The following is a 57,671-nucleotide window of genomic DNA, read 5'->3' as shown; positions in this document are numbered from 1 at the left end:
CACCCGCTCGATGCCCCCGGAATCCGCCACATGGCCGGCGCGGATCACAAAACGGCAACCCCGCCGAAAGGCCGGCGAGAAAAACGGAAAGCCATTGATATGGTCCCAATGGGTATGAGACAGCAGCAGTTCGGCCGATGTTTCGCCCCGCTTGAGCAGCCAATGCCCAAGATTGCGTATGCCGGTGCCGGCATCCAGTATCAAGGTGCGGCCGCCCAGCTTCACCTCCACGCAGGATGTGTTGCCGCCAAATGCAATATGGCGTGGCGAAGGCGTGGCGATACTGCCACGCACACCCCAGAATTTCACCTTGAAACTCATGCGCCCTCCCCCTGAGCGTAATATCTGAGTTTTCTACTTCGGCAATCCGGCCTCAACCACGCGGCAAGGCCAGTTCGGCAAGGCGCGCCCAGTAGCTGGCGCCTACCGCAATGGCCTGATCGTTGAAATCGTAACGTGGATTATGAACCATGCAGCTGCCTTCGCCTGCGCCGTTGCCAAGCCAGACATAAGAACCCGGACGCGCCTGCAGCATCCAGGCGAAATCCTCCGCTCCCATGGAAGGGGCAACATTGTTCAGCACATTCTGGCGCCCCACCACGGCGGCGGCGGCGCGGGCGGCCAGTTCGGTTTCGTCGGCCGTGTTGATGGTGGGCGGGTAGCGGCGCTGGTAATCCAGGGTGGCGGTGGCGCCATGGGCCGCTGCTATGCCGGTAACGATCTGCTGCATGCGCGCCTCGATCATATCCTGCACTTCAGGCAGGAAGGCGCGGGTAGTGCCGGTCAGAATCGCCTCTTCCGGAATCACATTGGTGGTATGGCCGGAATTGAACTGGCAGACGCTGACCACGGCGGATTCCAGCGGATCGACATTGCGGCTCACGATCTGCTGCAGCGCCATCACGATCTCAGACCCGATCACGATAGGATCGACGCCGCGATGCGGATAAGCGCCATGGGCGCCGGTGCCGCGTATCTTGATGAAGAACATGTCGGCCGAAGCCATCATCGGCCCGGTGCGCACCACGATCTTGCCCACATCGATGCCAGGCATGTTGTGCATGCCATACACCGCCTCGCAGGGAAACTTCTCGAACAGCCCCTCATCCACCATTACCTTGCCGCCAGCCACATTCTCCTCGGCCGGCTGGAAGATGAAATGCACAATGCCATCGAACGGCTTGGCCTTAGCCAGATACTGGGCCGCACCGAGCAGCATCGCGGTATGGCCATCATGGCCACAGCCATGCATCTTGCCCTGGTGACGCGACTTATGCGCGAAATCATTCAACTCATGCAAATCCAACGCATCCATATCGGCACGCAGACCGATGGCGCGGTTGCCGGTGCCGGCCCGCAAGGTGCCCACTACACCGGTGCGAGCCAGCCCGCGATTCACTTCCAAGCCGAAGGATTCCAGCTTATCCGCCACGAATTGCGCGGTGCGATGCTCCTCGAAGGCGGTTTCAGGATGCATATGCAAATCACGGCGCCACGCCGTGATTTCCGCCGCATTGGCCACGATCTCGTCAATCAATTCCATTTCAATCTGCTCCGCGACTTCCTGAAGGCCTGTGGACAGCCACACTAAACGATTGATTTTCCTGTTTCCAGCGACTTATACGGGGATTGACTCCCGAGGCCCTGTATGGTCTTTTCCGGGCCGCGAGCGGCGTTTCCGCCAGACTCGCTTTATCAACGCTGGATTTCCATGGATTTCGCAAGTCTTGGCTTAAGCGAGCCGGTGCTGAAGGCGGTCGCGGATGCCGGTTATGTGCAGCCAACGCCAATTCAGGCCCAGGCCATTCCCATCGTGCTCACCGGGCGCGACGTGTTGGGTACGGCCCAAACCGGCACGGGTAAAACCGCCGGCTTCACGCTCCCACTGATCGACATACTGGCCGGCGGCCGGGTGCGCGCCCGCATGCCGCGCGCGCTCATCCTGGAGCCCACCCGCGAGTTGGCCGATCAGGTCGCGCACAGTTTCGTCACCTACGGCAAATACGCCAACCTCTCGATGGCCCTGCTGATCGGTGGCGTAAACTACACGGAGCAGGAAAAGCTGCTGGATCGTGGCGTGGACGTATTGATCGCCACGCCGGGCCGACTGCTCGACCATTTCGAGCGCGGCAAGGTGATGCTCACCGGCGTGCAGGTGTTCGTGATCGACGAAGCCGACCGCATGCTGGATATGGGTTTCATGCCCGATGTGGAGCGTATCGGCAAATTGCTGACGCCGCTGCGACAGACCCTGTTCTTCTCGGCCACCATGCCGCCGGAAATGCGCAAGCTGGCTGACAAATTCCTGCAGAATCCGAAAGAGATCGCGGTTGCCCGGCAATCCACCACCGCCGAAACGGTGACCCAGCATCTGGTGCCGGTGACCCAGCGCCAGAAACGCGAAGCCCTGCGCAGCCTGCTGCGCAGCGAGGAAGTGAAGAACGCCATTATCTTCTGCAATCGCAAGCGCGATGTGGACATCCTGGCGAAATCGCTGATCCGCCACGGTTTCGACGCTCAACCGCTGCATGGCGACATGGACCAATCGGCGCGCACCGCCACGCTGGAGAAGTTCAAGCGCAACGAGATTTCTCTGTTGGTTGCTTCCGACGTGGCTGCGCGCGGGCTCGATGTGCAGGGCCTCACCCATGTGTTCAATTTCGATGTGCCCACACATCCGGAAGATTATGTGCACCGTATCGGCCGCACCGGTCGCGCCGGCATGGAAGGCCGCGCCTTCACGCTGACCACCGACGACGATGCCAAGCTGGTGCGTGCCATCAGCAGCCTGATCAACCGGGAAATCCCGGTCATGGAATTGCAGGGCTTCGAGCCCGGCGAAGGCGGCGAAGCCGCAGGCAGCGGCGATCGCCCTGAACGTGAAGGCCGTGATGGCCGGCGTGGCGGCCGGGATCGTGGCGGCCGCAGCGGCGGCCGTGGCCGTCGCAACGAGCGCAGCGGCCCGCGCGGTGCCGATCTGCGGCCCGGTGGCCCGGGCGAAGCCTCCACCACGCCGATCGCCCAGGATTTCAGCCAGGTCGACGCGCCCGCCGAACCGGCCGATGGCCTGGATATTCCGGCCCCTGAGCAGACGATTTCAGAGCAGACCGCTCAGGAAACCAGCCAGGAACCCAGGCGCGAAGGCAGGAAGGAACGCGGCAATCGCCGCGATCAGCGCAAGCCTCGTTCCGAAAGCAAGGCCCGTGGCGACGACAAATCGCGCTCGGAAGATCGGCCTCGCCAAGAAGACCGGCCTCGCCAGGAAGATCGGCCTCGTCAGGAAGATCGGCCCCGCTCAGAAGAGCGCCCACGCAATCGTTCGGGCGAACGCCCGCGTGATCGCGACGATCTCGGCCCGCCGGTGGTGGGCATGGGCGACCATATGCCGGAATTCCTGAAACGTCCGGTCCGCAAGGCACGGTTCTGAAAATCGGGTATCTAGCACGCCTGTAATCTCTACCGGCTTTCGGCTAAACTTGCCCAACGAGCAGGCCCCGATAAGAAAATTGGCGGAGCGGATTATGCAGACGATCTTCGTGATGGTGAAATGCGAGCTCGGACGCGCCTACGATGTGGCGGCCGACGCAGTGGAGCGCATCGAGCAGGTCTCGGAAGTGCATTCCGTATCAGGCCAGTACGACCTGATGATGAAATGCTACCTCGCCGAAGGTGAAGATATCGGCCATTTCGTGGTCAACAAACTGCAGACCATCCCCGGCGTGAAGGACACCTTCACCATCATCACCTTTAAAGCTTTCAGCTAAAGCCGTTCAAGCCGCCTCGGCGTTAGCCAATGCGGCAAAGCGGCGCTGGTGGTAATCGGCATGCCCAAAGGCCGTGTCGATCATCATCAGCCGCTTCATGTAATGGCCGACATTCAATTCGTCGGTCATGCCCATGCCGCCATGCAGTTGAACCGCCTGCTGGCCCACCCAACGCCCGGACTTGCCGATTTGCACTTTCGCCGCTGCCGCCGCCTTGGCCCGCTCCGGTGCCGGTGCATCCGCCTTCAGCGTGGCCAGCAAGGCCAATGAACGCGCGCTTTCCAAATGAATCATCATATCCACCATGCGGTGCTGAATGACCTGGAAGTCGCCGATGGCGCGGCCGAATTGCTTGCGTGTCTTCACATAGGCCAGCGTGGTTTCGTGCAGCACCTGCATGGCGCCCACCGCCTCGGCAGCCAGATAGGCAATCGCCTTGTCCACCACCGCCATCACATGCGGGAAAGCAGCCTCGGCATCGCCTAGCGCAATCGCCGAAGCATTCTCGAAGCTGATATCGGCGGCGCGACGGGCATCCACAGTGCGATAATCACGGCGCGTCACCCCGGCCGCCTTGTTATCCACCAGGAAAAGACCAAGACCATTTTCATCGCCGCTGCCGCCAGCGGTGCGCGCCAGCACGATCAGCAGATCGGCGCCGGGCGCATCCCAAACCACGATCTTTTTGCCCGAGATGGCATAGCCCGCACCGGTTTTGGTCGCTTTCGTTGCCACCTCATTGAGTGCGAAACGGCTGCCATGCTCGGCAAACGCAAAAGCCAGCTTGATCCGCCCCTCGGCCAGCTTGGGCAGGATTTCAGCCTGCTGAGCCTGGTCGCCGGCAATTGCCACCAAACCGCCCCCCAGCACAATGCTTGAAAAATACGGCTCTGCCACCAGGGCAGCGCCAAACCGCTCGGCAATCACCATGGTTTCTACCGGGCCGCCGCCCAGGCCGCCATGGTCTTCAGGCAAGGCCACGCCCAGCCAGCCCATTTCGGCAAAGGTTTGCCAATTGGCTTGCGAATAGCCGAGTTCGCTGCGCACCAGTTTGCGCCAATCCTCGAAGGCATATTGTTTGCGCAGCCAGCCTTCCAGGCTATCGGCCAGTAATTTCTGTTCGTCGCTGAGTTGGAAATCCATGTTGTCCTCGCTGCCCGCTGTCAGAGCCCCAACACCATTTTGGCGATGATGTTGCGCTGAATCTCGTTGGAGCCGCCATAGATCGTGGTGGCGCGATTATACAAAAAGCTTTCCATGCGGCCTTGCGCATAATCCGGCCCCAATGGCGCCAGATTAGAGCCTTCCGGCGCATGCTCGAAGGGCGCGGCATAATAACCCAGCGCCTCGCAGACCAACTCGGTAATCGTCTGTTGGATTTCCGAGCCACGGATTTTCAGCATGCTGGCTTCGGGCCCCACGCCCTTGCCGGCGGTTTCGGCCGCAAGCACCCGCAGATTGGTATATTCCAACGCCAGCAATTCGATCTCTACCGCCGCAACCTTGTCGCGGAATGCCGGGTCTTCCAGCAGGCTTGCGCCTTGCGCCATCTCGGCCCTGGCTATCGTCTTCAAACGCCGCAACCGCTGCTTGGAGGTAGATACTTCGGCAATCGTGGTGCGTTCGTTGCCGAGCAGGAATTTGGCGTAGGTCCAGCCCTTGCCTTCCTGGCCGATACGGTTGGCCTTGGGCACGCGCACGCCATCGAGAAACACCTCGTTCACGCCATGGCCTTCATCGATGCTGATGATGGGACGCACGGTGATGCCCGGTGTTTTCATATCGATCAGCAGAAAGCTGATACCCTCTTGCGGCTTGGCCTGCGCATCGGTACGCACCAGGCAAAACATCATGTCGGCGAAATGCGCCTGGGTGGTCCAGATCTTATGGCCCGTCACGATGTAATCATCGCCATCGGACTCGGCGCGGGTACGCAGGCTGGCCAGGTCGGAACCCGAACCCGGCTCGGAATAGCCCTGGCACCACCAGTCTTCCATCGATAGGATGCGCGGCAGGTAATGCGCCTTCTGCGCCGGCGTGCCGAAGGTGTATATCACCGGGCCCACCATGCTGATGCCAAAGGGAACCAGCGGCGGCGCATCGGCGATGGCGCATTCCTCATCAAAGATATAACGCTGCACCGGGTTCCAGTCGGTGCCGCCGAATTCCTTCGGCCAATTGGGGGCGCCCCAGCCGCGCTTGTTCAGCAATCGGTGCCAGGTTACGTAATCCTGCTTGGCAAGATGCATATGGCGGCGATTGCGTTCGGCCAGTTCAGGCGGCAGGCTGCTGCGCACAAAATCCCGCACCTCGGCCTGGAAGGCGCGATCAGCGTCGCTCAGTTCCAGATTCATCGTTTCGCTCCGGCATTTCCCGCAAGGTTATTAAGCCGGCGGCCACAAAACAAGGGCGTGACGTGGCGTAAAGCTACCGCTGCACCGCACACTGTCGTAAACCCTGGGCATGACAAGCAACATTCAGGAAAATGCCGCCGCCTTCGATCCTGCCGCCCATGGCTGGAATCCGATACGCCCTGGCAGCGACAGCGGCTTCACCAATCTGATCGGTCCATTCTGGAGCCGGAGCGAAGCAACGGGCTGGGCCTATGGCTTTCTGGCGGGGCCGCATCATGCCAATGGTTTGGGCGTGATCCATGGCGGCATGTTGATGACGTTCATCGATCAAAGCCTCGGCCGGCTTGCCTGGGAAGCCATCGGACGGGCACCCTGCGTCACCGCGGGGTTGAACACGCATTTCATTGCCGGTGCCCGACCGGGCGACTGGGTGGAAGCGCGCGGCCGTGTGGTGCGCAAAACCCGCTCGCTGGTTTTCATGCAGGGCGCACTCACCGTGAACGATGCCTCCGTACTTACGGCCGAAGGCATCTGGAAAATCCTCGGCCAGGCATAGTCCTGGCCGCAGATAGCTCAGCGTCGGCGCCGCACCAGTTTCTTGGCCGGTAGAAGATCGGCGAATTGTGCCGGGCGCTTCTGCTGGTTGGCCTGCATCTGCTCCATCAGGTCTTGGGTGAGAAACATGCCCGCCTGCCAAACCTGCATGTAATCCAGTGCATCGGCTGTGCTGTGATCGCGGGTATAATTCAGCATCTGCTTGCTGCCATGAATGGCCAACGGCGACTTGGCGGCGATGCCGCGTGCAATCGCCATCACCTCTTCCAGCATCAGCGCATGGTTGCCGAACAACCGGTTGACCAATCCGCAACGGAAGGCCTCTTCCGCCGACATCCGGCGACCGGTATAGGCCAGTTCACGCACCAAACCGGAAGGCATCAGATGCGGCAGCCGCTGCAGCGTGCCCACATCGGCAGTCATACCGATATTGATTTCCTGGATGCAGAACCAGGCATCCTCGGTGGCATAACGCATGTCGCAGGCCGAGATCAGGTCCACCCCGCCGCCCACGCAACCGCCCTGCACTGCCACCAGAACCGGCACCCGACAGCGGTCGATCACCGCAAAGCTCTCCTGCATCTCCGCCACCGTACGGCGGAATTGCTCCCCCACCCGTCCGCGATCGCCGGTCAGCATATCGGCAGCGATACTACCGAAAGCGGAAAGATCGAGGCCGCCGGTAAAGGTCTTGCCGGACGATGAAATCACCACCACCCGTATTTCCGGCCGATCCTCGATTTCGGCGAACACATCCACCATCTCCTGCCAGAACGGCAAAACCATGGCATTGGCCTTGTCTGGACGGTTGAAGCGGATATGCGCCACATGATCGGAAACGCTGAAATCGAATGTTTCATAGCTCATGGCTACCTCCCGTTACGGCAAGTTGACGCTGGGGAAATCTATGGCCAGCGGTCTGCCGTATGATTAGACTTGTCTCTAATTACGGAGGAAACATGGCGATTGTCTACGATAGACTTCTCAAACTCGATCTGCCGGAACGCGATCTGCGCTACGACGAGCGCGACACCATGCTCTATGCCCTGAGCGTAGGCATGGCGACCGACCCGATGGATACCGAGGATCTGGCCTTCGTGGTGGAGAACGGCGCCTTCGCCGGCAAGCTGAAAGCATTGCCGAGCCAAGCCACCGTAATCGCGTGGGACGATGTCTTCGGCCCCGCCTCCGGGCTCAACATGCTGATGGTGGTGCATGGCGAACAGCGTATCACGCTGCACAAGCCGCTACCCAGCCATGGCCGCATCAAGAGCAAGACGCGCTTCGTGGATGCTTTTGATAAAGGCGCTGGCAAAGGCGCCGTGGTGCTGGTGGAAAACCTGATCCGCGATGCCGAAACCGGCGACAAGCTGGTAACCCTGCTATCCACCATCTTTGCCCGTGGCGATGGCGGTTTCGGTGAGCCGACACGCCCCACGCCGGCTGCGCCGCCTGCTCCGCATAAACTGCCGGACCGCGCGCCGGATTTTTCGCTAGCAGCGCAAACCCAGCCCAATCAGGCGCTGTTCTACCGGCTCTGCGGCGACCGCAACCCGCTGCATGCGGATCCGTATTTCGCTAAGGCCGCCGGCTTTCCGCGTCCGATCCTGCATGGGCTATGCACCTATGGCCACGCCGTGCGCGCCGTGGTGAAAACCGCCTGCAAGCATGATCCGGCCTTGGTGGAGCATATCGAGGCGCGCTTCACCGCCCCGGTCTTTCCTGGCGAAACCATAGTCACCGAAATCTGGCAGGATGGCACCGTTGTCAGTTTCCGCGCCAAGCTGGCCGAGCGTGGCGTGACCGCGCTGGATAACGGACTGGTGCGACTGCGCAAGTAAACCTGACGCGCGAAGAGATTATGTGCGCTTGCCCAGCTTGATCTTGCTGGGATCGATATACGTGCCGCCGGTTTGCGCCGAAACCAGGCCGCCGCTGATCTTGGGCACCGCCTCGGGCTTGCCGAACAACCAGCCCTGGCCGTAATCGATACCAAAATCCTGCAATAGGCGGGCCTGTTCCTCGGTTTCGATCATCTCGGCCACGGTGCCGATACCCAAATCCTTGCACAGCCAAACCATGCCGCGCAGGATGGACCGGTCGCGCTGTTTTTCACTCGTTTGCAGCGCCTTTACGTAAGCCCCATCGATCTTCACGAAATCCACTTCCAGTGCCTGCAGGTAGGGGAAGGAAGCCGCTCCGGCGCCAAAATCATCCAGGCAGACCGAATGGCCATCGGCGCGTAATTGCCGCACAGCATTGCCGGCATGCACCAGATCGGTGATCTGGGTGGATTCCGTTACTTCGAATATGATCTGCCGGCTTAAATCACGATCCTGCCCGATCAACTCGCGCAGCGCCGCGATGAATACCGTGCTTTCCATGCTGTGGCCGGAAAGGTTGACCGCGATTTCCGGCCGCTCGCCACGCTGGCGCGCTTCGGCCAGCGTATCCATCACCCTTTTCACCACGGCAAGATCGAATTCGCCGATCAGATGCACGCCTTCGGCCAGGCGAATGGTCTCGAATGGCGAGCCGCCATCCTCGAAGCGCACCAATGCCTCGTAATGATGCAGCTTGCGATCGGACAGGCCCACGATAGGCTGAAACACCATCTCGAAATTGCGCTGGCTCACCGTGCTGCGCAGCACCCGCACACGATTCACGGTCTCCGACAACAGCAGTTTCAGGCTTTCTTCGGTACTACCGAAATTCAGGCCGGCCGTGCCCTGGTTGGCGAAACGCTGCACGGCGAAGGACATGGCACTGGCGGCATCCTCGTCGCTCATGCCCTTGGCCTGCAAATCCAGCGTGGTGCTGCGCATATCGAGCAGCTTGGCAGCATCAGGCTTGGCGCGGGCAGCCAGCGCGCGCAGATGCTCGCCCATACCGCCCTTGTCGATATTGCCGCCATGCAAGATGGAATATTTATCCTCGGCGATGCGGCCAGCGGTATCGCCTGCTATCGACTTGGCGCGTAGCAATGCCCCCACATCGCCCATCAGCGCCGCCTGTTGCTCGCCCGGCAATTCCTGGGCCAGCTGTTGCAGGCCGACAATCTCAAGCAGCGTGATCTTCACTTCCGATCCGAGCTCGCGCGCCAGCCGCAGGCGATCCTGCGCACGCGGCTCGAAATCATCGACCGCCAGCAGACCGGTCTGATAATCGCGCTTGTTATGCAGGGCGGTTTCGGCCTGTGGCAGCCTAGCCGCCGACAGCGCCAGATAATACCGGCCCTGCTTGCGTGGAAGGCAGCATCCGCCCAAAACGCAAAGCTCGCCCGGCTCGCCGTTGCCGGCGAGGCGGACCGTCACCGGCTCGATACGCGCCCCAACCGTCAGGCTGGCCAGCAGATTGAGCAGGAATTGCCGATCCTGGCCATCGATCAACGGGCCAAGCTGGCGGCCGATCAGGTCATCGGTGTCGCAGCCGAAAAGCTGGCGGGCCGCGCCAGTGGCATACACTATGCCGCCATCCTCACCCACTTCCATCAGCAGGTCGGCGGCGGAAAAGGCAAAAGCCACAAAGCGATCGCGTTCGTCCCGCATATCCCTGGAGGTGCCGTCGCTCATGCCTGGGTCATCCCTGGTCTCGCGCCCGGCCTAATCTCACAGTTGGGCCTAGTCTCACACCTGGGCTCCCAATCTTTCATCCCGGTATGCCGGGTGGCTATCATGACCGGGCACGACCGCGACCGGGGGAATACGGAATCGAACCGGGCCGACCGGGGATTGGCCACCCGTCGACCGAGTGTGCCAGAGCATGGGTCGGTCGCGCAACCCGCGCGGTTTACGCTAGGAAATCCGGGCATCGCCCCTGGTTGAACAATTTACCCACCCTACCTTAGAATGATCGCAAATGAGTGTAACCCGCCCTCGCGTGGAGAGGGCCCAGGGAGGGATAAACATGACGGCGCCTTTTTGGGAAAAATCCTATCCGCCTGGCGTGAAATGGGCGTTGGACGTGCCAGCCAAGCCGATCTGGGCCCTGCTGGATGAGGCGGTGGCTCGCTTCGCGCCCAAGCCTTTCCTGGAATTCATGGGCAAACGCTACACCTATGCGGCGGTGTCTGACCTGATCGACCGCGCCGCCAAGGGCTTCCAATCGCTCGGAGTCGGCCCCGGTGTGCATGTGGGCCTGTTCATGCCCAACACGCCGCATTACGTGATCTGCTTCTTCGGCATCCTCAAGGCCGGTGGCCGGGTGGTGAACTACTCCCCACTCGATGCCGAGCGCGAGCTGCGCTACAAGATCGAAGACAGCCAGACCGACATCATGTGCACGCTGGATCTGAATGCGCTGTACCCGAATGTCGCCAAGCTGCTGAACGGCACCAGGCTGAAAAAGATCGTGACCGGCAGCCTGAGCGAAGTGCTGCCCTTCCCCAAAAGCCTGCTATTCCCGCTGGTGAAGAGCAAGGAAATCGCCAAGGTGCCGAAGGACGATCGCCATGTGCGGTTCTCCGACCTGATCGCCAATGACGGCCGCTACACCCCCCATCCGGTGAAAGACACAAAGGAAGAAGTGGCGCTGCTGCAATATACCGGCGGCACCACCGGCGTGCCGAAGGGCGCCATGCTCACTCACGCCAATATCATCGCAACCGTGCAGATGTATAATTCCTGGACCAGCCCGGCGCTGGAATTGAAGGATGGCGAGGAACGGGTGCTGATGGTGCTGCCCATGTTCCACATCTACGGCCTGAGCGCCGTGCTGTTGCGCATGATGACCATCGGCGCCGAGATGGTGATGCATCCGCGCTTTGAACTGAAGGCGGTGATCGACGATCTGCATAAGAAGAAGATCACCATCTTCCCCGGCGTGCCGACCATGTATGCCGCCATCGTGAACATGCCCAACATCAAGGATTACGATCTCTCGACGGTGAAATTCTGCGCCTCCGGCGGCGCGCCGCTGCCCACAGAAGTGCAGGATAAGTTCGAATACATCACCGGCCACAAGATGATCGAAGGCTGGGGCATGACCGAAACCTCGCCCGCCGGCACCCAGACCGTGTATGGCGGCCCGCGCAAGAAGGGGTCTTGCGGCCTGCCGTTGCCCGGCCTGATCATGGAAATCGTGGACGTAGACGATCCCAACAAGGTGCTGGGGGTGAACGAACGCGGCGAGATCTGCATCAGCGGACCCAACGTGACCAAGGGTTACTGGAACAAGCCGGAAGCCACCGCCGAAGCCTTTGCCGGCGGTCGCTTCCATACCGGCGATGTGGGCTATATGGATGAGGATGGCTATATCTTCATCGTAGACCGCAAGAAGGACATGATCCTGTCTGGCGGCTTCAACGTTTATCCACGCAATATCGAGGAAGCCATCTACGAGCATCCCAGCGTGGAAGAATGCACCGTGGTGGGCGTGCCCGACGAATATCGCGGCCAATCCGCCAAGGCGTTCATCAAGCTGAAAGCCGGCAACACCCCCTTCACCTTCGACGAATTGAAGGCGTTCCTGAAAGACAAATTGGGCAAACATGAAATGCCCACTGCGATGGAAATCCGCGACGCACTGCCCAAGACCCTGATCGGCAAACTCTCCAAGAAAGAACTCGTGGAAGAAGAAAAGAAGAAATTCGACGAGAGCCGCAAACAGGCCGCCTCCTGAAAACCGGGAACCGGCAACAGATGACCCAGCGCGGCAGCATGGCTTTCAGGCTTGCTGCCGCGTTTTTTTTGGCGCTTGTAGCAACGCCCCCGGCCTGGGGACTGGAACCGGCGCCAGACCAGCGCGACCCGAAGCATCTGCGCGGACCGCTCGATCCGGCGCTTTATCGTTTCGAACCGGCCGAATTCACCCGCGGCCTGCCGCCGGTTGCCCTGCAAGGCCCCGCCAAGGCCAAAGGTCTGGTGATCTGGAATCACGGCCGGGATGTGGCCGCCGTAGCACCCGCCACCGCACCGCCGCTGGCCTGGGAATTCGCCCGCGCGGGCTGGGATGTTTATGCCCAGGCGCGGTTGGGCACCCATGATGTGCGCGACGTGGCCAACCGCATCATCGCCGCCGGGATAGAACAGGGCCGCACGCTCGGCTATCGCCGCATCTTGCTCATGGGGCAATCGGCTGGTGGCTTCCTGGCGCTGGAAACCCTCTCGCGCGGTGCACTGGCCAATGGCCTGGTTGCTCTGGCGCCGGCGGCTTATCCTCCGGCTGATCGCGGCGGCAATGATTGGCGCCTCAATGAAAGCAGAACGACGGAATTCCTGCGTCGTCTAGGGCCGCAACGGGTGAGTATCGCGCTCGCCTATTTTGCCGACGACCCGTATTTCGAACGCAGCGAGCCAGGCAAACGCGCAGCCATCGCACGGCAGGAATTGGCCCGCGCCCGCCTGCCCTATCTGGTGGTCGGCGAACCGCCCCATGCCGGCATGCGTGGCCATAATGCCGGCCTCGGCCTGCCCTTTGCCCGACGCTATACCGCCTGCATCCTGCTGCTGGCGGAAAGCGAGAAAACCCCGGCCTGCGAAGATGGCGATCGCAGCGCATTGGCCAGTTTCGGCCTGCTCCCTGCCGCCGCCATCCGCTCGGCCAATGATGCCTTTGCCGGCCTGTGGCAGGGCACATCGGGCACCGGGCGTTTCGTGGCCATAAACATCGCCCTGCCCGGCAATGACGGAGCGCGGCAGATGCAATACATGCTGGGGCGAGGCATGGCCACCGAAGCAGCAGAAACCCAAGCCCTGCCGCTGAAGCTTTCCGGCAACGGCTTGCTGTTTGAGCAATCGCCTCTGCGTTTTGAATTGCTGCCGCAGCCCGATGGCAGCCTGCTAGCGCGGCGCAGCGACAGCCGCAAGCCGAATGAACCGCCCAACGAAACCCGGCTGCAGCGGCTGAATTAGGCCGTCTTTTGCCGCCAGCGGGTGAGGATCAGCACCGCGCCGCCGGCCAGCAGGCCCCAGAAGGCACCGCCGATGCCGAACAACGTGAGGCCAGAGGCGGTAACAATGAATGTTATGACGGCAGCTTCCCGCTCATCCGCCACGCTCAAGGCATTGCTGAGCGAGGCAGCCAGCGACCCCAGCAAGGCTAGGCCGGCCACCGCCTGGATCAACACTGGCGGTGCTGCCGAAATCAGAGCCATCACCGCGCCGGCGCCCAGACCGAACAGGGTATAGAAAGCGCCGGAAACCACGCCGGCCCAATAGCGCCGCTCCGGCTTCGGGTCCACATCCGGGCCGGCACAAAGCGCCGCAGTGATAGCGGCCAGATTCACGGCATGGCCGCCAAACGGCGACGCTGCCAGGGTGAGCAGCCCGGTGGCGCTGAATATCGGCCCGGCATCCGGCCGATAGCCATTCACGTTCAGCACGGCCATACCCGGCAGATTCTGCGATGCCATGGTAACCAGGAAGAGCGGCAAGGCGATGCCGATGGCCGCCGAAAAAGAAAATTCCGGCCAGATGAAAACCGGATCCGGCAACAGCGAAGCATGGCTCAGATCCGGCGGCGGCAATGCAAACAGGATCAATGCCACCGTCATCGCCAAAGCCGCAGGCACCGCCCAGAGCTTGCGCCACAAGCCCACTGCCAGCCAGGCGCCGATGATCGGTAAGCCGAACCAGGGAAATTCAGCCACCGCGCGGACCGGTACGAGGCAGAGCCCAAACAACACCCCTGCCAGCATGGCGTTGGCGATCGAGCCGGGCAGCATGGCCACCGCACGCGCCAGCGGTTTCCAGGCACCAGCCAGAACGATGGCCAGCCCGCAAATGATGAAAGCCCCTACCGCTACGGCAAAGCCGCCCTGCGGCGCACCGCTATTGGCCAGCAAGGCCGCGCCTGGGGTAGACCAGGCCAGGCTGATCGGCATGCGCGACTTCAGGCTGAGCACCACGCCACCCAGACCCATAGCCACCGCCAAGGCCATCAGCCCCGATGCGGCCTCCGCCGGGCTAGCGCCCATGGCACTGAGACCTTGGATGATAACGGCGAATGAACTGGCAAAGCCGACAAAAGCCGCCAACAGGCCGGCGGCGAAAGCCGGGCCGGTGATTCTTTGATGGGCCATGACACTATTGGATTGGCTGTTGGTTATGTCCGCAACCTATTCCGCCGCGCGCGCAGTATCCAACGCCGCATCCCAAGCCTTCAAGGCCTTGGCCACCGGGGCGATCTTTGCACAGGAGGCTTCATCCAAGCCGGTCAACAACGGCAGCATCGGCCCGGTATCGGCCACGCCGCCCAGCCGCACCGCTTCGTGCAGCACGCGGATCGGGCTGATGCCGTCGCGCAGGTCTTCCAGCGGCATATAGGCTTCGCGCAATTTCGCCGCCGTATCCCAATCGCCGCGCTTGAGCGCCGCAAGAATCGCCATCGAACCGCGCGGCCCGACGCAGACCGAACCGGAAGTGAAACTGCTAAGGCCGAAATCGCGGAAATGCACGATGGCGGGCCGTTCACCGATACCGCTCACCATCAAGCGGGGATCTACATGATCCAGCAACCGGCGCAGATAATCGTCCTGCAACGGATCGTCGCGTACCACGGCGTATTTGATCGAGGTGACCAGGCTATCCTTGGCCAGACGCCCCAGATCGGCGGGGGCGATGTAGTTGTCTGACTTGATATAGATCACGATTGGTTTGGCCATCGCCTCGGCTGCCTTGCGCAAACCAATGGCGATGCCGGCCTGGGTGGCCGGGAAGGTCATCGGCAAGGCCATTGCCGTGGGAAAGCGCGATCCGCGCAAGACGGCAGCCTGATCCATCAGCTTGCCGTAATCGGGCCCAAAGGATGGCAGCAGCCAGGTATCGGGCCCCACCGCAGATTCCAGGAAATCCAGTACCCGGGCATATTCGCTCAAGGCTATATTGTAGAAATTCGCATTGCCGCCATACATCAGGCTGCGCACGCCACCAGCCTCCAGAAAACCGATCAATGCCCGGTTGGCGGCCTCGTTGAGGCTGAAATCGGCATTGCGTGCAAGGGGCGGAACGGCGATTACCGATTTGCCGAGATCTTCGGGCTTTACCGGGGTGGTTTTCATTCTGTTAACTCCGGGTCAATATGCTTCCTCTCCCCGCAGAATACCCGGCTCATACCCCATTCTGCAAAACAAAGATGCGCTGCAAAGCAAAATGACGATTCCGAACGACGAAACCATAGCCTCCAAAGCCCATTTGCTGCCGCTTTTGCGCGGCGCCATCGCGGCCGTGCGCGGCCATAGGCTGGAGGAAGCCGAGCGGCTGCTGGATGCAATCCTGAACCAGGAAGCCGATTTTGCCGATGCCCTGCATATCAAGGGCCATATCGCCATGCTGCGTGGGCAACTGGCCGATGCGGCCGCCTTGGTGCAGGCCGCCATCGACAAGGATTTCCATTTCGAGGATTACCACGAAACCCTTGGCAAGATTCGTCTGGCGCAAGGCGATGTGGCCGCCGCCAAGCAATGTTTCGGCGCGGCGCTGACCCTGAATCAGGCATCGCTTGGGGCTTATACCGGCTTGGCCCAAGCCCTGATTGCCGAAGGCGATTACGAACAGGCGGTGGCGGCCTTGCGGAATGGCAAGGCGGTGAACGATCGCGACCCGGAATTGCGCTATCTGCTCGGCTTCACCCAGATGGCGCGCGGCAAACCGAAAAAAGCGATGGTGAATTTTCGCATCGCCCTTGCGCTAAACCCCGAGGATCAGCGCTATCGCAGTGCTTATGCCCGTGCCCTGCGCGGCCTGCGACTGACCAGGCCAGATCCTGAATTGATCGACAGCGTATTGCCTCTGCTGGGTGCCCCTGGCGTGGAACCGCGAGATCTTTCCGCCGTTGTGGAAAGCGCCCTGCTGCTGGAGCCGACAATTGCCGGCCTGAAGCCCCTGACCACAAACAGCAGCGCAGAAATCGCGGTCTTCCTGCAAAGCCCGGCATCGCCCGATCTGTCGAAACTGCCGCTGCTGATGGCCTGGCTACGCTATGGCCTGGTGAGTGAACGTGATCTCGAGGCCCTTTTTACCGCGCTACGGCGCGGCGCCCTGGCTCTCGGCCTTGGCGATGCCGCCGCCCTGCAGCGCCATGCAATCTGGCTGGCAGCCTTGGCCGTTCGCAATTTCCACGCCGAATATCTCGATATCGAGACCGAAGAAGAAAAGCACCGGGTGGAATTGCTGCGCCACCGCATCCGTAAAGCGCTGGCGAAGATACCGGCCGGCGGCACAGCGCCCGTGGCCTTGCTCACCTTGCTGGGCTGCTACCGGCCGCTCTATCGTGAGGATTTCGCCACCATTCTGCCCAGCCTGCCCTGGCCGGAAAGCCTGCAGGAATTGAAGCGCATCCAACTCGGCGAGCCATTGCGGGAAATCACCATTGCCGCCGAACTGCCATCCCTCACGCCGATCGAGGATGCCACCAGCAAGAATGTGCGGGCGATGTATGAAGAAAGCCCGTTTCCACGCTGGAACCAGCCCGTGCTGGGCAACGACATGCCGCTGGCCCGCCACCTGCGTGCCGCTCTGCCGCTGCAGAATATCCCCGAAATCACCATCGAAAAGCCGCGGGTTCTGGTGGCGGGCTGCGGCACCGGGCTGCATGCCATCCTGGCCGCTACCAGCTATCGCGATGCCGATGTGCTGGCCATCGATCTCAGCCGCGCCAGCCTGGCCTATGGCAAGCGCAAGGCCACAGAGCTTGGCATTCCCGGCCTGCGCTTCGGCCAGGCCGATATCCTGAAACTGGGCAGCCTGCCGGATCGTTTCGACGTGATCGAATCCTTCGGCGTGATCCATCACCTGCGCGAACCCGCCGCCGGCCTGGCCCAGTTGGTGATGCTGTTGAAGCCCGGCGGCTATATGATGCTGGGGCTATACAGCGAGATCGGCCGCCGGGATGTGGTGGCTGCACGTCGCCTGATCGCCATGCATGGCTACAGCGATACGCCCGACGATATCCGCCGCTTCCGCACCGATCTGGAAAAGCTGGACCCCGAACTGACCGAACGACTGCGTCGCTCCAGCGCCTTCCACAGTCTGTCGGACCTGCGCGACCTGGTATTCCATCGCCAGGAACATCGCTATTTTCCGCAGCAGCTGGAAACCCTGATCGGCGATGCCGGGCTGGAATTCCTCGGCTTCGAATTCACCACGCCGGATACGCTTGCGCATTATCGCAAGGAATATCCCGACGATCCCCGCGCCATAAGCTTCGCCCATTGGGCCGAAGTAGAGCGGCAACACCCGGACCTGTTCAGCAATTGCTACCGCTTCTGGCTGCGCAAGCCGGTTTGATAGTCGAAGCGTGATCCCAGCCTAACGATCGTCATTTCTGTATTGCTGCAATTCCGTAAGCAGACGATCCATGGTTTCCCATATGGCCTCACTTGGTAGGCGCTCCCATTTTATAAAATCGCAGGCCTCTACCCCAATATTCAAAGTATATCTTTTATGTTGATCGATGCGCGTTCTCATCGCGGCAAGTAAAACTTTGATCTCTTCTTCCGCAACCCCGAACTCTCTTGCAATCTGATTATTTGTGAGCCCGGCGCGCCTCATTTTCCTTGCTTTAGCAACCTGCCTATCCGAAAGCGAAAGGCGCGGGCGTAGCTTTTTGGTTCTTTCTGAGGCATCAAAACTCCCTTTAGGAGCTATGCTTTTGACCATACGGAGCCTCCTGTTTTTAGGTTCTATGTTTGCAATAACATACAACTATTAAGGGATTTGTTTGTAAATTTAATAGCGTTGATTGGCAGATATCTTTCAGATATCGTTCGTTCCACGATGGTTATAAAAGGTAATACCCAGAGATACCCGATGTCTGTATCCGTAAAATTGGATTCTGCTGAACAACTGCGCTTGCGCAATTTGGCAGAACAACGCGACCGAACGCCGCATTACCTGATGCGCGAGGCGATCCGGCAATATCTGGACCGTGAGGAGGCCCGGGAAAGCTTCAAGCGCGAGGCTCTCGCAGCCTGGCAAAGCTTCCAGGAAACCGGCGAGCATATTACTGGCGCCGCGTTGGGGTCATGGCTTGATCGCTGGGGCACAGCCGCGGAAAGCACTCCGCCAAAATGGCAAAAGTAGTTATCACGCCAGCAGCGCTTCTAGGCATGGAGCGTTGCAGGCTTTTCCTTGCCGAGAAAAATCCGCAAGCATCCCGCCGAGCCGCAGAGGCGATCAAATCGCATCTGCTCGGCTTGTCGGATTTCCCGGAGATCGGCCGGCCGCATGACGACGAACCAACCATGCGCGAATTGTTGATCCCATTCGGCGATAGCGGTTATGTGGCGCTATATCGCTTCGAAGCAATAACAAACATGGTGGTCGTGCTGGCCTTCCGGCATCAGCGTGAAGCCGGCTATTGAATCACCCGCCCACATATTTCCTGAAGCGCGCGGCAATCTCGCGGCTCTGGCGGGCGAGCAGCATCTGGTCGATGCCCACTGCCACGAATACGAAGCCGGCATCGAGATAGCGTTTCGCATCATCCTCGTTGGGCGCCAGGATGCCGGCCGGCTTGCCCGCCGCCTTGCAGAGCTGCAAAGCCTTCATGATCGCGGCCTGTGCTTCCGGGTGCCCGGGATTGCCCAGATGCCCCACATCGGCCGACAGGTCGGCCGGCCCGATAAAGATGCCATCCACGCCATCCAGCTTGGCGATTTCCGGTATGCGCTGCACGGCGGCCATGGTTTCCACCTGCAGGATCAGGCCGAGTTCCTGTTCGGCGCTGTGCAGATAATCCTCGACCAAGCCATAGCGGCTGGCGCGCTGGATGCCGGAAACGCCACGAATCCCTCGTGGCGGATAACGCGTGGCGCTGACCGCATCTGCGGCCTCGGTTTCATCCTGTATGAAAGGCAGGATCAGGTTGGGCGAGCCGATATCCAGAAAACGCTTGATCAGCACCGGGTCATTCCAGGCCGGCCGCACTACCGGGCTGGCGGTATTGGCATCGATCTGCATGGCTTGCAATTGCTGCAGCACCATGGGCAATTCGTTGGGCGAATGCTCGGTATCCAGCACGATCCAGTCGAACCCGCTGGAGGCCAGTATCTCGGCCACGATATTGCTGCACAACGAACTCCACAGACCGATCTGCGGCCGCCCCTCGGCCAGCGCACGCTTGAAAGGATTAGAGGGAATGCGCATCGAAGAAAACTCCTGGCTGATCGGTCAATGGATTTCCGGTTCCGGCGTGGCCGGCCCAGCATGCAGATAATCAAAATCGCAGCCGCGTTCGGCCTGAGTGATGTGCTGGGCGAACATCACGCCATACCCGCGTTCATAACGCGGCGGCGGCGCCTTCCAGTTGGCGCGGCGCGCGGCCAATTCAGCGTCGCTCACCAACAGATCCAGGCGTCGTTCGGCCACATCCAATGCTATCATATCGCCGCTGCGCACCAGCGCCAACGGCCCGCCCACATAGCTTTCGGGCGATACATGCAGGATGCAGGTGCCATAGCTGGTGCCGCTCATCCGCGCATCGGAAATCCGCACCATGTCGCGCACGCCCTGGGCCAGCAATTTCTTCGGCACCGGCAGCATGCCCCATTCCGGCATGCCGGGGCCGCCCTGCGGGCCGGAATTGCGCAACACCAGCACGCTGTCTGCGGTTACATCCAGATCGGGATCATCGATACGCGCGGCCATATCGTTGTAATCATCGAACACCACGGCAGGGCCGGTATGTTTGGCAAGGCGCGGATCGGCGGCAGCCGGTTTCATCACCGCACCATTCGGCGCCAGATTGCCAAACAATACACAAAGGCCGCCAGGGCCGGAAATTGGATTGTCGAGCGGACGGATCACATCGGGCTCGTTATTCCGGGCGCCGGCAATATCCTCGCCCAGCGTCTTGCCGCTCACCGTGGCGCAGCCCAGTTCCAGCATCGGCGCCAATTCGCCCAGCAAGGCCCGCAGACCGCCGGCGAAATAGAAATCCGCCATAAGGAATTTTCCATTGGGCCGCAGATTGGCGATCACCGGTACCTTGCGCGAAAACATGTCGAAGCGGCTGAGCGGCAAGTCGATGCCGGCGCGCCCTGCCATCGCCACCAGATGGATAATGCAATTGGTGGAGCCGCCAACAGCCATCGCCAGGGTTACGGCGTTATCAAACGAAGCAGCGGACAGCACATCCCTGGGCTTCAGATCATCCCAGACCATCTCTACGATGCGGCGACCGGTGCGGGTGGCCATGCGTGAATGGCTTGAATCCGGCGCCGGGATGGAACTGGCTCCCGACAGAGTGAGGCCAAGCACTTCGGCAATCGCCCCCATGGTGGAAGCCGTGCCCATGGTCATACAATGGCCGGGCGAGCGGGCAATACCCTCCTCGATCTCACGCCAATCATTGTCGTCGATATTGCCAGCGCGCTTTTCCGCCCAGTATTTCCAGGCATCCGAGCCGCTGCCCAGTGTCTGGCCGCGCCAATGCCCGCGCAGCATCGGACCTGCCGGCAGAAAAATCGACGGGATGTTCATGCTCGTTGCGCCCATGATCAGCGCAGGCGTGGTCTTGTCGCAGCCCCCCATCAACACTGCACCATCGAGCGGATAGGAGCGCAGCATTTCCTCTGTCTCCATCGCCAGCAGATTGCGATAGAGCATGGTGGAGGGCTTCTGGAACGGTTCGCTCAACGAGATGGCAGGCAATTCCAATGGAAAGCCGCCGGCCTGCCAGATGCCGCGCTTCACTTCTTCGGCGCGCTGGCGGAAATGGGTGTGGCAGGGATTGATATCGGACCAGGTATTGATGATGCCGATCACCGGCTTGCCGGCGAAATCCTCGCGGCCGAAACCAATCTGATATGCACGCGAACGATGCCCGAAGGACCGCAGGTCATCCACGCCGAACCAGCGATGGCTGCGCAACTCCTCGGACTTCTTACGCGGCTTGCCACTTACCGACATTCCCCATCCCTCCCGTCAGATTGTTCTGTTTTTCCATTAAATAGTGCTAACAGGGCCAAGTTCCACCCGGTAAAGTCTTAACTGGATTGCCCGTCCTTTGCTATACTTCTGCAATATTATGCTTGGAGGGTCGTGCATCATGGCTCACTTACCGGCTTCGCAATCCCAGACTGGCGGCCCGCTTGGCAACCCGCGCGGCGGCCTGACGCGGGGCAATGCCCGCAGCGACGGCGAAAACACCGCCGCGGCACAGGATTATCTGACTTTCGCTATCGACCAGCAGGTTTACGGCATCGATATCCTGAGCGTGCGCGAAATCCGCGCCTGGACCGATGTGACCAACCTGCCCAACACGCCCGAATATGTGCGCGGCATCATCAATCTGCGTGGCACGATCGTGCCGATTTACGATCTGCGGGTAAGGCTCGGCGGCGGAGTAACCAAGCCTACGCGCATGCATGTGGTGATCGTGGTGGTGGCCGCCAACGGAACCTTTGGCCTGCTGGTGGATTCCGTTTCCGATATCCTCTCCATAGTGGATCGCGACCTGCAGACCGTGCCGGAAACCGATGCCGCATCGGATTATCGTTTCCTCAGTGCCATCGTTGCGCGCGATGAACGCATGGTTTCGATCATAGACCTGGATCGGCTGGTCTCCGGCCAAGCTGCCATGCAAATGCAGCAGATCGCCGATCAACAGCCTGCCGCGACCCTTGCCGCCAATTAGTCGCTAACCAGCCGTTAGCGCCTGATCTTACAAAATTATTATTGTTTATTCGTTCGGGGGAACGAGACCATGAAGGCTTTGTCCATTCGCTCCACCTTAGGTGTTGTTATCGGCCTGCTCGGGTTGTTGCTGGTTGCCGTGAGCGCCATTGCATTGATGGGCGCACTGGAGCGTTATCGGGCCGCACAGAAAGTGGCCACGCTTGCCCCGATCAGCCAATCCTTCTTCGACAGCCTGCAAGCGCATCGGCTTGAGCGTGGCAATGTGCTGATCGCGCTCGGGAATCCTCAGCCGGCCGAAAAAGCCGTCACCGATGGCATCGCCGAACAGCGCGCCAATGCGCAAAAGGGATTTTCCAGCGGCTTTGCCGGCCTCGCCCAATTGCGCAACATGCCGGGCGCCGAAGCCCTGCTCGGCCGCTTGAAATCCACCCATGATGCCGTAGAGGCCTTGCGCCCGCGCATGACCGCCAACCTGAACCAGGCCGGTGCGCAGCGCGATGCCCAATTAGCGCGCGACTGGCCGCAGGTGACGCAAGCTTTTCTCTCAGCCGTGGAGGCCGCCTCGGATTATCTCGAGAAATCCCTCATGCTGGTGGATCCGCTGGCCGATCAGTTGCTGAGCGCCAAGGATAATGCCTGGACCATGCGCAATTTCGGCGGCAGCCTGGTGCTGCGCCTGCTCACCTCGCTGGGCACGCAGAAAACCTGGGGCAGCGTCGAAATTGCCGCCAATGCGGAAGAGCGCGGCCGTATGCTGACCGCCCATGACAGCCTGGCCGATATCGCCACATTGCCGGGCATTCCGAAGGCCCTGGTGGATTCCATCAAGAAGGCCGATGGCTTTTTCAACGGCCCGCTAGCGCAGGAGCGCCAAGTGGTGGTGCGTGCCTTGTCGGAAGGCCAGATTCCCGACATCGACCGCGCGCAATTCCAGGCCCGTGCAGTGGAAGGCCTGTCGCTGCTGAACGACGTGGCCAATACCGCCTTGACCGAACTGGTACTGCGCGCCAACGCGCAAACCGTTGCCTCACGCAATGCCTTGATCTTCAACAGCGCCATGCTGGCCGCCGCCCTGATCTTCACGGCCATCGGTTTTCTGATTGTACAATCGCGCGTCAGCGGCCCGATCCTGCGCATGACCGGCACCATGCAGAAACTGGCCGACCGCGACCTGACCGTGGAAATCCCCTTCGTTGACCGCGGTGCCGAGATCGGCGCCATGGCCAAAGCCGTGCAGGTGTTCAAAGACAACATGCTTGCGCGCGAAAAAGCTGAAGCCGATATCGCTCGCCAGCGCGAGGAAGCCGAACGCCAGCGTCAGGAACGCGAAGCACGCGAGAAGCAGGCTGGCGAGGAAATCGCCGTGCTGGTGAACAAGGTGGCCCAGGGCGACCTCTCGGGCCGGATAGACGAAACCGGCAAGGACGGCTTTTTCCTTACCACCAGCAGCGAATTGAATCGCCTGGCCACCACCCTGCAAACCATGAACCAGGAACTGGCGCAAACCATGGGCGCCATGGCCGATGGTGATCTTACCAAGTCTGTCCGTGGCGATTATCGCGGTGTGTTCGGCGAAATCAAAAACGACGTGAATGCCATGGCCGAGCGCATGCGCACTTTCGCCGGACGCCTCACCGATACGGCGCAATCGGTGAAAATCGCCTCCGATGAAATCTCCACGGGCAGCCAGGATCTGGCGCAGCGCACCGAAAGCCAGGCCGCCAGTATCGAGGAAACCGCAGCTTCGATGCATGAGATCACGGCCACGGTGAAGCAGAATGCCGATAATGCCCAGGCCGCCAGTCAACTGGCCGTGGCCGCGCGCGATACCGCCGAGAAGGGCGGCAATGTCACCCAGCAGGCGGTCACCGCTGTCAGCCGCATCGAGGAAAGCGCACGCAAGATTTCCGATATCATGACACTGATCGACGAAATCGCCTTCCAGACTAACCTGCTGGCGCTCAATGCCAGTGTGGAAGCGGCACGCGCTGGTGAGGCCGGCAAGGGCTTTGCCGTGGTGGCACAGGAGGTGCGCGCACTCGCGCAACGCTCGGCCAATGCCTCGAAGGAGATCAAATCGCTGATCGGGGAGTCCAACACTCAGGTCAAATCCGGCGCCACCTTGGTGAACCAGACCGGCGGCAGCCTCACTGAAATCGTCACTGCCATCAAAAAGGTGTCGGATATCGTAGCCGAGATTGCTGCGGCCAGCCGCGAGCAGGCCACCGGCCTGGATCAGATCAATACTGCCATCGGCAACATGGACGAAATCACCCAGCGCAATGCCGCACTCGTGGAGGAAACCACCGCCTCCGCGCAATCACTGGCCAGCCAGGCCACCGAACTGGCCGATCTGGTCGGTTTCTTCAAGCTGGACACCAAAGCACCGGCTATCCCAGGAGCCAATCCAGGGCCCAAAACCACCCCAGGCCCTGCCGCCGCAGCCAACCCGACCAAGCCAGCCCAGCCCGCCAAAGCCATGGTACCTGTTGCACCCCGGGTGGCTCCCCAGGCTACTCCCCTATCTGCACCCCGGGCCGCAACCCGCGCGACCAGCCCGGCAGCCCCCCTGGCACCGGCCCGCGCCATCGTCAGCAATGATGACGACGATTGGAAGGAATTCTGAGACAATTCCAGCGTTTCTGAGACAGTTATAGCGACTGGCCAGATGCTTTAACGGCCTGTCGCATGGGTTGACGCGGGCGTTTAAGGCGGCCATCTTCGCCCGCGTTGTTTTTGCCGACTCCATCTTTTCAGCCTTTGGATTGCGCACATGCCTTCTGCCGCCACCCCCAGCCATTCCGATCTCGCCAACGCGATCCGCGCGCTTGCGATGGATGCAGTGCAAAAAGCCAATTCTGGCCATCCGGGCATGCCCATGGGCATGGCTGATGTAGCCACTGTGCTGTTCGAGCGCTTCCTCAAATTCGATCCCGCCCGCCCCGATTGGCCGGATCGTGACCGCTTCATCCTGTCCGCCGGCCATGGCTCGATGCTGCTCTATGCGCTGCTGCATCTCACCGGCTATGCAGACATGACGCTGGACGAGATCAAGAATTTCCGCCAGCTCGGCGCCCGCACCGCCGGCCATCCGGAATACGGCCATGCCGCCGGCATCGAAACCACCACCGGGCCGCTGGGCCAAGGGATTGCCAATGCCGTGGGTTTCGCGCTGGGCGAGCGGCTGATGAATGCCCGCTTCGGCGACGCATTGGTGGATCACTACACCTATGTGATTGCCGGCGACGGCTGTCTGATGGAAGGCATCAGCCACGAGGCGATTTCGCTGGCCGGCCATCTCAAGCTGAACAAGTTGATCGTGCTGTTCGACGATAACGGCATTTCCATCGACGGCCCCACCAGCCTGTCGGTGAGCGACGACCAGTTGGCCCGCTTCAAGGCATCGGGTTGGGCCGTGGCTGCCGTTGATGGCCATGATCCGGAAGCCGTGGCCAAGGCGATTGCCGCCGCCAAGCGTAGCGACCGGCCCAGCCTGATCGCCTGCAAGACCGTGATCGGCTTCGGCGCGCCGAAAAAGGCCGGTACGTCCGGCGTGCATGGCTCGCCGCTGGGTCCGGACGAAATCGCCGGCGCCCGCGAAAAGCTTGGCTGGCCTCATGCGCCCTTCGAGATTCCGGCCGCCATCCTGGCCGCCTGGCGCGCCATCGGCACCAAGGGTGCGGCGGCATCTGCCGCCTGGGACAAGGTGTTGGCCGGCCTGAATGCCGCCGAACAAAAGGAATGGCAGCGGCGCCTGGCCGGCGTATTGCCGGCCGAGCTGGATACCGCAATTGCCGCCTACAAGGCGAAGCTGATTGCCGACAAGCCGAAATGGGCCACGCGCAAATCCTCGCAGATGGCGCTGGAAGCGATCAACCCAGTGCTGCCGGAGGCGATCGGCGGTTCGGCCGATCTCACCGGTTCGAACAACACCAAGACTGCCGGCCTGGAGCCGGTGAAGCCCGGCACCTTCGGCGGTCGCTATATCTATTATGGCGTGCGCGAGCATGGCATGGCGGCAGCGATGAACGGCCTGGCCCTGCATGGCGGCGTAATCCCCTATGGCGGCACCTTCCTGGTGTTCAGCGATTATTGCCGCCCCTCGATCCGCCTCTCGGCGCTGATGCGTCAGCGCGTGATCTATGTGATGACCCACGATTCCATCGGCCTGGGCGAAGACGGCCCGACGCATCAGCCGGTGGAGCAGGTAGCCGCCTTGCGCGCCATTCCGCATCTGCTGGTATTCCGCCCCGGCGATGCCGTGGAAAGCCTGGAAGCCTGGGAAGTGGCCCTGAAGCAGAAGGATCGCCCCAGCCTGCTCTGCCTTACCCGCCAGGATCTGCCGGCCCAGCGGGTGACCGAGCGCGCCGACAATCCAGTGGCGCGCGGCGCCTATGAATTGCATGCCGCCGAGGGCCCGGCCAAGGTGACGCTGCTGGCCTCCGGTTCGGAAGTGGCTATTGCTGCCGCAGCCCGCGACCTGCTACAGGCCAAGGGCATCGGCGCCCGCGTGGTATCCGTGCCGTGCATGGAATTGTTCGACGAGCAGGATGCCGCCTATCGCAAGCAGGTGCTTGGCCCAGGACAAGAGCAGGGCGGTCTGCGCATCGCCATCGAAGCAGGCATCCGTCAGGGCTGGGATAAATATCTCGGCGATAACGGCATCTTCATCGGCATGAGCGATTTCGGAGCCTCCGGCCCCTATGAGCAGCTCTACAAGCATTTCGGCATCACTGCCGAAGCCGCAGCGGAAGCTGCGCTCAAGGCGCTCTGATCGGCTTATTCCTTAACCGCCTGGCGTATCCACGCCGTCACATCTTCCGCGGCAATTTGCGGCGTGTTTAAGTGATCGGCCTGGATTTCCATATAGCGGCTTTTCGGATTGGCCGGCAGCTTGTCGAAAATGAACGCCCTGCCGTATTCGTAAAGCGGATCCTTGTCGCCCAGTACCATCAGCACCGGTACTCGCGCGGGAATGCGCGATGCACTGCGGGTCATCTCGGCATCCGATTGCGGATCGAAATACGACAGATAAGCCGGCGCCGTGGTGCGCACCAGCAACGACTGGCCTTGGTTAAAATCCTTGAAATCCTTCCGCTTGGCGGTATCCCCGGCCGTAACCATGCGGCGGGCTTCCTCCACGCTTTCGCGCAAAGCCTTCAGGCCGGGTAATGTGGTGTATAGATGGGGCGAATGGCCCGGCGCCAGCAGAGCTATGGCATCCACATCCTTGCCTGGGCGCAAGGCATAACCCAGCGAAACCGCGCAGCCCATGCTATGGCCGATGAATACGATCTTGGTGGCGCCGGCATCGCGCAACGTCTTCACATGGCCATCGATCTCGACCATGGCCTGTTCCCAATCACCATCGATATAGCGTTTGGCAGACCACGGCATATCGGGCAGCAGCGTGGCCATGCCTTCTCGATCGAGATGCCGCTTCAGTGCGAAGAAACCGGGGCTGTTAGGTCCACCGGGATTCTTGCCATGCAACATCAAAACGCCAATTTTCTCCTGCGCCTGAACCCCGACGACAGAAAAAATCAGCCCCAACAGGAAGCCCAGGCACACGAAGCTGCGGCGCAACATGATTGTTCCCCCACCCGGTATAATGTGGCCGGCGTTTGATGCCGCCGGCCATTTATCGTTTCAGCGCGACCACCAACCCCGCTTAGGAGCAGCCGGTGCATCGCCGTTGCTCTGGAAAACCGGAGCGCTATGTACGGGCGCGGCAGGAGCGGCTGGTTCCACAGGCTGTTCGGCAGCAAGCGGGACTTCCGGAGCGGCAACAGGCTGCGTCTCAACGACAGGCTGGGCTTCAATAACAGGTTGGGCCTCGGCAACAGGCGCAGTTTCGAGAGGCGGCGCCACGATAACGGCAGGCGCGGCAGGCGCCGGCTTGGCCGGTTCCGGCTCGTCTTCATCGAACTCGAATGTCGGTCGGCCATCCAGCATGGCGCCAAGCGCTGCCGGCGTAAGGAAGCCATTATCGCGCGCGCCGCTATCGCGGGAACCGTTATCACGCGGCGGATAGGGGCGGCGCGGCTGGACCGGCGCGGCATCCTGGTCGCTCAAGGCGTCATCAATGGCCTCAACACCGCTCTCTGCCTGACGGGGCTCGCTGCCCTCTTCGCCACGGCGCCGACGGCGACCGCCACGGCGGCCACGACGACGACGACGGGGTTCACCCTCGCCTTCCGGCGCATCATTCACATCATCAGCGGCAGTCGCTTCGCCTTCGCCATCTTCAACAAGGCCATCCTCGGCGCCAGCGGTTTCATCGCCCTCGAGTTCAGCAATGCCCTCGGCATCCTGCTCCTGGCCCGCTTCGACGCCGGAAGTCTCACCTTCACCATCGCGGCCACGACGCCGACGGCGGCGGCGGCGGCGGCGCTTGCCATTCTCGCCATCCCGGCCTTCGGCATCGCGGGTCTCGCCATTGGCCTCTTCGGCCTCGGCACCATCCTCAAAGCCTTCGCCGTCTTCAGCGTCATTCACCTCGGCATAGGAACTTTCCTGGGTGATCGGACGCGGGCCCTCGCGCTGCACCAGATCCGGGCGCGAAACCTCGCCGGGCTGGCGCGGCTTGATACGCTCGATCTTGTAATCCGGCGGCACCAGGCTGTTATCGGCAGCCACGATCACGCGCATCACATAACGGCGCTCGATATCGCTGATCCGCTCGCGCTTGTGGTTGAGCAGGTAGATCGCCACCTCGGCCGGCACGGATACGGTGATTTCGCTGGCGCGGTCGCGGATGCCCTCTTCCTCGATGGCACGCAGCACCTGCAAGGCAGTGCTTTCGATGGAACGCACATAGCCACGGCCCTGGCAATGCGGGCAGGGCATGGTGGAGCTTTCGATCAGGCTCGGTCGCAGGCGCTGGCGCGACATCTCGAGCAGGCCGAAACCGGAGATACGGCCCACCTGGATGCGCGCGCGGTCGTTGCGCAGGCATTCCTTCAGCCGGCGCTCCACATTGCGGATATTGCGGTGATCCTCCATGTCGATGAAGTCGATCACCACCAGGCCGGCCAGATCGCGCAGCCGCAACTGGCGGGCGATTTCCTCGGCGGCCTCGAGATTGGTCTTGTAGGCGGTCTCCTCGATATTGTGTTCGCGGGTGGACTTGCCCGAGTTGATATCGATGGAAACCAACGCTTCGGTGGGGTTTATCACGATATAGCCACCGGAACGCAGCTGCACCGTGGGGCTGAACATGCCATCCAGCTGCTGCTCCACCTGATAGCGATGGAAGAGCGGAATCTTGTCCTGATACATCTTCACGCGATCGGCATGCGTCGGCATCAGCATCTGCATGAAGTCGTGGGCGGCGGCATAGCCCTGGTCGCCCTCCACCAGCACTTCATCGATATCGCTGGAATACAGGTCGCGGATAGACCGCTTGATCAGGTCGGCTTCCTCGTAGATCAGCGCCGGCGCGGTGCTTTCCAGCGTGCGCTCGCGGATGCTGTCCCAGCTGCGCAGCAGATATTCGAAATCGCGGCGGATTTCCGGCTTGGATCGTTCCATGCCGGCAGTCCGCACGATAACGCCCATGCCTTCCGGAATATCCAGCTCGCTGGTGATGGCCTTCAAACGCTTGCGATCGGCGGGCGACTGGATCTTGCGGCTAATGCCGCCGCCGCGCGCGGTGTTGGGCATCAACACGCAATAACGGCCGGCCAGCGACAGATAGGTGGTCAGCGCAGCGCCCTTGTTGCCGCGCTCTTCCTTCACCACCTGCACCAGCATGATCTGCCGGCGCTTGATCACTTCCTGAATCTTGTAGCGGCGATAGAAATTGGTCCGGCGCGGACGGCGGCCTTCCTCGGCCTCTTCGCCCTTCTCGGCTTCTTCCGATTTCTCGCCCGCTTCGGCAGCCGGCGCGGCTTCTTCGGCGGCAGGCACGTCTTCGCTCAACGCTTCGCTGCCCGGCGCGGCGGGGATATCGAGATCGGCAGTCGACGCAGCGGCCACCTCTTGTTCGTCGGAAACGGCCTCGACTACCGGTTCGGAAGCCTGGCCCGCATCCTGATCCATATCCTGGGAGGAAACGTCGCCAACAACCTCGGGGGCAAGCGGCGCTTCGGCGCGGCTCGGTACGTTCCAGTAAGACGGCGCATCCAGCGGCGGGCGTTCGGAGGTGATTTCCTCCACCGCATCGTAATCGCCTTCCACGGTCTCTACGCCATCGGTATCGCCGTGCTCATCGCCATGGTCGTCGCCATGATCATCGGAGCGGCCATCATTGCGGCCGCCGCCAGCCGCAGCGGCAGCACGCCGCTCGGCCCGCCTGGCAGCGGCACGTTCGGCCGCTTCCAGTTCTTCTTCCTCGGCCTGGGCGGCGCGTGCCTCTTCCTCAGCCTGCTGCGCCAGCAGCGCCTGACGGTCGGCAATCGGAATCTGGTAATAGTCGGGGTGAATTTCACCAAACGCCAGGAAGCCATGGCGGTTGCCGCCATATTCCACGAAGGCGGCCTGCAGAGAGGGCTCTACGCGGGTAACCCGCGCCAGATAAATATTGCCCTTCAAAACCTGTTTGGTGGATGTCTCGTAATCGAACTCTTCGAGACGGGTGCCCTTCACAACCACCACCCGAGTTTCCTCGAGATGGGTGGCATCAATCAACATACGCATGCCCATAGCGGCAATTACCCTGCGGCGTGGCGCCTCCCATGCGAATAACAGGTGGCGGGACGCCTTTGCTTTTCGAAGCCAGCCGGCCTCCGCTTGCACGGGGCGGGCCGCAAGACCGCAGCGGGTTGCCTTGGAGATACGTGCTTGGAAGCGACGTACCTGAAGGCTGGAGCGCCTAAGCCGGCCAGGAACTATACAGTCCGGCCCGGGCGCATCACCCGATCGATCCGCCGGCGGGGTCACCGCCGACTGGTGCCATCGCCATCAAGCCGGCGCTGGCTCCGAGGGTTCTAACAAATCCGTGCTGTCTTTAGCGCGATGACCGAGGCCGCTTCGCCTAGGGCCGCCACTCCTTTGGGCAGGCCGCGAAATTAGGCGGTATGGCTCACAATCGACGCGCCGCCCCGGCGAACCGCTTGTGCTTGAAAGCTTTTTGGGGAGCTTGAAGCCTGAAAACGGCCGACGAGAACTGACTCGGATATTCGCAGGAAACAAAGTAATCAATTAGCCGGCATACCGACAAGGGAATTCTTGACCCGACCGCGAGAGGATGGCTCCAATAACCCGTATGAGATTGATATCAAAGGTTTTTTTATTTCTGCTCGGCCTACTCTCGATTCCCGCCTGGGGCCAGCCTTTGCGGGTGGACAGGCTATCGCTGAGCCTGAATGCCGGCTTCACCCGCTTGGTGCTCGAGGCTGATCGCCCGATCACTGCCGAAATATCAAGCCAAATCAATTCGTTAGGGTTGAATCTGCGATTGCTGGATGGGCAGTTTGCCCTGTCGCAGAGCCTGACCGGAGAAGCCAGCGGCGTAGTGACAGGCCTGCGCCCAGCCCTGGGCCAACCCGATACAATCAGCCTTCAGTTGCTGGACGGGGCGATGATCGACCGCGCCTTCCAGCTCCCGCCCCAGGGTGGCCGCGGCCATAGGCTGGTTATCGACCTGCTGCCGGCCGATCCGGCCGCCTTCCTGGAGGCCTTTGCCGCCCCGGTCAAACTGCCGCTGGCCGCCCCCTTGCAGCCGGCAGCCACCCCGCCCGGGCGCGATCCGCGCCGGCTGATCGTGCTGGATCCCGGCCATGGCGGCCATGATCCAGGCGCCATCAGCGCTTCGGGGCGCTATGAAAAAGAACTCACCTTGGCGGTGGGCCGCGCTATCGCCGCCCGGCTGCGGGCCAGCGGTCGCTATCGGGTGCTTCTCACCCGCGACAAGGATGTGGCTGTAAAACTGCTGGACCGGGTGAAACTGGCCCGGAACCGCGAGGCCGATCTGTTCCTCTCCATCCATGCCGATAGCCTGGCCGCCGACCGGGCCACGCGCGGCGCAAGCGTGTATACCCGCGCCGAGGATGCTTCCGACCGCGATGCCGAGGCACTGGCTCTGCGCGAAAACAAAGCCGACCAACTGGCCGATACCGCCCGGGAGCAGGAATTGGACGACGTGCTGGCCATCCTGGTGGATCTCGCAAGCCGCGACACCAAGCGGCTTTCGGGCCGCTTTGCCGGCTTGTTGACCGCGAGCCTGTCGGAACGCATTCCGCTGCGCCGCAATGCGCTGCGGGCGGCCAATTTCAAGGTGCTGGGCGCACCCGACATCCCCTCCGCGCTACTGGAACTCGGCTATATCTCCAATCCCACCGAAGAAGCCCTGCTGTTTTCGGAAGCCGGCCGCAACCAACTGGCCGAAGCCGTTGTGGCCGCCATCGACCGGTTTTTTGACGGGCCGTAAATTCTCCACCAAAAGGGGAATTTCCCTTGGCGCCGCATCCTTGCCATAATCGGCCTGTACAGGCGGGATTGCTGGGTTTAAGACACAACGCCCTAATTTTCCGGGCAGTTTATTTTGCGGGCCTGAATAAATATGCGTTTCATGCGTTATCTGCTCGTTCTGCTGTTTCTCGGCGTGCTGGGAAGCCTGGCTGCCGTGGCTGCCGGTTTGTATGGCCTGTGGTATTACGGCCGCGACCTGCCCGATTATCAGCAATTGGCCAATTATCAGCCGCCCGTAACCACCCGCCTGCATGCCGGCGATGGCCGCCTGATCGCCGAATTCGCCCGCGAGCGCCGGTTGTTCGTGCCGATCGATGCGATGCCCAACACGGTGATCCAGGCTTTCCTTTCGGCAGAGGATAAGAATTTCTTCTCACATCCGGGCATCGACCCGATGGGCATCGCGCGCGCCGTGGTGCAGAACATTCTCAACATGGCGCAGAACCGCCGCCCGGTTGGCGCCTCCACCATCACCCAGCAGGTGGCGAAGAATTTTCTGCTCGGCAACGAAGTGTCGCTTAGCCGCAAGGCCAAGGAAGCCATTCTGGCATTCCGCATCGAACGCGCCTTCTCGAAAGAGAAAATCCTCGAACTCTATCTGAACGAAATCTATCTCGGAGCCGGCGCCTATGGCGTGGCTGCCGCCGCGCTGACCTATTTCGATAAGTCGCTCTATGACCTGACCGTGGCCGAGGCAGCCTATCTGGCCGCTCTGCCGAAAGCGCCGAGCAATTACCACCCGGTGCGGCAGAATGAGCGCGCCCGGGCACGACGCGATTATGTGATCGACCGTATGCTGGAAGATGGCGTGATCGATCAGGCCACGGCGCGGCAGGCTTTCGATACGCCGCTGGTGGCCCTCACCCGGCCGGAAACCGAATATGCCCGCGCCGATTGGTTTGCCGAGGAAGTGCGCCGCCTGCTGGCCCAGCGCTATGGCGACAAGGGCCTCTATGAAGGCGGCCTCAGCGTGCGCACCACCATGGATCCCAAGCTACAGGCCATCGGCGAGCGCGCGCTGCGCGATGGCCTGGTGGCTTATGATCGCCGCGCCGGCGGCTGGCGCGGCCCGCTGGCCAAGCTGGAAGCCGGCGGCGATCTGGCCCAACAGCTTGTTGCTTTGGCAACCCAGCCCGGCGGCCTGCCGCTGGCCGCCATCCAGCCGCCCTGGCGGGTGGCCGTGGTGCTGAAAGTGGAAGCCCAGCAGGTGGATATCCTGCTGTCAGACGGCAAGACGCGCGGGCAGATTGCCTATGCCGGCCTGCGCTGGGCACGCGCCAAGTTGCCCGATGCAGCGGGCTATATCGGTCCGGTGCATCTCGGCCCCGTGCCGCGCACGGCCAATGAAGTGCTGGCGGTGGGCGACGTGATCGCCGTGGAACCGCTGCCTGATGCGCGCGACCAGTATGCTCTGCGCCAGATCCCCGAAGTGGGTGGCGCATTGGTGGCGATGGACCCGCATACCGGCCGCGTGCTGGCCCTGGTGGGCGGCTTCGATTTCAAGGTCAGCCAGTTCAATCGCGCCACCCAGGCCCAACGCCAGCCCGGCTCGTCCTTCAAACCCTTCGTCTATGCCGCGGCGCTGGATAGCGGCTTCACGCCCTCCAGCCTGGTGCTGGATGCGCCCTTCGTGCTGGATCAGGGCCCCGGCCTGCCGCTCTGGAAGCCGGGCAATTACACCCGCGAATTCTACGGACCTTCCACGTTGCGGGTGGGCATCGAAAAATCGCGCAACCTGATGACCGTGCGTCTGGCCCAGGCCATCGGCATGGAGAAAGTATCGGATTACGCCCGCCGCTTCGGCATCCAAGACAACCTGCCCACCATGCTGGCGATGTCGCTCGGTGCAGGCGAAACCACACTGATGCGATTGACCACGGCTTATGCCGAATTCGTCAATGGCGGGCGCCGCATCACACCCTCGCTGGTGGACAAGGTGCAGGATCGTGCCGGTCGCACCATCTATCGCCACGATACCCGGCCATGCGATGCCTGCCGCGCCGAATTCGCCAGCTTTACCGCAGCCGGCCAACCGGCCACCGAACCGCCCTTGCCCGATACGCGCGAAACCGTCATCGATCCGGTGACTGCCTATCAGAGCGTTTCCATGCTGGAAGGCGTGGTGCAGCGCGGTACCGGCGTGCGGCTGCGCGAATTGGGCAAGACCCTGGCCGGCAAGACCGGCACCAGCAACGACAGCATGGATACCTGGTTCATCGGCTTCAGCCCCGATCTGGCGGTAGGCGTGTTCGTGGGCTACGACACGCCGCGCGACATGGGCAAGCGCGAAACCGGCTCCTCGGTGGCGGTGCCGGTCTTTAGGGATTTCATGGCAGAGGCGCTTAAGGGCCGGCCCAATGTGCAGTTCCGCGTGCCGCCTGGCGTGCGACTGGTGCGGGTGCAGGCTGAAACCGGCCTGCCGGCCCGGCCCGGCGACCGCAACGTGATCCTGGAAGCCTTCAAGCCCGGCACCGAACCCGGCGCGGAAAGCAGCGGCAGCGCCGGCACTGAACGCGGCGTTCTGGACGGCTCGCGCTACGAACGCGACACCATCTCCGGCATCGGCGGCAGCGCCGGCACAGGCGCCACCTCGGGCACCGGCGGGCTGTACTGAACCCGATCCGGGAAGCTTGACACCGGCCGCCCCGGCCCGTATTAAGCTGCCCGTCCGGCGAGACCGCCGGCACACGGACGGGCGGTTAGCTCAGCGGTAGAGCACAGCATTCACATTGCTGGGGTCGCAGGTTCAATCCCTGCACCGCCCACCATTTCCTGAAAAATCAAAGCCTTGGATTGCTAGAGCCGGCGGTGAGCCATTCTGGTGAGCCCCTTCAGGAAAATCGATGTGATTCTATCGCCATGAAGTTACTCCCGCAGGAAATGGCTCCCGTCACGCCGCAGATGCAGGCGCTGACCGACCGCTATCTGTCGCCTCACATAAATGCACTGACCGACGCCCTGAGGGCCCTGCGCCATGCCGTAGACGCGCAGTTGAAACCCGCCATGCCGGAGTATTTCGGCAAGCCCTATCCGATCGGCCGTTGCGAGCCGATTGCGCGCGTGGCGCTGAATCTGCTGCCCGAAACGATGCGTTCCGCCACCGATCCGGGCATGGTGGCGCTGCGCGATTTCCTGTTGGCCGGCGGCGAGATACGCTCCATCTGGGGCATATTGCGCGGGCGATATTTCCAGAACGCCCTGCAAATCGGCGCACTCTATGTCGATGTGGGCAACGATACCGTCGACCCGAAAAAGCCGCAGATCGAAATCCTGCCTTTGGCTGAAAGCGGCATGGAATCCGTGCGCGATATTGCCCATTGCGCCGCCATCGCCGCCAGCTACTGGGAAACCGAGGTTTATGCCAATCACGTAATCCCCAGCCTGGCGCCGCTGTTGCCCTTGCTGACCGCGCCGCCCAATCAACCCGCTGCCCCGCAACTTGCCTGTGATTACATGATTGCGCTGTCGATGCGTGACGGCTTCCGCGATGCCGAAGCCTGGTTGGCCAGCCGCCCTTCGCCGCCGGACCATGTGGCCGAACGGCTGCGCGCCGCCACGCCGGCGCATCTGCTGTCGCCATCACTGGCACTCGGCCGCGAACAGGCACTGGCCGCCTGCACCACGGCCCGCGCCCAGAACCGGCATCTCGACATGGCTTGGCGAGACGCCCGCGTGCGGGATTACCTCAGCATACGACTCTGAACAGGATCATGACCTGCGACCGGCCCGCTTGCGCCCGGTGGCGGCCTCTTCCAAGGGCAATTCCAGGCTCTTGCCATGCGGCGCGTCATGAGAACGGCCGCCCTTCAACGGCAGCATCATGCTCTTCTGCTTCGGGTCGGCGGATTTGGTCTTGCGCTGGCGCTTTGCCTGCACCCGCTTGGCTTCGCTGGCGCTGGAAACGCTATCCAGCACCACGGTGAGGCCGAGGTTGGCTCCGGCCAGCAATTCTTCCACGGTGACGATACGGATGCGCGGTCTGTCGCCGCCGGGCAACTCAACCTGTCCGGCCTCGGCGGCTTCACGGCGCATCTCGCGTGTGAGCGGCCCGAAACAGATAAAGATGCCGAATTCGGCCCGCTCCCGCTTCACCGTGCCGATCAATTCACGAATGGCAGCCGGCGCGACATACTTGCCGCCCTTTACCGAAATGATGGCCCGGCGGTATTCGTCGCGCCCGGTCATGAATACGATATCACCGTCGATCCCGCGATCCGCACCTTTGCCGCGCGAATTGCCACCAAGTTCCGAGATCGCCCAATTCTGAAATTCATGCGGCGTCTGCTCCGCCAGGCGGCGTGCCGCCTCCACGTCGCGGGGAATGCCGCGCATGGCGTAACGCACCGAAGGAAAATTCGACGCCAAACGATCTCGAATAACCTTCAATGCAACATAGGTTATGTCAATCCCGATCCATTTACGGTCCAGTTTCTCCGCAGCATGAACGGCCGTGCCGCAACCGCAGAATGGATCCAACACGATATCGCCTGGATTCGACGACGTGAGAATAATTCGCTCCAGCAATGCCATGGGTTTTTGCGTAGGGTACCCGAGCATTTCTTTCGATCTGTTATTGATGACAGGGATATCATCCCAGAGGTTTTGAATCGGAACCCCGGGCATTTCATCCAAGTATCTCTTGTACTGAGGCACCGCACCCGGCCTTGTTTGCACAATCCGCCCTTGCTCTATGAGCCGCTGCATATTTTCTTTCGTATAACGCCAGTGCCGGAAAACACCCATTACCTCATAAAAAGGATTGCCTTTCTCGGCTCTCCCCGGCCCCTGTATGTCGCTGAGTCGATACCGACGACCATTTTCATCGATGCGGCGATAATCCCTCTCTATATATTTTGCATCATATGGCGCGTATTGCTGATTCCATATGACCTTGCTGCCTTTAGAATAAAAAAGAATACAATCACTGATTCTTCCATAATGTTTCGCGCCTTGCTTACCGTCGCTATGCGCAGAGTTTCGCTTCCAAATAAGCTCGTTGCGAAACATCGTCGCACCGAAGATGCCATCCATGAGTATCTTCAAATAGTGGCTCGCGGTGGGATCGCAATGGAGATATATCGAGCCGTTTGGTTTAAGTATCCGATGCATTTCGACAAGCCTGATCGCCATCATCGCCAGATAGGCCATCACATCGCTCGTACCCAAAAAACTTTTCAGCGATAGAAGCAGACGAAACGTATCCATGCTTCTGCTTTCCAATTCCTCGAAAGCAGTTTGCGCCTCGATTTCCCAATGCCAGGTATCCTCAAACGCCTTGACCTGCGCTGACGCCGGCTCGATCGGCGACTTGAAAAGCACATTATAGCTGGCATTCGAATTGAACGGCGGATCGAGGTAGATCAGGTCGACGGATTCATCCTTGATGAATTCACGCATGATCTTCAGGTTGTCGCCGAAATACAGCAGATTGCCCATGGTCGCCTCGAAGTAATTTTCGAGGAGAAGCATTCGGCATATACTTTAAATACTACGTAAATTCTTGAATACCATAGTATTCAACTGCACTAATACTATGGTATTCACCTATTGCAAAATATCTTCGACCCATTGCCGGAACAGGCCTTGGCGCACCATGGTTTTTGCTGCCTCGATATCGGGCGCGAAGAAGCGATCTTCGAAATATGGCCCCACCTTGGCGCGGATGGCGGCGTGCACAGCCTCCAGCGCATTCGAGCTTTGCAGCGGACGGTGGAATTCAATGCCCTGAGCGGCCGCCAGCAATTCGATGCCGAGAATGGCAGCGAGGTTTTCCGCCATATCGCCAAGCCGCCGCGCGGCATGGGTGGCCATGGACACGTGGTCTTCCTGATTGGCCGAAGTGGGCAGCGAGTCGATGCTGGCGGGATGCGCCAGATGCTTGTTCTCGGCCACCAGGGCCGCCGCCGTCACCTGGGCGATCATGAAGCCGGAATTAAGGCCGGGCCTTGAGACCAGGAAGGCCGGCAACCCGCTCATATTGGCATCCACCAGCAAGGCGATGCGGCGTTCCGACAGCGCACCGATCTCGGCCAGCGCCATGGCGATCATATCGGCGGCGAAAGCCACCGGCTCGGCATGGAAATTGCCGCCCGACAGCACTTCGCCGGTATCGGCGAAGATCAGCGGATTGTCGGATACCGCATTAGCCTCGGTGCAAAGCGTATCGGCCGCATGGCGCAGCAGATCCAGCGCCGCACCCATCACCTGCGGCTGGCAGCGCAGCGAATACGGATCCTGCACACGCGGGCAATCGCGGTGCGATTCCCGGATGCGGCTGCCCGCCATCAGCTTGCGGAACAGAGCCGCCACATCCTTCTGCCCAGGCTGACCGCGCAAAGCATGAATGCGTTCATCGAAGGGGGTGTCGGAACCCTTGGCGGCCTCCACGCTCAGCGCGCCGGATACAAGCGCGGACGCAAACGCACGTTCCGCCGCAAACAGACCGCGCAGGGCCAAAGCACAGGAAACCTGCGTGCCATTCAGCAGCGCCAATCCCTCCTTGGGGCCGAGTTGCAACGGCTGCAAGCCCGCCTGCTTGAGCGCCTCGATGGCCGGCATCTGCACACCCTGCACACGCACATCGCCGATGCCCAGCATGGCGGCGCTCATATGGGCAAGCGGCGCCAAATCGCCCGAAGCCCCCACCGAACCCTGAGCGGGAATACAGGGCAGGATATCGTGGCGGTGCAACTCGACCAGCCGCTCGATCACCAGCCAGCGCACACCGGAATGGCCGCGCGCCAGGCTGGCCGCCTTCAGCGCCAGGATCAGCCGCACACAATCATCATCCAGCAGCGGCCCGGTGCCCACACTATGGGACAGCACAAGGTTGCGCTGCAGCGCAGAGAGGTCATGGGCCGCAATGCCGGCCTGGGCCAGCTTGCCGAAACCGGTATTGATGCCATAGGCCGGTTGGCCGGCGGCAACGATATCGGCCACGGTTTTTACACTGGCATCAACGCCGGGCCGCGCCGCCTCGGATATCGAGAAAGGCGCACCGGCATGCAGCCGCCGCAGATCGGAGAGCGGGATTTCGCCTGGGGTGAGCAGCAAGGCCGTCATGGCACGCTCCATGGCTAGACATGTATATACATGCTGCGGACATGTTAGAGACAAGCCGGCTTAAGCGTCAAGCCAGGATTTTATCACAGGCCTTTCGGCTGCGGCCCGCCCGTGGCCCAATCGAGCAATATAGCACTGTGCAGCACCGGCCGGCCGGCGCCGCGCGCCTCCAGCCCCTGGTTGAGCTGCACCAGGCAACCGATATTGCCAGCCGCCACGATCTCGGCATTGGTGCCGGCGATGGCTTCGGCTTTACGGTCGCGCAATTGAGTGGCGATGTCTGGCTGCAGCAGATTATAGCTGCCCGCCGAACCGCAGCAGAGATGGCCTTCCGGCACATCGCGCACATCGAATCCCGCCTTGACCAGCAATTGCTTGGGCAGGCTGGTGATTTTCTGGCCATGCTGCAGCGAGCAGGCGGAATGATAAGCCACCACCCTGCCCTGCGCCGCGCCATTGGGCTTGAGCGGCAATTGCGCCAGCACTTCCGAGATATCCTTGGCCAGCGCCGATACTTTCGCGGCATGCTCGGCCCATTCCGGCTCGTTTCGCAACATGAAGCCGTAATCCTTCACATTGGTGCCGCAACCCGATGCGTTGATCACGATGGCATCCAGGCCTTCGCCCTCGGCTTCGGCAATCCAGGCGGCGATATTCGCCTTGGCCTTGGCATGCGAATCCTCCACCTGCCCCATATGATGGGTGAGCGCGCCGCAGCAGCCTGCGCCTTGCGCCACCACCACCTCGCAGCCATGGCGGGTGAGCAGGCGAATGCTGGCTTCGTTGATTGCGGGGTCCAGCACGCGCTGGGCGCAGCCGGTCATCAATGCCACGCGCAGGCGGCGCTCGCCTTCCGCCTCGAAAACCTGCGGCGCATCCATGGCCGAAGGCTTGGGCAATGCCTTGGGCGCCATCTTCACCATCCCACGCAACCGCCCAGGCAGCAGAAAACCGAAAGGCCGCGCCAGCATCGCACCGCGCAAAGCCCAGCGGAACAGCGTCGGATCGGGCAACAGCTTCGCCAGCAGCCAACGCAGCAAACGCTCGCCCAAAGGCCGCTTATAGGTTTCCTCGATATGTGCACGGGCATGATCCACCAGATGCATGTAATGCACGCTGCTGGGGCAGGTGGTCATGCAGGACAGGCAGGACAGGCAGCGATCCACATGCCACACGGTTTCTTCCGTGGCCGCCTCGCCGGCTTCCAGCATCTGCTTGATCAGATAGATGCGCCCGCGCGGACTATCGCGCTCATCGCCCAACAGCACATAGGTGGGGCAAGTGGCGGTGCAAAAGCCGCAATGCACGCATTTGCGCAGAATATCGTTGGCGATCGCGATATCCGGATCGGCCAGTTGCGCGAGGGTGAAGCTGGTTTGCATGTTACACGCCTGCTTCCATTTGCCTTGGCTCCATGCGGCCAGGATTCAAAATATTGCCTGGATCGAAGCTTTGCTTCACGCGGCGCGAGAGCGCGGCCAAAGCCTCCGGCTGCGGCTGGAACACGGGTATTGCCGCGCGGACGGAATCAGGCGCGCGGAATAGCGTGGCATGGCCGCCGCATGCCGCCAGGGCGCCGCGCAGCAGATCGGCATGGGCATGCTCGACAGCGGGAAGTGCGAGCCAGAGCAAGCCGCCCGCCCAGTCATATAGCGCTTCCGCCATCGGCAAAGCGGCGCGGATGGCGGCAAGATAGGCCGCGCCCTGCATGGGCGGCAGGCTGATGCGCCAGAGTTGCCGATCCAATGGCTGAACCAGCAGCGACACATCGCGGATTTCGCGCCAGGCCCAGGCGGAATTCAGCGAATGCAATTCCTCCAATGCGCCATGCCGGCCAAGCTGCTCGCGCAAAGCCGTGCAGCGTGCCTTCACCGATATATCCGTGCCTTCCAGCCGGATCAGCGTAACGGCAGCATTGGCATCGCCGACATGACGCACGCCGGACCGCGCGGCCACGGTTTGCGGCAGATGGGCCAGGCCGGAGACTTCATGCGGCGAGGCTGCCGCCTCGGCCATCGCCTTGATGGCGGCCTCGTCGCTCAGGCCATAGATCAGGATCGTGCGGGTCTTCTCGGGCGCGGGCAGCACTTTGATGCTCACCTCGGTAAGCGCCGCAAGCGTGCCATAAGCACCGCAGACCAGCTTTGGCAGATCGTAGCCAGTGACATTCTTCACGACCTTGGCGCCGGCCTTGATGATTTCCGCCCGGCCGGTGACGCAACTGAATCCCAACAGATGGTCGCGCATGGCGCCTGCCTTGAAACGGCGCGGCCCAGCCAGGTTGGCGCCGATGGCACCGCCCAAAGTGCCGCGATTGGCAGCGCCGCCCCAGAGCGGGCCGAAATCCGGCGGCTCGAAAGCCAGCATCTGGCCCTGGCCGGCCACCAAAGCCTCGATATCTGCCATGGGTGTGCCAGGCCTTGCGGTGAGCACCAATTCTGCCGGTTCGTATTCCACCACGCCCTGCAGGCGGCTGAGATCGAGATTGTAAGCTGTTTGCACCGGGCGGCCCAAACGCGCCTTGCTGTTATGGCCAAACAGCCTCAGCGGCTTGGCTTCCGCCACGGCCCAGCCGATGGCATCGAGGGTTTCCTGCGCGGTGGTTGGGATGAAGGTGTCGGTCATGCCCGGCCTCAAAAACGCGGAATATCCGGGAAGGCGATCTTGCCCTTATGCACATGCATGCGACCGAGTTCGGCGCAGCGATGCAATTGCGGAAACACCTTGCCGGGATTGAGCCGATGATCCGGATCGAAGGCGCATTTCACGCGCTGCTGCTGGGCCAGATCGGCTTCCGAGAACATCGCCGGCATCAGGTCGCGCTTTTCCACGCCCACGCCATGCTCGCCGGTGAGCACGCCGCCCACTTCGACGCAAAGCCGCAGGATGTCGGCGCCGAAAGCTTCCGCGCGTTCCAGTTCGCCGGGATTGTTGGCATCGTAGAGAATCAACGGGTGCAGATTGCCATCGCCGGCATGGAATACATTGGCCACGCGCAGGGCATGCTTCTCGGAAAGCTGGTTCATGCGCGTAAGCACTTCCGGTAGCTTCTTGCGCGGGATAGTGCCATCCATGCAGAGATAATCCGGCGAGATGCGCCCCACCGCCGGAAAAGCCGCTTTGCGCCCGGCCCAGAAGCGCAAACGCTCCTCTTCACTTTCGCTGACACGACAGCTCACCGCGCCGCAGGCATTGGCAATGGCATTCACACGATGCAGCAGGTCGTCCACCTCGGCGGGCGGGCCATCCAGTTCGATCACCAGCAGCGCCTCCACATCGCGCGGATAGCCGGCCTGCACGAAATCCTCGGCGGCATGGATGGCGGGCCTATCCATCATCTCCATGCCGCCCGGGATGATGCCGGCGGCAATGGTGCGGGCCACGCAATCACCGGCAGCTTCCGAGCTTGGAAAGCCCGCCAGCAGCGCGCGCTGGGTGGTCGGCTTGGGCAGGATGCGCACGGTCACCTCGGTGATCACGCCGAGCAGGCCTTCCGAGCCGCAGACCAGGCCAAGCAGGTCGTAGCCTTCCGCATCCAGGTGCCGACCGCCCAGGCGAATGATTTCGCCGGTGATCAAAACCAGCTCCACACCCAGGATGTTATTCGTGGTGAGGCCGTATTTCAGGCAATGCACGCCGCCGGAATTTTCCGCCACATTGCCACCGATGGTGCAGGCGATCTGGCTGGATGGATCCGGCGCATAATAAAAGCCGCGATGCTCGACTGCGCGTGTGATGCCCAGATTGGTCACGCCCGGCTGCACCACGGCGCAACGATTGTCCCAATCGATATCCAGCACGCGGTTGAACTTGCCCATGCCCATCAGCACGCCATCGGCCAGCGGCAGCGCACCACCGGAAAGCGATGTGCCGGCGCCGCGTGGCACCACATTCACGCCGCGTGAATGGCACAGGGCCAGAATGGCTGAAACCTGCTGGGTATTGCTGGGCAGCACCGCCACCATCGGCACCTGGCGATAAGCGGTGAGACCATCGCACTCGAATGCCTTCAGTGAGCGCTCATCCACGATCACGGCTTCATGAGGCAGAATCCGCCGCAAATCCTCGATCAAGCCGTTGCGCTGTTCGAGGATGGCTGCATCGGGCGGCGGCATCAGCATGGCGTATTCTCTTTTGCGCGGCGGGTGGCATTCTCTACATGGCGAGTAGCGGCAATCGCAGCGGCAGCCGTATCCCCGGCTTCGATCGCCAACAGGATGGCTGCATGCTCGGCCTGCGAGGCCGCAGCACGGCCATCGGCAATGGCATCCGCCGACCATGTAAGCGCCCGGCTGGCCGAGAATTGCCCAGCCAGATAATCCAGAAAACGGCCCAGATGGGGATTGCCGCTGGCTACCGCGATGGCCGCATGAAACGCATCATCCGCTTCGGCACCGGCCTGCCCGCTCTGCAAAGCCTGCTGCATGGCCTGATATGCGGCACGGATAGCTGCAATATCTTCCGGCAATCGACGTCTGGCCGCCAGTTCGGCCGCCTTGGCTTCCACGGCAGCCCGCAGATCGAAAACATGGTTCAGGTCGTCGTCGGCCATGCTGCCGAGCTTGAAACTGCCCTGACCGGGCCGGGCCGCCACAAAAGCACCGGCGCCCTGGCGCGTCTCAACAAAGCCATCAGCCTTCAGCCGGGCAATCGCCTCGCGCACCACGGCTCGGCTCACGCCAAAGCGTTCCACCAGTTGTTTTTCAGTGGGGAGCCGCTCGCCCGGGCCGGCGCCGCCACCGGAAATCCATTCGGCCAGCTGGCGCGCCAGGCCATCGCCCAGCCCTTGGCTGCGTGGCAGATGCGGATGTGGAAGGTCTGGATGATGATACATGGCATATTTGTCTGGTTATCAGACAAATATGCCGGACTGCGTATATTCGTCAAGCCGGAAAACGCAAAAAGGCCTGGACGATCCAAACCGTCCAGGCCTTTTTAAACCTTTGATCCAGATGGCTATTCAGCCAGCCGGACGCGCGTATCAGCCCTGGCGGGCCTTGAAACGCGGGTTGGTCTTGTTGATGACGAAAACCCGGCCCTTGCGGCGGATCACGCGGCAATCGCGATGGCGGGTCTTGGCCGACTTGAGCGAATTGATGACTTTCATGACACGACCTTATGGCTCTGAACCGGACCCGAAGAACCGGTGAACGAAAAAGCCGAAGCGGAATCCGCCTCGGCGCGAAAAGCGGGCGGACCATACAAATCCCGCCCAGTTCTGTCAACAGGGCCTGTCGGCCGCCCTTTTCGGCCAATTCCGACCTGGTTGCGGGCAATGGAATGCCCGTTAAGGGTTTATCCAAACCTTGCCCGCCAATATCTGTCCCAACAATATTGCAACCGACCTCACGGCGCGAAAAGGATCATCATCGTGCAGCCTGAATGGACCTCCGGCTATGTAGCCGAGATCGACTACACCCATGGCTATTACCGCGAGATGAACCCGGCGCATCTGCGCTTTGCCCTCATATCGCGCGGCTTTGCCCCGCCCCCTGCCAGCGATATCCGCTATCTGGAGCTGGGCTTCGGCCAGGGCCTGTCGCTCAATATCCATGCCGCAAGCACGCGCGGGCAGTTCTGGGGCACCGATTTCAACCCCGCCCAGGCCGCCAATGCCCAGGCGCTGGCGGCCGCCACCGGCAGCGGCAGCCATGTGCTGGACGATGGCTTCGCCGAATTGTTGGCGCGCGACGACCTGCCGCAATTCGATTACATCTGCGCCCATGGCGTATGGAGTTGGGTGTCCGACGAAAATCGCGACACCATGGTGGCGCTGATGCGCAAACGGCTGAAACTCGGCGGTGCGCTCTATCTTTCCTACAACGCCCTGCCCGGCTGGTCGCAATCCATGCCGCTGCGCGCATTGATGAAACTGCACGAGGATATCGCCGGCAGCCAGGAGAAAGGCATCGCCGACCGCATCAACAATGCCATCGGCTTCGGCGAGGCAGTGGATGCCGCCGGCGCGCTGTATTTCCGCCAGGCGCCGGCCGCGCGTGAAAGGCTGAAAAGCCTGAAGGGCAAGCCGGTGAATTACCTGGCCCACGAATATTTCAATCGCGACTGGAAGCCGATGTATTTCGCCGATGTGGCGAAAATGCTCGAAAACGCCAAGCTCAGCTTCGCCGGCTCGTCCAACCTGCTGGACCATGTGGATGCGGTGAACCTCAACGATGCGGCGCGCAACTTCCTGGCCGGCATTGCCCATCCGATGCTGCGCGAAACCGCCCGCGACTATCTGCTGAACCAGGTTTTCCGCCGCGACATTTATTTGCGCGGCGCCCGCCGCCTGACCATCGCCGAGCGCAACGCGCTGCTGAGCGAGACCCGCGTGGTGCTACTGACCCTGCCTGACGAAATTCCGATGAAACTGACCTCGCCTTTGGGCGAGATCAATCTGGCCGAACAGATCTACAAGCCGTTGCTGCAAACCCTGGCTGCCGATAATTACAAGCCGAAAAGCTTAAGCGAAATCGCAGCCGCACGGCCGGAAACCAACCAGGCGCAGATTGTACAGGCCATCACGCTGTTGATCGGCGCCAACCATCTGGGCGTGGCACAGAGCGCCGCCGAGGAGCAGGTCTGCCGGGCCAATGCACAGCGCTTCAACAGCCATGTGCTTGCCCGCGCCCGCCAGGTTTCCGAGATCAATTATCTGGCCTCGCCGGTGCTGGGCGGCGGCGTGACGGTGCAGAAACTGCCGCAGATGTTTATGCTGGCCCAGGCCGAAGGCGCCAAAACCCCGGCTGCGCTGGCGAAGGCGGTGTATGCCATGATGAACGCGCTGGGCCAGAAGATATTCAAGGATGGTAAACCGCTGGATGGCGATGATGCGCATCTGGCGCAACTGACCGAGGATGCCAAGGCACATCAGCGGCGCATGCCGCTGATGCAGGCCCTCGGCGTGGTGAAATAACCCGGCCTAAAGCAGCAATTCCACCAGGCGCGGATTGGTATCGGCGAAGGCATCGCGCAGGGCCTTCACGAAACCATCCAGATCATCCACGGTGACGCCTTCCACGCCATGGCCCTCGGCCAGCTTGGCCCAGTTCATGTCGGGCCGGCCGATGGTCAGCATATCCACGGCGCGCGGGCCGGGATTCTGCACACCCACATTCTTCAATTCGCCCTGCAGAATGCTGTAGCGCCGGTTGGCAAATACCACCACGGTCACATTCAGTTTCTCGCGCGCCATGGTCCACAGCGATTGCAGCGTGTAGGCCGCGCTGCCATCGCCGGTCAGCACCACCACCTTGCGTTCGGGCGAGGCAATCGCTGCCCCCACGCCTACCGGCATGGAAAAGCCGATCGAGCCGCCCATATTCTGCAACCATTCGTGATCGGCCGAGCCGGCGGTGACATTGTAGATCGAACGGCCCGAGGTAACGGATTCATCGATCAGCACTGCATCCTGCGGCAGCAATGCGGCAAGCGCCGCCGCAATACCATCCAGCGAAACCGCGCCGCTAGGCAGGTCTGGCCTGGCCGGCCGCGGCGGCAACAGCGGATTGGCTGGCGCACGCAGGGCATCGGCCAGGCGCTCCAGCGCATCATCCAGATCATAGTCGATCGGGGCCACTGGCGTGATGCCGCAGCCTTCCGGCGCCAGCAGGCTGGGCTTGCCAGGATAGGCGAAAAAGGCCACCGGATTTTTCGCCCCCACCAGCACGATCTCGGATAAATCCTTCAGGTAATCCAGCGCCGAGCCGATCACGAAAGGAATGCGCCCCACATCGGGCAGACCCTCGCCGCGTGAAATCCGCGCATTCGAGGATTGGCCGGAAAGTTGGCAGCCGGTCGCGGCCTGAATGCGGGCAGCGGCACGCAGGCCGCGTTTCAGCAGCGCCTTGCCGCCCAGCAGCAGCATGGCCTTGGCCCCGCCGCGTTTCAGCGCAATGGCGCCGGCCGTTATCGCGGCCTCCTCGGCACGCTGCAGCGGCGCCACCGCCACCGGCTTGGCCGGGCCAGCCGGTGCATCGGTCCAGGCGGTATCGGCGGGCAGGATCAGAGTGGCGATGCAGCCCGCGCCCTTGCGCGCCTCGGCGACAGCCTGCGCACCCAGTCCGGCGATTTCCGGCGCCGTGAGGCCGGTGCCCACCCAATGGGAAACCGGCCGCGCAATCCCCTGGATATCGGCGGTCAGCGGCGCATCATAGGCGATGTGATAAGTGGCATGCTCGCCCACTACATTCACGATCGGCGAATTGGCCTTGCGCGCGTTATGCAGATTGGAAACGCCATTGGCCAGGCCGGGGCCGAGATGCAGCAAGGTTGCCGCCGGCCGCCCGGCCATGCGGGCGAAACCATCGGCCGCTCCAGTCACCACGCCTTCGGCCAGCCCCAGCACGCAGCGGATACCCGGCACATGATCCAGCGCCGCCACGAAATGCATTTCCGATGTACCGGGATTTGCAAAACAAACATCCACGCTGCTACCGATCAGCGTGCGCACCAAACTTTCCGCACCATTCATTTTTATTATCCCTGCGCTTCAAACCCCGCTTCCTCCCTACAGAAGCCGGAGGCGGAAGATTGGTGTTTATCGCAGGGCCTGACAAGCCCCGGCAGAACCGGATCAGAATTCCTTCCAATCATCGTCATCGGCCACAGGCGGCAATGCCCGCGCAGGCGCCAATGGCGTTGGCACCGGCTTGGTAGCAACAGGCTTGGGAGCGGCTGGCTTGGCAAGTGCGGGCCTGGCAATGGCTGGCTTGGCGGCCGGAACAGCAGCCGCTGCCGGTTTGCTTACGGCGGGTTTCTGCAGCCCGGCTCCGACAGCGGGCGTATTCACGCGAATCTCGTTACCGGTTTTGAAGAAACGCGCCAATTCCGCCAGTTCATTGGCCTGGTTGGCAAGGGATTGCGCAGCAGCCGTGGTTTCTTCCACCAGGGCGGCATTGCGCTGGGTCATCTCATCCATGCTGGCCACGGCGGTGTTCACCTGATCCAGCCCCGTGGCCTGTTCGCGGCTGGCCGCAGCAATCTCGGCCACGATGTCGGCCACCTTCTTCACGGCCCCCACGATATCCACCAGCGACCGACCTGCCTGATTCACCAGACCGGCACCGGTTTTCACCTGCGCGTTGGAAGCCTGGATCAACGCCTTGATCTCCTTCGAGGCATTGGCCGAGCGCTGCGCCAATGCGCGCACTTCCTGCGCTACCACGGCAAAGCCCTTGCCGGCCTCGCCGGCACGGGCCGCCTCCACCGAGGCATTCAAGGCCAGCAGGTTGGTCTGGAAGGCGATCTCGTCGATCAGCGCCATGATATCGGCGATCTTGCGTGCGCTCTCCTCGATCTCGCTCACTGCCACCACGGCCTGCTCAGTGATCGAGCCACCCTTTTCGGCGGTATCGCGGGCAGCCGTGGCCAGTTGATTGGCGGCCTGGGCATTGTCGGCATTCTGCCGCACGGTGGTGGTTATCTCGTGCATCGAGGCAGCAGTTTCCTCAATGCTGGCAGCCTGGCTTTCGGTGCGTTGCGCCAGATCCTGACTCCCGGTGGAGATTTCGTTGGATGCGCCGCGCACCGTCTGGGTGGTATTCAGCAAGCGGCCGGCAAATTCGCGCAACTTTCCGGCCATGCCATTTGCAGACCCTTTCAGCGTGGCAAACACTCCCTCATATTCACCGGCCACCTCGCGGGACAGATCGCCTTCCGCCATGGCCTGCATCACCTGCGCCAAATCTCCGGTCACCGAACCAAGCGTGCCCGACAAACGATTCAGTTCGCGGCTCAAAGCCAGCAAAAATCCTTCTTTGTCTGCCTCGTCGAGACGGCCCGAAAGATCGCCCGCCACGATGCGGCGGCAAAGGTCGGCCACCTCCTCGGCCGCCTTGCTTTCGCGGTGCTCGCTCTCCTGCCGCAGGCGGTCGGCCTCGCGGCGCTGCGCCTCTACCGCTGCTTCGGCATTGCGACGCTCAACCGCGTTGGTCTTGAACACTGCCAACGCCGACCCCATACGACCGATCTCATCGGTCTGTCGCAGCACCGGAACATCCGCTTCCAGATCGCCCTGCGCCAACCTTTGCATGGCGCCGATCATGCCGCCCAGGGGCCGCGTCACGCCATAAATGATGATCCCCAGCGCCAGCAGCAAGCCGGTGCCGCCACCCACGATGGCAATAAGGATCAGGGCTTGGCGCATCTGGATTACGCTTGCCCGCTCCATCTGTTCTTCTTCATTCAACTCGCTGGTGAAGCGCTCCTCCAGATTGCGTATATGCTGGCGCGCCGCATTGTAATGCTGCGAGGCAGCTATCACCGTTCGCTCAGCCAATTCGAACCGCAGCTGTTCGGTATCGGCCAATATGCGCTTGTAGCTGTCCTGATACTTTTCCGCCGCAGCCATCGCCAAGGCAAATTCGCTCTTCTCGAAATCATCATCCAGCAACGGCTTCAAGCGCTCCATCCGGCCGAGAAAACGCCGCAATTCATCGGCCGCACCGGCCACCACGCGCTCGCGCAATTCCGGTGAAAGCGGGCGCGTCATATTTTCGGTCATCCGCACGAATTGCACGAAATTGATGCCGCCGCGCCCGGCATGCTCGATCTGGTCGCCCTTCAGCTCGATACGATCCAGCGCCGCTTCCATCTTGTTGGCGCCATTTATAGCGACCAAAACCTGAATCGCGGCGGTCGCAATCAGGATTGCCACCACGGCAAACAGCTTCACCGATAGGCTCAAATTGCGGAACCAGGCCATAGCTTCCCCCTCAGCATGTAATGCCGACAATCACTCTTCCATCAAAGTTGCATTCTGTCAGGAAAAATTTGCCAGATGCAGGGGGAAAATGCAGTTAATTACACGTTCAATACTGTAGCGCTATACCGTAGCGATCGGCGTGACCGGAGACCCTACCGCCCCAGGCAGCCGCAGGGGCGGGGCGGTGAGCAAAAAACGGTTACGTTCCTGCTGTTTCAGGTAGGCCGCCAATTCCGCCAGATACCAGATTTCGCCCAAAGGCACGCCCAGCTTGAATAGGCAATGTTCATGCAACGGCAAGGCAGCATGGCCATCCGGGCCGCCATCCTTGGCCGGCAGGCCTTCCACGGCATAATTATCGGCGATCAGCGTGGCTACGCCGCTATCGGCAATCCAGTTCAACAACCGCTTGTCGCGGCCATCCAACACGGCGCAGCTATTTTCCAGCCGGTGCAGATCAGGCTTACGCTCCATCTCCAACAGCAGATCGGCAAAACCGGTGTAGAAGCAAAGCATGTCGCCCGGCTCCACCTCCGCCTTCTGCGCCTGCATGGCCCGCATCAAAGTGTCGTAACCCACCCATTCGCGCCTGCGACCGATTCCGTCGAACAAGTTGACCAGCACGCCGCGCCCCTGCAGACCATGACGCGCGAAATTATGGATTCCCAGAACTTCGCTGCCCGGCGAGAGAAAGCGCTCCAGCCTGGGCTCGCCGCCCATATCCAGCGCCTCCGGCACATGCTCGCCGGCACGCCAGCCATTGTAAAAAACCGGCTCCGGCACACCATCGCCATCGGCATCGAACATCTGGCCGGCATGGGCGAAGCTGTCCCATTGCGTGGAATATTGCAGGTAGATCAGCGCGGCATCGTCGCACATCACGTCGTTATGCCGCACATCGTAAACCGACAGGCGGAACGGCATGTTGGCCCGCCCTTCACGCACTACGCCGTATAACTTCGGCGGATAGCGGCGCGGGTTGAGCAGGTTGCCGCCGGGATAATCCAGCGGCAACGACAGGCAGAAGCTGCGGCCCTCGCGTACCTCCGCAATGCCCTGCCGAACCTTATCGGCTGTTATGAGATTAAGCCGGCCCAGCCGGTCATCCGCGCCGAAATCGCCCCAGGTAGATCCTTCCGGCCGCTGCTTCCAGCGCGGATTCATCAATTCGCGCCGGCAGCGCGCGCCTGCACGGCACCCACCGAATAATGCTTCCAGCGCGCTTCCACGGCTTCATGCAATTCATGCTTCATACCGGCAGCGAATACGGTTTCCGCTACCAGGAACATCGGGCCGATCAGTGCCTGCAACAGATTATCGGCCAATGCCGGCCGGCGCCCCTCGAAGACATGGCCGACAAGCTGGAACACCCAGCCGCCCACGAAGGCGATGGCAAACACGCTCCAGCCGATGGTGCTGCCCAAGCCGGCTACCCATTGCCCGGCCCAGAGCAAAAACGCGGCCACGATCACCATGCCAAGGCCGATGGCACGATCGAGCCACAGATAGAACAGCCCGGTTGCCACCCATAGCAATGTCGCGCCGGTGATTGCGATGCCGCCTGCTTGCCCAAGCGAAACCCAGGATAGCGGAATGAACAGCGCGAAGACGATGGACGGAATGCCGATGAAATGCGTGGCACGATTGCGCGCATCGCGGTGATAGGCGGAATACATCGCCATCTGCTCGATGAAAAACGGGTTCATGTTCGCCTCCCTGACATTCCGCGCCTAGCCCGAGTCGGACAGGCCTTATCTGCTTTGCCTGTCAGGGTAATCCTGGCTACGGCGCTGTCAACCCGAGTTTTCCCCAGCTTTTTGCGACAAATCGGCGAAAGGCTTTGACTCCCCGGCCTGCCCGCCTATGCTCGGCCCATTCGCGCGCATCCCCGCGGGAGAGGTGCCAGCCGGCTTGACTAAAGCCGGGCCCGGTACGCCGAAGGAGCAACCGCCCCGGAAACTCTCAGGCCAAAGGACCGCAGGGATCTAGCGAAACTCTGGAAAGCGGTCGGTGCAATCCGGCCCACCGACGGAGTAAGTCAGGCATCAAAGCATGCTTGGCGAATCTCTCAGGTTCTCAGGACAGAGGGGGCAGCGGTGGGTGCAAATCCGCCGCGCCGCCTGTTCTGTTGAAACCTGTGAGGTCCAGTGAGCGCTTCCTCCGACGAAACCCTGCATATAACGCCCCTGAACGCCCTGCATAAAGAACTGGGCGGTCGCATGGTGCCATTTGCCGGCTATGAAATGCCGGTGCAATTCCCCAGCGGCATCCTCACCGAGCATAAGCATACCCGCGCCGCCGCCGGTCTGTTCGATGTGTCGCATATGGGCCAGGTGCGCATCACCGGCGCCGATCCCGCCAAATCCATCGAACGCCTGGTGCCCGGCGATGTGCAAGCCCTTGAAGTGGGCCGCATGCGCTACACCATGTTCACCAACGAGGCCGGCGGTATCCTCGACGATCTGATGATCAACAAGCGCGCCGACGATCTGCTTGTGATCGTGAATGCGGCCTGCAAACAACAGGATATCGCATTGCTGCAAGCCGGCCTGCCGGATTGCAAAGTGGAATATCTGGCCGACCGCGCCCTGCTGGCCTTGCAAGGCCCCGAAGCGGTGGCCGTGCTGGCGCGGCTGAATCCGCAAATCGCCGCTTTGCAATTCGGCCAGGGCGCGGAAATCCTGCTGGATGGCATCAGTTGTTTCGTCACCCGCTCCGGCTATACCGGCGAGGATGGCTGCGAAATCTCGCTGCCCGCCGATGCCGCCGATGCCTTCGCCCGCAAATTGCTGGCGCAGCCCGAAGTGAAACCCATCGGCCTGGGGGCACGCGACAGCCTGCGTCTGGAAGCCGGGCTGTGCCTTTACGGCCATGATATCGACACCACCACCTCCCCCATCGAAGCCGGCCTGACCTGGACCATTTCCAAGCGTCGCCGCGCCGAAGGCGGTTTCCCCGGCGCCGGGATCATCCAAAAACAATTGGCGGAAGGCGTTACCCGCAAGCGCGTGGGCCTGCGCCCCGAAGGCCGCGCCCCGGCTCGCGAAGGCACCGATATCCTCGATATCAGCGGCAACAAGATCGGCATGATCACCTCGGGCGGTTTCGGCCCAAGTGTGGATGCACCGGTTGCCATGGGCTATGTCGCCGCTGCGTCTGCCGCCATCGACACATCCATCAACCTGTTGGTGCGCGGCAAGCCCTTGCCTGCCCGCATCTCTGCCATGCCCTTCATCACCAAGCGTTACGCCAAAGCCTGAGCCCGGAGACAGCACCTATGACCCTCTATTTCACCAAGGACCACGAATGGATCGACGTTGCCGGCGATACCGGCACCGTAGGCATCACCGTTTATGCCCAGGAGCAACTCGGCGATGTAGTATTCGTGGAACTGCCCGAGCCTGGCCGCGGCGTGAAGCAGGGCGGCGAGATGGCCGTGGTTGAATCCGTTAAGGCCGCCAGCGAGGTTTATGCCCCGGTTTCGGGCAGTGTGGTTGAAAGCAACGATGCCCTGGCCGCCGATCCATCGCTGGTGAACCAGGACGCCGAAGGTGCGGGCTGGTTCACCAAGATCAAGCTGTCGGATTCCGGCGAGCTTGGCGGGTTGATGGACCGCGCCGGCTATGATGCTTTCGTAAAATCGCTGGGTTGAGGCTGGCATGCGCTATCTCGGACAAACCGCCGCCGACCGCCAGGCCATGCTGGCAAAGATCGGCGTGGCGGATATCGACGCGCTGTTCAAGGACGTGCCGGCCGATGCGCTGAACGCGGCCATAGAACTGCCGGATCATCGCGGGGAATTGGAAGTAGAGCGCCATATCGGCGCTTTGGCGGCACGCAACCTGTCGCCGGCCGATGCACCCTGCTTCCTGGGTGCCGGCGCCTATCGCCACCATATTCCCGCCGCCGCCGATCACCTGATCCAGCGCAGCGAATTCCTTACCTCCTACACGCCCTATCAGCCCGAAATCGCGCAAGGCACGCTGCAATATCTGTTCGAGTTCCAGAGCCAGGTGGCGCTGATCACCGGCATGGATGTGGCCAATGCCTCGCTGTATGACGGCGCCACCGCCTGCGGCGAGGCCGTGCTGATGGCCCAGCGGGCCACCAGGCGGCAGAAAGCCGTGTTGTCGGGCGGCCTGCATCCGCATTATCGCGGCGTGGTGGAAACCCTGATGCGCCAGACCGATCAGCCCTATCTGGCAGCGCCGATGGATGCCGAGGGCAACGAGGATCTTGCTGCCCTGATCGACGAGCAGACCGCCTGCGTGGTGGTGCAGAATCCCTCGCTGTTCGGCCATGTGCGCGATCTGCGCCCGCTGGCCAAGGCCTGCCAGGCCAAGGGCGTGCTGTTGATCGTGGCGGTGAGCGAAGTGGTATCGCTCGGCCTGATCACGCCGCCGGGTGAGATGGGTGCCGATATCGTGGTGGCGGAAGGCCAGTCGCTGGGCGTGCCGCTCAGTTTCGGCGGGCCCTATGTGGGCCTGTTCGCGGCAAAGGAAAAATTCCTGCGCCAGATGCCGGGCCGGCTCTGCGGCGAAACCGTGGACCAGGATGGCAAGCGCGGGTTCGTGCTCACGCTGTCCGCACGCGAACAGCATATCCGCCGCGAGAAGGCCACCTCCAATATCTGCACCAATTCCGGCCTCTGCGCGCTGGCCTTCACCATCCATCTTTCACTGCTGGGCGAAGCCGGCTTCACCCGGTTGGCCGAAATCAATCATGCCAAGGCCGTGGAACTGGCCGGCAAGCTGGATGGCCTCAAAGGCATCAAGCTGGTGAATGGCAGCTTCTTCAACGAATTCACCCTCGCGCTGCCCAAGCCGGCAGCGGGTGTGGTGGAAGCATTGGCGAAGAAAGGCATTCTCGGCGGCGTTCCGGCCTCGCGGCTGTGGCCCGGTGAGAAGGCAGCCGAGCATCTGTTGCTGGTGAGCGCCACCGAAATGAACACCGAACATGATATGTCGGCGCTGCGCAGCGCGCTGGAAGAGGTGCTGTGATGCTGAACAAGCAGGGACGCCAAACGACACCCAATGCCGGCGCCGACAACAGCGGACCAGCCGGGGGCTATGCCACCATCGGCGGCCATAAGGGCCTTGAGCATGAAGAACCGTTGATCTTCGAACAGGGCGAGCCCGGCCGCTGCGGCGTTGATCTGCCCGCACCGGCGAATGTGGCGGAGCGCCTGGGCGGCCTGCGCCGCAAGGGCGCGATCGGTTTGCCTGGCCTGTCCGAGCCCCAGGTGATCCGCCATTTCGTGCGCCTGAGCCGCAAGAACTACGCCATCGATATGGGCGTGTTCCCGCTCGGCTCCTGCACCATGAAGCATAATCCGCGCCTGAATGAAAAACTGGCACGGCTGAAAGGCCTGGGCGATCTGCATCCGATGCAGCCGGAAAGCACCGTGCAGGGCGCGCTGGCGCTGATCGACGAACTGGCCGGCTGGCTGAAGACGCTGACCGGCATGCCGGCAGTGGCGATGTCGCCTGCTGCCGGCGCCCATGGCGAACTCTGCGGCCTGATGAGCATCCGCGCCGCCCTTATCGCACGCGGCGATGCCCGCAAGCGCATCCTGGCGCCGGAATCCGCCCATGGCACCAATCCGGCCACGGCAGCGATGTGCGGTTATACGGTAGACCCGATCCCCGCCACAGCCGATGGCCGCGTGGACCTGGAAGCCCTGCGTGCCAAGCTGGGCCCGGATGTGGCGGCGATCATGCTGACCAATCCCAATACCTGCGGCCTGTTCGAGCGCGATATCCGTCAGGTGGCGGATATGATCCACTCCATCGGCGGCTTCTTCTATTGCGACGGCGCCAATTTCAACGCCATCGTGGGCAAGGTGCGGCCGGGCGATCTCGGCATCGACGCCATGCATATCAACCTGCACAAAACCTTCTCCACGCCCCATGGCGGCGGCGGCCCCGGCTCTGGCCCGGTGGTGTTGTCGGATGCGCTGAAGGATTTCGTGCCGCTGCCCTATGTGATCCACGATGCGAATGGCTATCGCCTGGTGGAACAGGATGAAAGCGGCAAGAGTTTCGGCCGCATGAAGGGCTTCCATGGCCAGATGGGCATGTTCATCCGCGCGCTGGCCTACATGCTCAGCCATGGCGGCGATGGCCTCAAGCGCGTGGCCGAGGATGCCGTTCTGGCCGCCAACTACGTGATGGCCTCGTGTGACGATGTGATGAGTCCTGCATTCGCAGGCCCCTGCATGCATGAAGCCCTGTTCGACGATAGCTTCCTCAAGGATACCGGCGTCAGCACCCTGGATTATGCCAAGGCCCTGATCGACGAGGGCTATCATCCGATGACGGTGTATTTCCCCCTGGTGGTGCATGGCGCGCTGCTGGTGGAACCCACCGAAAGCGAAAGCAAGGATGCGCTGGACCATTTCATCATGGTGCTGCGCGGCCTGGCCGAACGCGCCCAAAGCAAGCAAGCCGCCGACTATTTCCACGGCGCGCCCTATCTGGTGCCACGCCGCCGGTTGGACGAAACCCAGGCCGCCCGCAAGCCGGTGCTGCGCTGGAAACCCGCCCAGGACAACAAAGCGGCGGCGGAATAGTCGCTTCCGGCGCACAACAATGCTTGCACTTTATCGTCATTCCGGCGTAAGCCGGAGTGGCGATAAAGTGCAAGCATGTCAACGTCCGATACAGCCCCGAAAAAATTGCCGATCTGGACTGTGCTGATCGCCACCATGGCGACACAGTCTTTCACCACGCTCTGCTCGATGTCGCTATCGGCCATTGCGCCCGATGCCGCGCATGGGCTGGGCCTGCCAGCATCACTGGTGGGTTATCAGGTAGCCATGGTCTATACCGGCGCCATGCTTTCCTCGTTGATCGGCGGCGCCGTAGTGAACCGCTTCGGACCGGCGCGCAGCAGCCAGATCGCGCTCTGGCTGGCTGCGCTGGGCTGCCTGTTCACCGCAACACTGGGCCTGGCCGGCGTGATGATCGGCGCCGTGGTGATCGGCCTGGGCTATGGCTTCACCAATCCGGCCGCCTCCCTGCTGCTTAGCCGCGCCGCCATCGGCAGCCGCAGCAATCTGATCTTTTCCATCAAGCAATGCGGCGTTCCGATCGGCGGCATGCTGGCCGGCCTGCTGCTGCCGCCGATCACCCTGCTGCTGGATTGGCGGGCGGCGATCATCACCTGCCTGCTGATCTGCCTGCTATGGAGCCTGGTGCTGCAGCGATATCGCGGTCGCTGGGATATGGAGCGCAATCCG

Annotated in this window: 45 protein-coding genes, 1 tRNA gene and 1 riboswitch (1 of these 47 running past the window's edge); of the genes, 22 read left to right on the top strand and 24 right to left on the bottom strand. The window is 61.8% G+C overall.

The genetic code is table 11. The annotated features are described in order from the left end of the window. Positions 1–321: the start of an MBL fold metallo-hydrolase gene (locus KF827_RS09385; protein ID WP_291003933.1), read on the bottom strand. 504 nt of this gene lie to the left of the window's left edge; the window shows 321 of its 825 coding nt (coding positions 1–321); the start codon lies at positions 319–321; the stop codon falls past the left edge of the window. Between the two features lie 52 nt (positions 322–373). Next, positions 374–1,543, bottom strand: a complete 1,170-nt coding sequence (locus KF827_RS09380; protein ID WP_291003930.1) for a M20 aminoacylase family protein — start codon at positions 1,541–1,543, stop codon at positions 374–376. Positions 1,544–1,711: 168 nt separating this feature from the next. Between KF827_RS09380 and KF827_RS09375 the strand changes: the two genes are divergently transcribed. Together KF827_RS09375 and KF827_RS09370 are read left to right on the top strand one after the other, a co-directional pair. Next, the gene (locus KF827_RS09375; RefSeq protein ID WP_291003928.1) at positions 1,712–3,427 is read left to right on the top strand and encodes a DEAD/DEAH box helicase; all 1,716 of its coding nucleotides are present in this window, start codon (positions 1,712–1,714) and stop codon (positions 3,425–3,427) included. A gap of 94 nt (positions 3,428–3,521) precedes the next feature. Further along, positions 3,522–3,764 (top strand): Lrp/AsnC ligand binding domain-containing protein, encoded by a 243-nt coding sequence (locus KF827_RS09370; protein ID WP_291003925.1) that lies wholly within the window; start codon positions 3,522–3,524, stop codon positions 3,762–3,764. Positions 3,765–3,770: 6 nt separating this feature from the next. Here KF827_RS09370 and KF827_RS09365 read toward each other — a convergent pair whose 3' ends face one another. Beyond that, on the bottom strand, positions 3,771–4,907 hold the full coding sequence (locus tag KF827_RS09365; protein WP_291003923.1) for an acyl-CoA dehydrogenase family protein: 1,137 nt from the start codon (positions 4,905–4,907) through the stop codon (positions 3,771–3,773). Between the two features lie 20 nt (positions 4,908–4,927). Further along, positions 4,928–6,118: an acyl-CoA dehydrogenase family protein gene (locus KF827_RS09360; RefSeq protein WP_291003920.1), complete on the bottom strand. Its 1,191-nt coding sequence runs from the start codon at positions 6,116–6,118 to the stop codon at positions 4,928–4,930. A gap of 109 nt (positions 6,119–6,227) precedes the next feature. Between KF827_RS09360 and KF827_RS09355 the strand changes: the two genes are divergently transcribed. Then, on the top strand, positions 6,228–6,674 hold the full coding sequence (locus KF827_RS09355; protein ID WP_291003917.1) for a PaaI family thioesterase: 447 nt from the start codon (positions 6,228–6,230) through the stop codon (positions 6,672–6,674). 17 nt (positions 6,675–6,691) lie between these two features. On the opposite strand, the gene KF827_RS09350 is transcribed toward KF827_RS09355, so the two are convergent. Further along, positions 6,692–7,540: a crotonase/enoyl-CoA hydratase family protein gene (locus KF827_RS09350; RefSeq protein WP_291003915.1), complete on the bottom strand. Its 849-nt coding sequence runs from the start codon at positions 7,538–7,540 to the stop codon at positions 6,692–6,694. Between the two features lie 92 nt (positions 7,541–7,632). Between KF827_RS09350 and KF827_RS09345 the strand changes: the two genes are divergently transcribed. Further along, on the top strand, positions 7,633–8,514 hold the full coding sequence (locus KF827_RS09345) for a MaoC/PaaZ C-terminal domain-containing protein (protein ID WP_291003913.1): 882 nt from the start codon (positions 7,633–7,635) through the stop codon (positions 8,512–8,514). An 18-nt stretch (positions 8,515–8,532) separates the two neighbouring features. Here KF827_RS09345 and KF827_RS09340 read toward each other — a convergent pair whose 3' ends face one another. Next, entirely contained in the window at positions 8,533–10,245 is a 1,713-nt protein-coding gene (locus tag KF827_RS09340) for an EAL domain-containing protein (RefSeq protein WP_291003911.1), read from the bottom strand. A gap of 334 nt (positions 10,246–10,579) precedes the next feature. Between KF827_RS09340 and KF827_RS09335 the strand changes: the two genes are divergently transcribed. Both KF827_RS09335 and KF827_RS09330 read left to right on the top strand, forming a co-directional pair. Further along, positions 10,580–12,292: an AMP-binding protein gene (locus KF827_RS09335; RefSeq protein ID WP_291003908.1), complete on the top strand. Its 1,713-nt coding sequence runs from the start codon at positions 10,580–10,582 to the stop codon at positions 12,290–12,292. Between the two features lie 20 nt (positions 12,293–12,312). After that, positions 12,313–13,524 carry a hypothetical protein gene (locus tag KF827_RS09330; protein ID WP_291003905.1) on the top strand — a complete coding sequence of 404 codons (1,212 nt, stop codon included), beginning with the start codon at positions 12,313–12,315 and terminating at the stop codon, positions 13,522–13,524. Here the strand turns inward: KF827_RS09330 and KF827_RS09325 are convergent. Further along, positions 13,521–14,693 (bottom strand): benzoate/H(+) symporter BenE family transporter, encoded by a 1,173-nt coding sequence (locus KF827_RS09325; protein ID WP_291003902.1) that lies wholly within the window; start codon positions 14,691–14,693, stop codon positions 13,521–13,523. The genes KF827_RS09330 and KF827_RS09325 overlap by 4 nt on opposite strands. 36 nt (positions 14,694–14,729) lie before the next feature. Next, positions 14,730–15,671 (bottom strand): dihydrodipicolinate synthase family protein, encoded by a 942-nt coding sequence (locus tag KF827_RS09320; protein ID WP_291003899.1) that lies wholly within the window; start codon positions 15,669–15,671, stop codon positions 14,730–14,732. Positions 15,672–15,762: 91 nt separating this feature from the next. On the opposite strand from KF827_RS09320, the gene KF827_RS09315 reads away from it, so the two are divergent. Next, on the top strand, positions 15,763–17,898 hold the full coding sequence (locus KF827_RS09315; protein ID WP_291003896.1) for a class I SAM-dependent methyltransferase: 2,136 nt from the start codon (positions 15,763–15,765) through the stop codon (positions 17,896–17,898). Between the two features lie 21 nt (positions 17,899–17,919). Here the strand turns inward: KF827_RS09315 and KF827_RS09310 are convergent, their stop codons facing one another. Then, positions 17,920–18,270, bottom strand: coding sequence for a hypothetical protein (locus tag KF827_RS09310; protein ID WP_291003893.1), 351 nt, complete (start codon positions 18,268–18,270; stop codon positions 17,920–17,922). Between the two features lie 150 nt (positions 18,271–18,420). On the opposite strand from KF827_RS09310, the gene KF827_RS09305 reads away from it, so the two are divergent. Next, a complete protein-coding gene (locus KF827_RS09305) occupies positions 18,421–18,693 on the top strand; it encodes a CopG family ribbon-helix-helix protein (protein WP_291003891.1) in 273 nt (90 codons plus the stop codon). Beyond that, complete coding sequence (locus KF827_RS09300) at positions 18,681–18,974, top strand: type II toxin-antitoxin system RelE/ParE family toxin (RefSeq protein ID WP_291003888.1); 294 nt, start codon at positions 18,681–18,683, stop codon at positions 18,972–18,974. Before KF827_RS09305 ends, KF827_RS09300 begins: the two co-directional genes overlap by 13 nt. 1 nt (position 18,975) lies before the next feature. Here KF827_RS09300 and KF827_RS09295 read toward each other — a convergent pair whose 3' ends face one another. Then, on the bottom strand, positions 18,976–19,758 hold the full coding sequence (locus KF827_RS09295) for an aldolase/citrate lyase family protein (protein WP_291003879.1): 783 nt from the start codon (positions 19,756–19,758) through the stop codon (positions 18,976–18,978). A gap of 24 nt (positions 19,759–19,782) precedes the next feature. Beyond that, entirely contained in the window at positions 19,783–21,522 is a 1,740-nt protein-coding gene (araD, locus tag KF827_RS09290; protein WP_291003876.1) for an L-arabinonate dehydratase, read from the bottom strand. Positions 21,523–21,661: 139 nt separating this feature from the next. Between araD and KF827_RS09285 the strand changes: the two genes are divergently transcribed. The 3 genes from KF827_RS09285 (at position 21,662) to tkt (ending at position 27,025) form a co-directional block, all read left to right on the top strand. Continuing rightward, positions 21,662–22,249: a chemotaxis protein CheW gene (locus tag KF827_RS09285; protein ID WP_291003873.1), complete on the top strand. Its 588-nt coding sequence runs from the start codon at positions 21,662–21,664 to the stop codon at positions 22,247–22,249. A 69-nt stretch (positions 22,250–22,318) separates the two neighbouring features. Then, on the top strand, positions 22,319–24,877 hold the full coding sequence (locus KF827_RS09280; protein WP_291003870.1) for a methyl-accepting chemotaxis protein: 2,559 nt from the start codon (positions 22,319–22,321) through the stop codon (positions 24,875–24,877). Between the two features lie 147 nt (positions 24,878–25,024). Beyond that, positions 25,025–27,025 (top strand): transketolase, encoded by a 2,001-nt coding sequence (tkt, locus tag KF827_RS09275; protein ID WP_291003867.1) that lies wholly within the window; start codon positions 25,025–25,027, stop codon positions 27,023–27,025. Between the two features lie 5 nt (positions 27,026–27,030). Here tkt and KF827_RS09270 read toward each other — a convergent pair whose 3' ends face one another. Beyond that, entirely contained in the window at positions 27,031–27,840 is an 810-nt protein-coding gene (locus KF827_RS09270; protein ID WP_291003863.1) for an alpha/beta fold hydrolase, read from the bottom strand. Positions 27,841–27,900: 60 nt separating this feature from the next. After that, positions 27,901–30,897, bottom strand: coding sequence for an Rne/Rng family ribonuclease (locus KF827_RS09265; protein ID WP_291003860.1), 2,997 nt, complete (start codon positions 30,895–30,897; stop codon positions 27,901–27,903). A 562-nt stretch (positions 30,898–31,459) separates the two neighbouring features. Between KF827_RS09265 and KF827_RS09260 the strand changes: the two genes are divergently transcribed. The 4 genes from KF827_RS09260 (at position 31,460) to KF827_RS09245 (ending at position 36,366) form a co-directional block, all read left to right on the top strand. Continuing rightward, the gene (locus KF827_RS09260; protein WP_291003857.1) at positions 31,460–32,623 is read left to right on the top strand and encodes an N-acetylmuramoyl-L-alanine amidase; all 1,164 of its coding nucleotides are present in this window, start codon (positions 31,460–31,462) and stop codon (positions 32,621–32,623) included. A 141-nt stretch (positions 32,624–32,764) separates the two neighbouring features. Further along, the gene (locus KF827_RS09255; RefSeq protein ID WP_291003854.1) at positions 32,765–35,278 is read left to right on the top strand and encodes a penicillin-binding protein 1A; all 2,514 of its coding nucleotides are present in this window, start codon (positions 32,765–32,767) and stop codon (positions 35,276–35,278) included. Positions 35,279–35,357: 79 nt separating this feature from the next. Then, positions 35,358–35,432, top strand: a tRNA-Val gene (locus tag KF827_RS09250). A gap of 91 nt (positions 35,433–35,523) precedes the next feature. Further along, positions 35,524–36,366: a hypothetical protein gene (locus KF827_RS09245; protein ID WP_291003851.1), complete on the top strand. Its 843-nt coding sequence runs from the start codon at positions 35,524–35,526 to the stop codon at positions 36,364–36,366. A 6-nt stretch (positions 36,367–36,372) separates the two neighbouring features. On the opposite strand, the gene KF827_RS09240 is transcribed toward KF827_RS09245, so the two are convergent. The 7 genes from KF827_RS09240 to ykgO all read right to left on the bottom strand — a co-directional run bounded on the left by KF827_RS09240 (position 36,373) and on the right by ykgO (position 44,833). Beyond that, positions 36,373–38,133: a DNA methyltransferase gene (locus KF827_RS09240; protein WP_291003849.1), complete on the bottom strand. Its 1,761-nt coding sequence runs from the start codon at positions 38,131–38,133 to the stop codon at positions 36,373–36,375. Between the two features lie 75 nt (positions 38,134–38,208). Then, positions 38,209–39,726 (bottom strand): histidine ammonia-lyase, encoded by a 1,518-nt coding sequence (hutH, locus tag KF827_RS09235; RefSeq protein WP_291003845.1) that lies wholly within the window; start codon positions 39,724–39,726, stop codon positions 38,209–38,211. Positions 39,727–39,809: 83 nt separating this feature from the next. Further along, entirely contained in the window at positions 39,810–41,108 is a 1,299-nt protein-coding gene (gene glcF / locus KF827_RS09230) for a glycolate oxidase subunit GlcF (protein WP_291003841.1), read from the bottom strand. Position 41,109: 1 nt separating this feature from the next. Next, a complete protein-coding gene (glcE, locus tag KF827_RS09225) occupies positions 41,110–42,351 on the bottom strand; it encodes a glycolate oxidase subunit GlcE (protein WP_291003838.1) in 1,242 nt (413 codons plus the stop codon). An 8-nt stretch (positions 42,352–42,359) separates the two neighbouring features. Then, positions 42,360–43,847 carry an FAD-linked oxidase C-terminal domain-containing protein gene (locus KF827_RS09220; RefSeq protein ID WP_291003835.1) on the bottom strand — a complete coding sequence of 496 codons (1,488 nt, stop codon included), beginning with the start codon at positions 43,845–43,847 and terminating at the stop codon, positions 42,360–42,362. Next, positions 43,841–44,560 carry a FadR/GntR family transcriptional regulator gene (locus KF827_RS09215; RefSeq protein WP_291003832.1) on the bottom strand — a complete coding sequence of 240 codons (720 nt, stop codon included), beginning with the start codon at positions 44,558–44,560 and terminating at the stop codon, positions 43,841–43,843. The genes KF827_RS09220 and KF827_RS09215 overlap by 7 nt, the downstream gene beginning before the upstream one ends. Before the next feature lie 147 nt (positions 44,561–44,707). Then, positions 44,708–44,833, bottom strand: a complete 126-nt coding sequence (gene ykgO, locus KF827_RS09210) for a type B 50S ribosomal protein L36 (RefSeq protein WP_291003830.1) — start codon at positions 44,831–44,833, stop codon at positions 44,708–44,710. A 264-nt stretch (positions 44,834–45,097) separates the two neighbouring features. On the opposite strand from ykgO, the gene KF827_RS09205 reads away from it, so the two are divergent. Then, on the top strand, positions 45,098–46,642 hold the full coding sequence (locus KF827_RS09205) for a class I SAM-dependent methyltransferase (RefSeq protein WP_291003827.1): 1,545 nt from the start codon (positions 45,098–45,100) through the stop codon (positions 46,640–46,642). Between the two features lie 6 nt (positions 46,643–46,648). On the opposite strand, the gene KF827_RS09200 is transcribed toward KF827_RS09205, so the two are convergent. From KF827_RS09200 to KF827_RS09185, 4 genes are all read right to left on the bottom strand, one after another. Continuing rightward, complete coding sequence (locus tag KF827_RS09200; protein ID WP_291003824.1) at positions 46,649–48,199, bottom strand: acetolactate synthase large subunit; 1,551 nt, start codon at positions 48,197–48,199, stop codon at positions 46,649–46,651. A gap of 102 nt (positions 48,200–48,301) precedes the next feature. Then, positions 48,302–50,431 carry a methyl-accepting chemotaxis protein gene (locus tag KF827_RS09195; RefSeq protein WP_291003821.1) on the bottom strand — a complete coding sequence of 710 codons (2,130 nt, stop codon included), beginning with the start codon at positions 50,429–50,431 and terminating at the stop codon, positions 48,302–48,304. A 120-nt stretch (positions 50,432–50,551) separates the two neighbouring features. Continuing rightward, positions 50,552–51,595, bottom strand: coding sequence for a cyclase family protein (locus KF827_RS09190; protein ID WP_291003817.1), 1,044 nt, complete (start codon positions 51,593–51,595; stop codon positions 50,552–50,554). Then, a complete protein-coding gene (locus tag KF827_RS09185; RefSeq protein WP_291003814.1) occupies positions 51,595–52,137 on the bottom strand; it encodes a DUF962 domain-containing protein in 543 nt (180 codons plus the stop codon). Before KF827_RS09185 ends, KF827_RS09190 begins: the two co-directional genes overlap by 1 nt. A gap of 175 nt (positions 52,138–52,312) precedes the next feature. Further along, positions 52,313–52,419: riboswitch (glycine riboswitch) on the top strand. Positions 52,420–52,578: 159 nt separating this feature from the next. On the opposite strand from KF827_RS09185, the gene gcvT reads away from it, so the two are divergent. From gcvT to KF827_RS09160, 5 genes are all read left to right on the top strand, one after another. Continuing rightward, a complete protein-coding gene (gene gcvT, locus KF827_RS09180; RefSeq protein WP_291003811.1) occupies positions 52,579–53,691 on the top strand; it encodes a glycine cleavage system aminomethyltransferase GcvT in 1,113 nt (370 codons plus the stop codon). A 17-nt stretch (positions 53,692–53,708) separates the two neighbouring features. Further along, positions 53,709–54,083, top strand: a complete 375-nt coding sequence (gene gcvH / locus KF827_RS09175; protein ID WP_291003808.1) for a glycine cleavage system protein GcvH — start codon at positions 53,709–53,711, stop codon at positions 54,081–54,083. A 7-nt stretch (positions 54,084–54,090) separates the two neighbouring features. Then, positions 54,091–55,431: an aminomethyl-transferring glycine dehydrogenase subunit GcvPA gene (gcvPA, locus tag KF827_RS09170; protein ID WP_291003805.1), complete on the top strand. Its 1,341-nt coding sequence runs from the start codon at positions 54,091–54,093 to the stop codon at positions 55,429–55,431. Further along, complete coding sequence (gene gcvPB, locus KF827_RS09165; RefSeq protein ID WP_291003801.1) at positions 55,428–57,002, top strand: aminomethyl-transferring glycine dehydrogenase subunit GcvPB; 1,575 nt, start codon at positions 55,428–55,430, stop codon at positions 57,000–57,002. Before gcvPA ends, gcvPB begins: the two co-directional genes overlap by 4 nt. A gap of 75 nt (positions 57,003–57,077) precedes the next feature. Then, positions 57,078–57,671, top strand: a 594-nt coding sequence (locus KF827_RS09160) for an MFS transporter (protein ID WP_291003797.1), incomplete at its 3' end; no start/stop codon positions are given.

Source organism: Ferrovibrio sp. (genome assembly GCF_019636075.1).
In the GTDB taxonomy this organism is placed as follows: domain Bacteria; phylum Pseudomonadota; class Alphaproteobacteria; order Ferrovibrionales; family Ferrovibrionaceae; genus Ferrovibrio.
Note: the sequence above shows the minus strand (reverse complement) of the source record. Positions and strands in the feature narration are given on the sequence as shown.

Excerpts from the sequence above, each read along its gene's own strand:
- KF827_RS09325 (WP_291003902.1), bottom strand. The coding sequence starts at position 14,693 with ATGGCCCATCAAAGAATCACCGGCCCGGCTTTCGCCGCCGGCCTGTTG.
- gcvH (WP_291003808.1), top strand. The coding sequence starts at position 53,709 with ATGACCCTCTATTTCACCAAGGACCACGAATGGATCGACGTTGCCGGC.
- KF827_RS09190 (WP_291003817.1), bottom strand. The coding sequence starts at position 51,595 with ATGAATCCGCGCTGGAAGCAGCGGCCGGAAGGATCTACCTGGGGCGAT.
- KF827_RS09315 (WP_291003896.1), top strand. The coding sequence starts at position 15,763 with ATGACGATTCCGAACGACGAAACCATAGCCTCCAAAGCCCATTTGCTG.
- tkt (WP_291003867.1), top strand. The coding sequence starts at position 25,025 with ATGCCTTCTGCCGCCACCCCCAGCCATTCCGATCTCGCCAACGCGATC.
- KF827_RS09375 (WP_291003928.1), top strand. The coding sequence starts at position 1,712 with ATGGATTTCGCAAGTCTTGGCTTAAGCGAGCCGGTGCTGAAGGCGGTC.
- KF827_RS09305 (WP_291003891.1), top strand. The coding sequence starts at position 18,421 with ATGTCTGTATCCGTAAAATTGGATTCTGCTGAACAACTGCGCTTGCGC.
- KF827_RS09295 (WP_291003879.1), bottom strand. The coding sequence starts at position 19,758 with ATGCGCATTCCCTCTAATCCTTTCAAGCGTGCGCTGGCCGAGGGGCGG.
- araD (WP_291003876.1), bottom strand. The coding sequence starts at position 21,522 with ATGTCGGTAAGTGGCAAGCCGCGTAAGAAGTCCGAGGAGTTGCGCAGC.
- glcF (WP_291003841.1), bottom strand. The coding sequence starts at position 41,108 with ATGCAAACCAGCTTCACCCTCGCGCAACTGGCCGATCCGGATATCGCG.
- KF827_RS09255 (WP_291003854.1), top strand. The coding sequence starts at position 32,765 with ATGCGTTATCTGCTCGTTCTGCTGTTTCTCGGCGTGCTGGGAAGCCTG.
- KF827_RS09350 (WP_291003915.1), bottom strand. The coding sequence starts at position 7,540 with ATGAGCTATGAAACATTCGATTTCAGCGTTTCCGATCATGTGGCGCAT.
- KF827_RS09285 (WP_291003873.1), top strand. The coding sequence starts at position 21,662 with ATGGCTCACTTACCGGCTTCGCAATCCCAGACTGGCGGCCCGCTTGGC.
- KF827_RS09215 (WP_291003832.1), bottom strand. The coding sequence starts at position 44,560 with ATGTATCATCATCCAGACCTTCCACATCCGCATCTGCCACGCAGCCAA.
- KF827_RS09200 (WP_291003824.1), bottom strand. The coding sequence starts at position 48,199 with ATGAATGGTGCGGAAAGTTTGGTGCGCACGCTGATCGGTAGCAGCGTG.
- KF827_RS09320 (WP_291003899.1), bottom strand. The coding sequence starts at position 15,671 with ATGAAAACCACCCCGGTAAAGCCCGAAGATCTCGGCAAATCGGTAATC.
- KF827_RS09280 (WP_291003870.1), top strand. The coding sequence starts at position 22,319 with ATGAAGGCTTTGTCCATTCGCTCCACCTTAGGTGTTGTTATCGGCCTG.
- KF827_RS09365 (WP_291003923.1), bottom strand. The coding sequence starts at position 4,907 with ATGGATTTCCAACTCAGCGACGAACAGAAATTACTGGCCGATAGCCTG.
- KF827_RS09195 (WP_291003821.1), bottom strand. The coding sequence starts at position 50,431 with ATGGCCTGGTTCCGCAATTTGAGCCTATCGGTGAAGCTGTTTGCCGTG.
- KF827_RS09270 (WP_291003863.1), bottom strand. The coding sequence starts at position 27,840 with ATGTTGCGCCGCAGCTTCGTGTGCCTGGGCTTCCTGTTGGGGCTGATT.
- KF827_RS09185 (WP_291003814.1), bottom strand. The coding sequence starts at position 52,137 with ATGAACCCGTTTTTCATCGAGCAGATGGCGATGTATTCCGCCTATCAC.
- KF827_RS09360 (WP_291003920.1), bottom strand. The coding sequence starts at position 6,118 with ATGAATCTGGAACTGAGCGACGCTGATCGCGCCTTCCAGGCCGAGGTG.
- KF827_RS09335 (WP_291003908.1), top strand. The coding sequence starts at position 10,580 with ATGACGGCGCCTTTTTGGGAAAAATCCTATCCGCCTGGCGTGAAATGG.
- KF827_RS09240 (WP_291003849.1), bottom strand. The coding sequence starts at position 38,133 with ATGCTTCTCCTCGAAAATTACTTCGAGGCGACCATGGGCAATCTGCTG.
- ykgO (WP_291003830.1), bottom strand. The coding sequence starts at position 44,833 with ATGAAAGTCATCAATTCGCTCAAGTCGGCCAAGACCCGCCATCGCGAT.
- gcvPA (WP_291003805.1), top strand. The coding sequence starts at position 54,091 with ATGCGCTATCTCGGACAAACCGCCGCCGACCGCCAGGCCATGCTGGCA.
- KF827_RS09300 (WP_291003888.1), top strand. The coding sequence starts at position 18,681 with ATGGCAAAAGTAGTTATCACGCCAGCAGCGCTTCTAGGCATGGAGCGT.
- KF827_RS09330 (WP_291003905.1), top strand. The coding sequence starts at position 12,313 with ATGACCCAGCGCGGCAGCATGGCTTTCAGGCTTGCTGCCGCGTTTTTT.
- KF827_RS09245 (WP_291003851.1), top strand. The coding sequence starts at position 35,524 with ATGAAGTTACTCCCGCAGGAAATGGCTCCCGTCACGCCGCAGATGCAG.
- KF827_RS09355 (WP_291003917.1), top strand. The coding sequence starts at position 6,228 with ATGACAAGCAACATTCAGGAAAATGCCGCCGCCTTCGATCCTGCCGCC.
- KF827_RS09265 (WP_291003860.1), bottom strand. The coding sequence starts at position 30,897 with ATGGGCATGCGTATGTTGATTGATGCCACCCATCTCGAGGAAACTCGG.
- KF827_RS09310 (WP_291003893.1), bottom strand. The coding sequence starts at position 18,270 with ATGGTCAAAAGCATAGCTCCTAAAGGGAGTTTTGATGCCTCAGAAAGA.
- KF827_RS09340 (WP_291003911.1), bottom strand. The coding sequence starts at position 10,245 with ATGAGCGACGGCACCTCCAGGGATATGCGGGACGAACGCGATCGCTTT.
- KF827_RS09260 (WP_291003857.1), top strand. The coding sequence starts at position 31,460 with ATGAGATTGATATCAAAGGTTTTTTTATTTCTGCTCGGCCTACTCTCG.
- KF827_RS09370 (WP_291003925.1), top strand. The coding sequence starts at position 3,522 with ATGCAGACGATCTTCGTGATGGTGAAATGCGAGCTCGGACGCGCCTAC.
- glcE (WP_291003838.1), bottom strand. The coding sequence starts at position 42,351 with ATGACCGACACCTTCATCCCAACCACCGCGCAGGAAACCCTCGATGCC.
- hutH (WP_291003845.1), bottom strand. The coding sequence starts at position 39,726 with ATGACGGCCTTGCTGCTCACCCCAGGCGAAATCCCGCTCTCCGATCTG.
- KF827_RS09345 (WP_291003913.1), top strand. The coding sequence starts at position 7,633 with ATGGCGATTGTCTACGATAGACTTCTCAAACTCGATCTGCCGGAACGC.
- KF827_RS09380 (WP_291003930.1), bottom strand. The coding sequence starts at position 1,543 with ATGGAATTGATTGACGAGATCGTGGCCAATGCGGCGGAAATCACGGCG.
- KF827_RS09220 (WP_291003835.1), bottom strand. The coding sequence starts at position 43,847 with ATGCTGATGCCGCCGCCCGATGCAGCCATCCTCGAACAGCGCAACGGC.